Below are 55664 nucleotides of genomic sequence, written 5' to 3'. Positions count from 1 at the left end.
GCGGATGCCCAGGCGGGAGGCCGGGACGAAGCCGAACCGCGGGTAGTAGTCGGCGTGGCCGAGGACGACGACGAGGTTCTCGCCCTGCGCCCGGGCGGCGTCCAGGGCGGCGCGGATCGCGGCCGAGCCCGCGCCGGTGCGCTGGGCGGAGGGCAGCACCGCGCAGGGGGCCAGGGCGAGGGCGGGGTGGCTGTCGACGTGACACCGGCTGAGCAGCGCGTATCCGACCGGGGTGCCGTCGGGGCCCGTGGCGACCATCGACAGGCCGTCGATCCACGCCTCCGGGTCGGCCCGCAGCGCGTCGACGATGCCGGCCTCGGCGTCGGTGGGAAAGGCCGCGAGCAGGATGCCGCGGACGGCGGCTGCGTCGTCGGCGGTTTCGGGGCGGGCGGTCCAGCGGGTCATGGTTCTGTGTCTCCCTCGTGGCCCGTTCCGGGCCGTGACAGGGCGTCGCGCAGGGCGTGGCGCAGTGCGTGGTGCGCCGTCACCGTTCGTGCCCACGGTAGAGAGCCGGACGCGGGGAGGCACGGGACGGGACTCACACTGCCGCACGGTCTGGGCGACACCCGATCCGTCATTGCGCGGGTGGTGACATCCTGGGCCGATGTTCTCATCCGATCCCACGGGCGCCGTGTTCTTCGACGTCGACGGCACCCTCGTCCCCGGCACGAGTTCCTCGGTCCACCTGGCCGGCTTCCTCGGCCACCGGGAGGAGTTGGCCGAGGCGGAGGACGCCTACGCCGCCGGTGACCTGGACAACCGGCAGGTCTCCGAGCTGGATGCAGCGGGCTGGGCGGGGGTGCACGAGGACCAGGTCTCCGGCTGGCTCGACGGGCTTCCCCTGGTCCCGGGCATCGCGGAGACCGTGGCCTGGTGTCGGCACAACGGATTGGTGCCCGTGCTGGCGACCCTCGCCTGGTCGCCTGTGGGCCGCTACCTGACCGACCGCTTCGGATTCCATGCGTTCAGCGGTCCTGAGCTGGAGACCGTCGGCGGCCGGTTCACGGGGCGGGTCGCCCGTCACTTCGACGAGTACGGCAAACGGGACGTCGCCCTCGCACAGGCGCGTGAGCTGGGGCTGCCTCCCCGATCGTGCGGTGCGGTCGGAGACAGCCGATCCGACCTCCCGCTGTTCGCGTCCGTCGGGTTGAGCGTGGCGTTCAACGCATCGGCCGGAGCGCGCGGAGCGGCGACCGTCGCGGTGGACGACGACGACCTGCGGGGCGTGCTTCCCGCATTGAGCCGCCTGGCCACAGCCACTCGTTGACTGCCGACTGCCGACCGCCGATGACCGAGGTTGTCCGGGGCGTCGACCTGATCGCTCCAGCCAGTCCGACAGGACCAGCGCCTCATGAGAGGTGAGCTTGATGATGATCTCAGTGTTTCTCACTGCTCGAACATGTTCGCCGACCCTGCGGTGTCAGAGGTGCCTGGCACAGTGCCGCCGTGGACATCGGTTCCTTCTGGAAGCTCATCGAAGAGTGCCGACGGCAGACGCAGGGCCGGGACGAACGGCTGGCGTGGTTGCGTGACGAGTTGTCGCGGAGGCCCCTGACAGAGATCGTGCAGTTCCAGGTTCGTCTGGACGAAGTGACGCGTGAAGCCTTCACTTGGGATCTATGGGCTGCAGCGGAGCGGATCTTCGGCGGCTGGTGTTCGGACGACGAATTCTGCTACTTCGGCCTGTGGATGGTGGGGATCGGTCGGGAAGCCTTCGCGCGGGCAGTGATCGATCCCGACGCTCTGGCCGACACTCCAGAGGTTCAGTGCCTGGTGGGTCGTCCTCGGGAGCTCTGGAACGACGACTGGCCGGAGTGGGAGTCTCTCGACTACGTCGCCAGGGAGGCGTATGGACTACTCACCCGCGCGGATGAGGACTGCGGCGACGCATTCTATGAAGCCGTCGAAGCCGAGCAGGGCGCTGTAGGCGGCAATCGAGGGCCGCGCGGCGAGCAGTGGGATGTGCGATGCGAAGACGAGGCGATGCGCAAACTGCCGACGCTGAGCGCGATGTTTCCCCTTCGGCCACTGGTCCGGTAGGCGCGAAAGTGCGAGGGATCAGGCTGAGGCTTCGGGGGTGTCGACAGGCAGGCGATGCCACGCGTGGCCGCAACCGTCGGAGCAGAAGCGCTCTCGTCGGCGTTCGTCGGCGATGGCCAGCACTGCGATCAGTAGCCGGAATGACTTGAGGCGCTCGTCATGCGGGGTGAGACTGGCGATTTTTCCGAGTTGCTGGTCGATCCGCCCTCGTGTGATCAGAACTGCCGGTGTGTGCGTGGCGCGAAGTCCGGCGCGTCGGATGCTTTCCGGGCCGTCCTCGGCGGTGGCGCGGGCCTGAATGCAGAAATGTGACAGGAGGCGCAGGGTGTTGGACTGCTCCTCGGTCGAGAGGCCCTCGAACCACTCGATTCCCTGTGGCATCGGCCGAAGCTCTTGGGCGAGTTCGTTGAGAATGATGTACGGATCAGCCATCCTCACGCCCCCGTTGCGCTCGATTCACAGACTTTCCCGGTCATCCAAGCAGACCCTCGGATGCCTAGAAAGGCAGTTCGTCGGCTTCCAACGGCTCTGAGTACCCACGTACCCAGTGGCCGGGGAGGGCGGTGCAGAGCGACTCCAGGTCGGCGAACGTACTCCCCCGAACGTGCAGCCAGCTGTGGTCACTCAGTCCGTCGAGCCGCAAGAGCTTCCCCGGCGCGGAGAACCAGCACACGGGTGACTCTTCCTTCCCCGTCCACATCGGGTAATCGGGAAAGTCCACCGGCGCGAACCGGCTCGGCAGCTCTCGAATCAGGCTGGCGGGAAGTTCGCAGGCGTTGTAGAGCCGTCCTTCGCTGCCAAGCAGCGTCTCGCTGAGTACGAGCTCGACGCAGGCCAGGGAGACCCTGTCCAGGTAGCGGACCCAACCATCCCGTGACTGGACGAACACCGGCGGATCGTCCTGACCGAGGTCCCGCCGCCGTACTCCCCAGAAAGCGCACCCCTGGTTCTCGCTGCGGAAGACGAGCACTCCACCGAACTCGTCGTGCACGAACAGCTCAGAAGGCCGCAGCAGCGGGTCCTGGTTGCCGGTGAGGTCGTGACGCGTACCGAGAAGCGAGTACGCCTCGCGCAGCGCGGTCGGCAGCGCGAGCCCCAGCGTCTCCTCGGCTCGCTCCAGCTCCTCCGGTCGCGTACCCGCGCTGTCGGCGAGCGGCTCCGCCCACGCTGCGGCAAAGTCCCGAACGAAGGTCCAGGCTCGCGCCCTGTCGGGTATCCCACCCTGCAGAGCTTGAGCCACATCGAACTCGTCAACCATGCGGTGGACCGTACAGGCCGGCCAGCTTCGCCGGGACTCCGCCAGGTCGTGCGCCAGAACCACTGGGACTCGCCACATCTACTGAGAACGGACAGGGACAACACTCAGGCTCACGTTCACCGGAGCGTGAGTCGGCACACTCCTGCAAGCGGCTTGCTTGCAATAGTTAGCGCTGTGCGCGACAGTGGGGGCATGGCATCGCTCAACGTCGGCAATCTCGGTGAGTACCTGCGGGAGCAGCGCCGTAGCGCGCAGTTGTCGCTGCGGCAGCTCGCGGATGCCGCCGGGGTGTCCAATCCGTACCTGAGCCAGATCGAGCGCGGGCTGCGCAAGCCGAGCGCGGAGGTGTTGCAGCAGGTCGCGAAGGCGCTGCGGATCTCCGCCGAGACGTTGTACGTGCGGGCCGGGATCCTCGACGCCGAGCGGGACCGGGACGAGGTGGAGACGCGGGCCGTGCTGCTCGCCGATCCCACGCTCACCGAGCGTCAGAAGCAGGTGCTGCTGCAGATCTACGAGTCCTTCCGCAAGGAGAACGGGTTCGGCGGCGCCGAGGACGGCGAGGCGACAGGGGTGACCGGGGCCGACGGGCTCGGGAGCCGGGTCGCCGTGGGCGCCGACGACACAGCCGACACCGTCGACCCTGGTGGGGTCGACGGGGCCGGCGGGACCGACGGCGGTGCCGAGTCGATACGTCGGAGCCGTGCGGCCGACGGCGGGAAGTCCGCCGGGCGGCGCGGTTCCACCAGCAAGGGCGGTACCTCCGCCGAGCGCCGGCCCCGCAAGGCCGGCGGCAGTGACAGCGGTCCGCAGCAGACGGCCGGCTGAGCCGGACCAGGGCACCGGCCGTCCGCCGCGGACCACACCAACCCTCAGCCGACAACGACATCCGGGAGGACCCTCACCATGGCCATCACCGACGACCTGCGCAAGTCCCTCAGCAACCCGACCCCGCTCTACTTCGCCGCCGGCACCGCCGACCTGGCGCTGCAGCAGGCCCGGAAGGTGCCCGCCCTGGTGGAGCAGCTGCGCGCTGAGGCGCCCGCGCGGTTCGAGGCCGTGCGCAACACCGACCCCAAGGCCGTGCAGGAGAAGGCCGGCCACCGGGTCAAGGAGACCCAGGAGACCCTCCAGGCCAAGGTCAACGAGTTCTTCGGTTCCCTCGACACCGACCTGAAGAAGCTGGGTGAGAACGCCCAGGACCTCGCGCTGCGCGGGGTGGGCGTGGCCGCCGAGTACGCGGTCAAGGCCCGGGAGACCTACGAGAAGGTCGCCGAGCACGGCGAGCAGGCCGTGAAGACCTGGCGCGGCGAGACCGCCGAGACCATCGAGGACATCGCGGTCGCCGTGGAGCCGAAGGCCGAGCCCACGTCCACGCCCACGCCGGTCGAGGTCAAGGACGACAAGCCCGCCGCCGCCCCGGCCGAGACGCCGGTGGCGACGCCCGCCTCGGCCGCTGCCGCCGCGGAGAAGAAGGCCGCCGCGAAGAAGGCCCCGGCCCGCAAGAGCACGGCGAAGCGGACGACTCCGCCCGCCAAGTGAGCGGACGGCCGCACGGCCGGCCGCACCGTCGGTCCGGCGGGCCGGGCACCTTTGCGGTGTCCGGCCCGTTCTCCGGATAGCCGGCCGGCGGTTGCGGGTACGGTGACCGCGTAAGGACGAGCCGAGTCGGGTGGTGGACGTAGTGCTGATGCAGGGCTTCGCGGGGTTCATGTGGCTGCTGAGCATGGCCCTGATCGTGTTCAGCGGCTTCGCGCTGATCGACGCCGCCGTGCGCCGTGAGGACGCCTACCGCGCCGCGGACAAGAAGACCAAGCCGTTCTGGCTGATCATCCTGGGCCTCGCCTTCGTGGTGAACCTGATCTTCGACATCCTGTCGCTGCTGCCGATCATCGGTCTCATCGCGACCATCGTGTACATGGTCGACGTGCGGCCCGCCCTGCGCGGTCTGTCCGGCGGCGGCCGCAAGTACGGGGGATCGAGCAGCGACGGACCCTACGGTCCGTACAACGGCGGCCGGTGATCCCGACACAACCTGCGGTGGCCGACGCCCTACGGCTGCCGGTGATTGTGGCCCACGGCGGCCTGTAGTCCGGATTGCCGAGAGTCGACAGTCGACAGCTCAGCCAGCAGCCGGCAGCCGGCAGCCATCAACCGGCTGTGCCGGGGCGTCCTCGTCGCGCGCCGGCCGAGCAGGCCGGGGCCGTTGGCGGGCGCGGGGCCGCAGGTGGTGGCCGTCAGCCGGTGCGGTCCAGGAGCAGGACGGCGACGTCGTCCGTCAGGTCGCCGCCGTTGAGGTCCCGTACCTCGTTGACCGCCGCCCGCAGCAGTTCCTCGCCGCGCAGGCCCTCGGAGAGCTGGCGGCGGACCATCTCGACCATGCCGTCCTGACCGAGCCGTTCCCCGCCCTCGCCGACGCGGCCCTCGATCAGGCCGTCGGTGTAGAGCATCAGGCTCCACTCCCCGCCCAGCTCCACCTGGGTCCGCGGCCAGCGGGCGCCGGGCAGCAGGCCGAGGGCCGGACCGTTGTTGTCGAAGGGCAGCAGCCGCGCGGGGGAGCCGGGGCGGAGCAGCAGCGGCGACGGGTGTCCGGCGAGGCAGAGGCCCGCCCGGCGGCCGTCCGGTGCGATGTCGACCGTGCAGAGGGTCGCGAAGATCTCGTCGTCGGCGCGTTCGTGCTCCAGCACCTGCTGGAGCGTCCCCAGCAGCTCGTCCCCGCACAGCCCGGCCAGCGTGAGGGCCCGCCAGGCGATGCGCAGCTCCACGCCGAGCGCCGCCTCGTCGGGGCCGTGGCCGCAGACGTCCCCGATCATGGCGTGCACGGTGCCGTCGGGGGTGCGGACGACGTCGTAGAAGTCGCCGCCGAGCAGGGCACGCGAGCGGCCGGGGCGGTAGCGGGCGGCGAAGCGCAGCGGCGAGCCGTCCAGCAGCGGGGTCGGCAGCAGGCCGCGCTCCAGCCGGGCGTTCTCCTGCGCGCGCAGCCTGCCCTCGGCGAGCCGTCGCTCCGCGGAGTCGGAGCGCTTGCGCTCCACCGCGTAGCGGATCGCGCGGCTCAGCAGCCTGCCGTCCAGCTCGTCGCGGAAGAGGTAGTCCTGGGCGCCCACGCGCACCGCCTCCGCGCCGCGCTCGGCGTCGCCGGACGCGGTCAGCGCGAGCACGGCGTGCCGGGGCGCGAGCTCCAGGACGTACTTGAGGACCGCCAGCTCGTCGTCGGCGTCGCCCACCCGGCCCGGCGCGGGCAGCGCCAGGTCCAGCAGGATGCAGTGCACGTCGTCGGTCAGCAGCCGCTCGGCCTCGGTGAGGTTGCGGGCGGTGCGGACGCGGATCGGCTTGCCGGCCTGGTCGAGCAGGTCCGGGACGATCGCCGAACCCGCCGGGTCGTCCTCGATCAGCAGCAGCGTCAGGTTCTGGTTCTGGTTCTGGTGCGCGGGGGCGGGGGCCTCGGCCGGCCGGCCGGGCGCGGACGCGTGCTGTGCCGCGGTGGTCGCGGACCGGTCCGCCGTGCGCGGGCCCGTTGTCCGGTACTCCGAGGAGTCCTGGATGGGGCCGCTGTTCACTGGTGCGGCGGGCGCCTGACCACTTTCCGCGGCCGGGATCGCTCTCTGCCGCGGTACGGGTGCGGGCATTGTTCCGGGTTCCTTCCCTCCCCCCGAGGGCGTGGTGCGGGGCCGGGCTTCTCGGCCCGCCCCCCGGTGCACGGTTCGGTTCCGTGCGAGCAGGGGCAGCCCCTTCGAACGGGGACGATAGCGGGTGGCGGCGCCGCAGCGGAATGGTGTGGCGCACGCGGTTCGGCCAAGAGCCAGTGTCATATGCCGCGTTTTCGCCCGCAGTTGGACAGCTCGCGCATGCTGCCGGGATGACGAACGTCACGTCAGCGGGCGGGAGGCGGTCCGACCGGCGTGTGCTGCGTCACAGGGCCTGCGTCACCGGGGTGTTGAGGCGGGCGACGGTGCGGGGTGGGGCGTGGTCCGGCTTGTGGCGGTACGTCCGGAGGTAGAGGTCTTCCCGGTGTGTGGCGGGCGGCCCCGGTGACCTTTCCTCCTGCTGGCCGGCGGTGGGGGTGGGGGAGTGCGGCCCTGCTTCAGCTCTCGTCCGAACCGGCCTTCGCCTTCGTCCCCTCCTTCGCCTCCGTCGCCTTCTTCTCGTCCTGCTCCCGGTTCGTCGCCTTCTTCGGGTCGCTCTCCGCCTCGGCCCGGGACGTGCCCTGAGCCCCGGTCTTCTTGTCGGCGGTCTTGTCCGCGGTCCTGTCCGCGGCCCTGTCGGGGGTCTTCCCGGACTTCTTCTCCGGGGCCGGCGTCTTCGTGCCGGGGTCCGGGCGTACCACGCCGAGGATCGGCATCGAACCCGCGCCCGCGAGCGTCACCGACCGGCCGGGCCGGGGTGCGTGCACCATGGTTCCGTCGCCGACGTACATGCCGACGTGGCTGGCGTCACCGAAGTAGATGATGAGGTCGCCGGGCCGCATGTCCTTGACGGCCACGCGCGTGAGCTGCTTCCACTGGGCCTGCGAGGTGCGGGGTATGGCCCGGCCGGCCGCGGCCCACGCCTGGGACGTGAGGCCGGAGCAGTCGAACGCCGCCGGGCCCTCGGCGCCCCAGACGTACGGCTTGCCGATCTGGGCGGTGGCGTAGGCGACGGCCTTCCTGCCCTGGGCGGTCGCCTCCCCGGTGATGTCGTCGAGAATCCCGGAGCCCAGCCAGGCGGCCTGCGCCTGCTGTTCGGCCTGCCGTTCCAGCCCGGCCAGACGCTCCTTCTCCTCCGCCTTCAGCTCCGACTCCAGCTTCTCGGCCGCCGCGATCTGCTTCTCGATCTTCCGCTGGGCGGCAGCCTTGGCCTTGCGGCCCGCCTCCAGCTTGCGCCACTGGGCGTCGGCGTCGCGGGCGTACTGCTTCAAGTCGGCCTGCGCGCGATTCATTTCGCCCAGTAGGCCCTTCGTCGCGTGCTGGCCCTGACGGACCCGGCCGGCGCCTTCGAGGAAGTCCTGGGGATCGTCGCTCAGCATGAGGTGCGCCTCGGGCGGGAGTCCGCCGCCGCGGTACTGGGCCGCCGCGGCGGCGCCCGCGCGTTGCTTCAACTCGTCCAGCTTCTCCCGGCCCTTGACGATTTTCTTCGCCAACTGGACGATCTGCGCCGACTGGTCCTGCGTCTTCTCCTCGGCGGCGTTGTACTCGTCGGTGGCGACGGCCGCCGCGCGGTAGAGCTTGTCCAGCTTCTTGCGTACGGCTTCGAGTTCGGCGTTGGAGGCGGGCGGGACGGGAGTCGTGGCGCTCGCACTCGCGCCGGGGGCGGGTGTCGGGGCGGGGTCGGCGTACGCGGTGCCCGGTGCCGCGAGCACGGTGACCGCGCAGACCACGGCCACGGCCACGGTGATCAGCCCCTGCTTGCCCCTCCCCGAACGCATGCCAGGCCCCGCGCCCATGCTTCACTCCCCCAACTTGTTAACCGTCGGTAACGTGCGGTCGTCGGGGGGATGTTGCCACGTCGGCCCGCCGAGCAACAGGGGTGGTCCGTGGTGAGCACGGCCCCCGCACCTCGTCGGCCCCTCGCCGCGGGCCGCCCCGCCCGAATGCTTTCCGTCCCGCCCCGCCGGGCATGCCGGTCCGCCCCTCGATGTGACGAACGGCTCACGTCGATCGTTCCCGGGGTGCCTGCTGCCCCCTTTTCTGCCCGGTTGCGCGGCCCTGTCGGCGTCGACGTCTCCTGGCCTTGTCGGGGTTCGGCGTCGGCGTCCTCGTCGGCGGCGGCGTCGGTGTCTCCCGGACGTGACGGTGTCACTTCTCCAGGCTTTGTCGGGATCGGCGTCGGGGTCGGGGTCGGTCATCCCGTGGTGGAAATCGGAGTCGGTCACCCTGTAGCCCCGTAGGGGAAACCGGCGTCGGTCGCCCTGTCACTGCCCTGTGCCCTCCGCTGTCGTCACCCCCGAGGGGCCAGGGCCTCCCAGCGCACGGTCACCTCGCCCTGCCGCCAGCGCCTCGGCCCGTCCGTCACCGGCCAGTCCGCGGTGAGGTCCCGCACCGTCCGGATCCAGCGCTGGCGGGCGCCGTAGGAGGCGTAGGGCGCGGCGGCGGCCCAGGCGCGGTCGAAGTCGCGCAGGAAGGCGTGCACGGGTTCGCCGGGCACATTGCGGTGGATGAGGGCCTTCGGCAGGCGTTCCGCCAGGTCGGACGGGCGGTCCAGGGAGCCGAGCCGGGTCGCGAAAGTGACCGTGCGGGGCCCTTCGGGGCCGAGGGCGACCCAGACGTGACGGCGTCCGATCTCGTCGCAGGTGCCTTCGACCAGCAGCCCGCCGGGTGAGCCGGTCGCCGGGTCGGCCGGGGCGAGCCGCGCGCACAGGCGCCGCCACACGTCGGCGACCTCGCCCTCGTCGTACTGGCGCAGTACGTTCGCCGCACGGACCAGCACGGGGCGGCCGGGGACCGGCAGTTCGAAGCCGCCGTGCCGGAAGTCCAGCCCGTCCTGCCGGTAGGGCAGGGCGGCGGCGACGCGGGCCGGTTCGATCTCGACGCCGGTGACGCGGGTGCGGGGGGCCACGGTGCGCAGGCGGTGCAGGAGTTCCACGGCGGTCCAGGGGGCCGCCCCGTAGCCGAGGTCGACGGCGACGGGTTCGGCGGCGCGGCGCAGGGCGGCACCGTGGGTGGCGGCGATCCAGCGGTCCATGCGGCGCAGCCGGTTCGGGTTGGTGGTGCCGCGCGTCACCGTGCCGACGACGTGCGCTCCCCGGCTCGGACGGGGACGCGCCGGGGAGCGCCCGTCGGGCAGGGAGGCGGCGCGGGCGGTCATGCCTACGAGGGTAGGCGGGCAGCCGACGGCCCCGTGCCCACGGGCCCGTGCCGCCTTCGGGCCGCCGTCGACCGTGTGCGGCACCCGCGCCGGCCGTACAGGCGCCCCTGGCCTCGCCGACCGACCCCGCCCCGCCCACGTCCGCGCCCGCGCCCAGAGCGTCCCGTCGGCCATCCGACCCCTGCAACGCCTGCCACGTCTGCCACCCCCGCCCCACGCCTCCCCGCCTCGAACGGTTGAGCGACCGACGGTAATGATTCGGCAAAGACCGCTCCCGGGGAGGTCACCCGGAAATGGGACGGCCTCCTCCGGTGTTCCAGTCCCGGAGGGTCGTACGACCCGTGCCCGCCATGCCCGCAGCCCGAGGAGGACCGCCACGTGAGCCAGTACATCGGCAGGCTCGGGCGGCGCTCCGCGGCCGTGCCCGCGCGGCTGCGGCTGCACCGTCGGCAGCCCCGCCGGGTGGCGATGCTCTCCGTGCACACCTCACCGCTGCACCAGCCGGGCACCGGTGACGCCGGCGGCATGAACGTGTACATCGTCGAACTGGCGCAGCGCCTCGCCGCGATCAACATCGAGGTCGAGATCTTCACGCGCGCGACCACCGCCGCCCTCCCGCCCACCGTCGAGCTGGCCCCCGGTGTCCTCGTCCGGCACGTCGACGCGGGCCCCTACGAGGGGCTGGCCAAGGAGGAGCTGCCCGCCCAGCTGTGTGCCTTCACGCACGGCGTGATGCAGGCGTGGGCGGGCCACCGTCCCGGCTACTACGACCTCGTCCACTCGCACTACTGGCTCTCCGGCCACGTCGGCTGGCTCGCCGCCCAGCGCTGGGGCGTGCCCCTGGTGCACGCCATGCACACCATGGCCAAGGTCAAGAACGCCAACCTCGCCGACGGTGACACCCCCGAACCGGCGGCCCGGGTCATCGGCGAGACCCAGATCGTCGAGGCCGCGGACCGGCTGATCGCCAACACCGCCGAGGAGGCCGACGAGCTGGTCCGCCACTACGCGGCCGACCCCGGCAAGGTCGCCGTCGTCCACCCCGGCGTCAACCTGGACCGCTTCCGCCCGTTCCCCAAAGCCCACGGTGAGCCCCGCGTGGTGGAGGGGGTGGGGACGTCGGCCGCCCGCGCCGCCGCCCGGGCCCGGCTGGGGCTGCCGCAGGACGCCCTGATCCCGCTCTTCGCGGGCCGCATACAGCCCCTGAAGGCGCCCGACGTCCTGCTCCGGGCGGTCGCCGTCCTCCTCGGCGAGCGTCCCGAGCTGCGTTCCCGGATCTGCGTCCCGGTGGTGGGCGGGCCCAGCGGCAGCGGCCTCGCCAAGCCGGAGGGGCTGCAGAAGCTGGCCGCGCGCCTGGGCATCGCCGACGTGGTGCGGTTCTGCCCGCCGGTCGCGCAGGAGCAGCTCGCGGACTGGTTCCGGGCGGCGAGCGTGCTGGTCATGCCGTCCTACAGCGAGTCGTTCGGCCTGGTCGCCATAGAGGCCCAGGCGGCCGGTACGCCGGTGCTGGCCGCCGCGGTCGGCGGTCTCCCCGTGGCGGTGCGCGACGGGCACACCGGCGTCCTCGTGCAGGGGCACGACCCCGCCGCCTACGCCCGCGTCCTGAGCGACTTCGCCGACGACCCCCACCTCGCCGACCGGATGGGCGCGGCTGCCGCCCGGCACGCCCAGTCCTTCGGCTGGGACACCGCGGCCGCCGCCACCGCCGACGTGTACGCGGCGGCGACGCAGGCGCACCGCCGTCACGTACGCTCGCTGCATGGCTGATCACGCGGAAGCAGAGCAGCGGAGGGCGTCCCGGGTCATCGAGGACGTGCTGAAGGACGCCGAGCTCGAATGGGAGAGCCCCGCGTCCGGCACGTACGTCGTGAAGCTGCCCGGCACCCGCAAGCTGTCGACCACGCTGTCCCTGATCGCGGGCCGTCACACGCTCTCCCTCAACGCCTTCGTCATCCGCCACCCCGACGAGAACGAGGCGGGCGTCCACCGCTGGCTCCTGGAGCGCAACCTCAAGCTGTACGGGGTGAGTTACGCCGTCGACCCGCTCGGCGACATCTACGTCACCGGACGCCTCCCGCTGCCCGCCGTCACCCCGGAGGAACTGGACCGCCTGCTCGGCCAGGTCCTGGAGGCGGCCGACGGCAGCTTCAACACCCTGCTGGAACTGGGCTTCGCCTCCGCGATCCGCAAGGAGTACGCCTGGCGGGTGTCCCGCGGCGAGTCGACCCGCAACCTGGACGCGTTCACCCACCTCCTGCAACGCCCCTCGGACGACCGGAGCCCCTCGGACGACCGGGGCCCGTCGGACGGTCGGGGCCCGTCGGACGGTCGGGGCCCGTCGGACGACCGGGGCCCGTCGGACGACCGGAGCCCCTCCGACGACCGGCTTCCCTCGGACGACTGACCCGCCTCCGCCCCCTCACGCAGGGGCACGCGGGCACCCCGGGTCAGACCTGCGAGCCGACCAGCAGGCCGATGCCGTACGTGACGGCCATGGCCGCCAGCCCGCCCACGACGACCCGCGCCACCGCCCGACGCTTGCTCGCCCCGCCCACCTGGGCGGAGACCGAGCCGGTCACGATCAGGGCGAGGAGCACGGCCCCGACCGTGGACGGCACGGCGACGGGCCGCGGTGTGAGCAGGATCGCGAGCAGGGGTACCAGCCCGCCGACGAGGAAGGCCAGCATCGACGACAGTCCCGCGTGCCACGGATTGACCAGCTCGTGCGGGTCGATGCCCAGGTGGAGGCGGGCGTGCGCGGCCAGCGCGTCCTTCCTGGTCAGCTGCACGGCCACGGGCCGGGCGAGGTCGGGGTCGATGCCGCGCTCCCGGATCAGTCCCGTGAGCTGCTTCAGCTCCGCGGAGGGGTTGGCCTTCAGCAGGCGGCGTTCGGCGGCCAGCTCCGCCTTCTGCGAGTCACGCTGACTGGACACGGAGACGTACTCGCCGACCGCCATCGACAGCGCCCCCGCCACCAGCGCGGCGATGCCGGAGGCCAGCAGCGCGCTGTTGCTCACCGCGGCGCCGGCCACGCCGACGACCAGGGCCGCGGTGGAGACGATGCCGTCGTTGGCCCCCATCACTCCCGCGCGGAGCCAGTTCAGGCGACGGGAGATCGTCCCGCTCCGGATCTCCTCCACGGTGCCTTCCGGCGGTGCCGAGCGCTCGTCCATCACAGCCACCTCTTCCCGGGGTGCCCGTCCGTTCCGCCTGCATCCTCGATCCCACGTCTCAGCGAAAACGTCCCAGCGAAAACGTCTCACCCATAACGTCTCACCGATAGGCCGATCACGCGCCGAGAACCGGGGCTGTCGTGCCCCATGCTGTGCCCGACCCGCGTCGTCGGTCCCGGTACGGTGGCTGACCTTGGGAGACGTCATGGGGGAGGGGAATGCGCGTGGGACGCGGGGAACTGGTGCCCGGACCGAGCATGGGCCCGGTGAGCCGCGTCCACTTCGTGCTGGCCTGGGGCCTGTGCGTCGCGGGGCTGCTGATCACCCTGGTGTCGTGGCTGCCGGGGCCGGGCAAGGTCCCCACCACGGCTGCCGTCGCCGTCTTCGCCGCGGCCATCCCCGTCTTCGGCGCCGCGCTGCTGAGGTCGATCTTCTCCGAACGTGCCCGGACGTTGCTGCGACGTGACGGCGGTGGCATGGGCAGGAGCATCGGTGTCAGGCCGCTCCTCGCCTTCCTCCGGACCCTCCCGACCGGTCTCCGGTGCGCTTACGTGCTGGTGCTCGTCGTGTTCGCGCTGGCCATGCTGACGGGGGGCGCCGCCGAGGACGCCCGAGCCGACGGAAACGGCCGCTACTACCACACCCACTGGAAGAGGCCGGAACAGCGCACGGAACGCGTGTGGCTCACCGAGGCGGAATACCACGAGGCGACCAGGGCCCGGACCCGCGTCTTCGCCTCTGCTGCCATGCTCTTCCACGGCGTCGCGGGCTTCCTCGTCCTCGTCGCGGCCCCTGCGGCCCCTCCGTCGGTGGCCCGGCGGGAGGAGACGGCGCGTCCGTAGGGCACCGCCGTGCGTGCCCGGGTGTCGGGCGTCGGGCTGCACGGCGCACCGCCGCAGGGCAGAGCGCGTCGACCTGTTCCGGTGTCGTGTCGCGTGACGCCTCACCCGGCCACGGTCACGCGCTCACCCCGCCGCCGCACGGATGGCCTCTGCCGGGCGGCAGTCGCGGCAGCGGCCCGGGGCCGGGGCGCGGAAGGCCCGTTCGCAGCCGTCGCAGGTCTGGAACGGCAGGACGGCTGCGGGGCGTTCGCGTTCCACGGGGTGAGCGGGCCGGGGCGGTGCGGGCAGCGGCGTTTCGCGGAGACGGAAGGCCAGGACGCTCGCCGGTCGGGCACGGAAGTGATCGGGGAGACCGGCCGTCAGCCGCTCGGTGATCTGGGTGGCCCCCACGCCCGCGGCCAGCCACTGGGTGACCGCCGGTGCCAGGCGTGCCGCTTCCTGCGCGGACAGGACGAGCCGGGCGTCCACCCGGCGGAGCGAGGCGAGCACCGCGACCGCGCGGGGATCGGCGCCCGCCAGGGATGCCGGTGGCGTGGTGGCGGCCGGTTGATCCGGCGTGGGCGGTGGCGAAGGCGCCGGGACCGTCGTGGCGGAGGCCGGCGGGGGCGCGGGCTCGGAGGAGGGCGGAACCGGTGCCGCCCTGCGGGGACGGGACGGCTTCGGCGGTTCCGGTGGCCCGTCCGGTGTCGGAGGGCCGCCGGGTACGTCGTAGAAGAACGTCCGCGTCCGGATGTGGCCGCTGGGCAGACGCACCCGGCGCCGCTCCAGGTACCCGGCGTTCTCCAACTCCCGCAGCGCACGCGAGATCAGGATCTCGCCCTCGGAGAAGTGCCCGCACAGGGCGTTGATGCTGACGGGGGCGCCGTCGGGCAGGGAGGCGATGTAGGCCGCGACGCCGATCGTGACCGCGCTGCCCCGGCGTTGGGCGAGGGCGTTGGCGAGCACCGTGAACTCGGCGGTGAGGCGGGTGCGTACGTGGGTCACACCGGTGGCCGGAGGTCCGGCGTCCGCGCGCAGGGGCGCGTTAGACTGCGAGTCAGCCATGGGGAAGGTCTCTTCTTCCTGCGTGGTGAGGCCCTCGCTCGGGATGCCCGTCCCGCCCGGGGGCCGTTCTGATTACTCTGGTCGCCGCGAACGTAACGGTCCGTGACCCGCCCAGGCAAGCCGGTCACCCGGACGGGTGACGCAGCCGGGAGGGTGGGCGGGTGGGTAGTTCTTTCCCCCGGTTCTTTGGTAGTCGAGTGGCCCACCGCCCCCTCGCGAACGAGGGACCGGCGGGCCGGGGAAACGGTGCGCTACCGGCACCCGGCCGCCTCACCTCCGGTGGCGACCGGCCTTCAACTCACCAATGAAGGCCACCCAGGTGGGGGCTCGGAAGGTGATCACGGGGCCGTGCGGTGCCTTGCTGTCACGGACGGGGGCGAGGCCGGGGGCGCCGGTGGCCACCTCGACGCAGTCGCCGCCCGCCTGGTTGCTGTAGCTGCTCTTGCGCCACTCTGCGCCGTTCAGTTCGGGACGGGACGTGCGCGACACGCGGGCTCCCTTCGGAGGGCTGATTCAGCCCAGCGGGCGTGCGGTCTTCAGGGCGCCTATGAACGTGGCCCACGCTCCCGTTCGGAAGGTCAGTACGTGACCGTTCGCGTCCTTGCTGTCACGGACGGGGGCGAGGCCGGGGACCCCATCGGCCACCTCGACGCAGTTGCCACCCTCCTGGTTGCTGTGGCTGCTCTTGCGCCATCCTGTGACGTTCGGGTCGGGTCGGAACGTGCGTGTCACGCGGGCTCCCTTCGGAGGGCTGATTCAGCCCAGCGGGCGTGCGGTCTTCAGGGCGCCTATGAACGTGGCCCACGCTCCCGTTCGGAAGGTCAGTACGTGACCGTTCACGTCCTTGCTGTCACGGACGGGGGCGAGGCCGGGGACCCCATCGGCCACCTCGACGCAGTCGCCCCCTTCCTGATTGCTGTAGCTGCTCTTGCGCCACTCTGCGCCGTTCAGATCGGGACGGGACGTTCGCTCCACGGTGGTTGTCCTCCATCACGGATCGGATCATGTCGAGCGACATGAGCGGGGGCAGAGCTGCTGCCCTGAGCCGATCGTAAGTCAGACTGAACTTCGCGACCTCGGACGGTTCTTCGACAAGTTGGCCGTAGTGCGCCCCCTCGGTGTAGACGACGTCGGTGGCACCGGGAAGCCGGAGGATGGTCAGTGAGCCGCCCATCGCGTCGTGTTCCCCCTGGTCGAAGGGCAATACCTGCAGCGTGATGTGTGGTTCGTCCGCCGCGCTGAGCAGCCGTTCCAGCTGTTCGCGCATGACAACACGCCCTCCGATCGGGCGCCGTAGGACCGCTTCGTCGAGAACGACCCACAGCGCGGGCCGATCGGGTGCGCTGAGACGTACCTGCCGAGTCAGACGGGCCTTGAGCCTCTCCTCGAGTTGCTCGTCACTTTTGAGCGTCAGACCGACGCGCAGAACGGCTCGCGCGTATGCCTCGGTCTGGAGGAGACCTGGCACCAGGTGTGCCGCGTATTGCCCGATGTCCTCGGCTCGCTCCGAAAGTTCGATGAACGAGCGCGACCAGTCCGGGAACGCCTCCCGGTAGACGTACGGCCACAAGTCGACCAGCAGTCCGTCCGCCCCGAGCGCCGTGTCCAGCGCCTGCGTCAGCGCCAGCGTCGGCCGAGCGCCTGACGCCCGTTCGATCTGGGTGATCCGCGTGCTCACCACGTGGGTGCGGGCGCCGAGTTCGGCCTGGGTCAGGCCCGCCGCCGTGCGCAGCTTGCGCACCCGGGAGCCGAACAGCGCGGCCATGGACGAGTGCGGATCAATTCCTTTGGCCAAGGTGTCACTTCCGTTCCTTACGAGCCGAAAGGTAAGGCTGCGCCCCCTTTTGAGCGTAGGGCTCGGCGGCCACTCTTGGGCACGGAACGTGATGACGTACTCACCCTGTGAGGCGTCACGGATCTCGATGCACCACAAGGACGGACAGCACGTGCTCACAGGAACGAGGGACGGCATCGAACGCCGCGCTCTCAGCATGCAGTTGCCCTCGACGGCGCGCGGCGCACGCGCCGCCCGGCGTCTCGCCGTACGGCGCTTGGAAGAGTGGGGCCACCCCCCGGAGTCGGACGCGTCCGGTGCCGTCGCGCTCGTCGTCGCCGAGCTGGCCACGAACGCGGTCCGACACGGCAGCGTGCCAGGGCGGGAACTCGGGCTCCGTGTCGAGTACGACGGGACGTCGGGCCTGGTGCGGATCGAGGTGTCGGACGCGGCGACGGCGAAGAGGCCACCGGAGACGGCGCCTTCGTCCTGCCCCGACGGGGAGTCGGGGCGGGGGCTGCTCCTGGTGGACGCGCTGAGCCGGCGCTGGGGCTGGACTCCTCGGGAGACCGTGGGCAAGACGGTCTGGGCGGAGGTGCCGGTCGGCCCGCCGGGCGGGAGTGGTGGCCGTTCCGGCACTCCCGGTGCGGGCGCGGTGCCGTAGGGGCGGGCGCGGGGCCCGGGAGCGATCGGCTTGCTCTCGTTCGGCTACGGGCCGGGAAGGAGGCGGCGCGTGACCCTGCGGCCTCGACAGCCAGGAACCTCGACAGCCAGGAACAGGGTGAGGAACCGGGGGAAGGGGGCGTGCGGGCCTGAACAGGAGGGTCCGAGCGCGGTGGGTGGCTGGTCACGCACTGCCCGCCACTCTCAACGTATAGCGCACTGGGGGGCTTGCGGCAAGGCCCCCCTTGTGTCGCAGAATCTCCGGCCTGGGCCAGGAAGCTGCGGAAAAGGGTGGTTCGCGTGATGAGTACGACACTGTCCGGATACGGCGCGGGCGATGCGGCCGGGGCCGGGGTCGGAACCGGAGCCGGGGCCTTCGGCCTTCCGGAACGGCTCGCCGCCAAGGCCGACCCCGCACTGATCGCGGCCGACGAGGCGCACTTCGCCGCGATCGCGGCCTGCCTGGAGGAGACGATCGCCGAGCTGACCGCCCGTCTCGACGCCGAACGCAGGGCGCCCGGCGGCCTCGGCCGGCACGCCATGGACCGGGACGCCGAGATCCACCGCCTGACCGGCCGCCTGCGCACACTGCGCCGCTTCGGCCTCGACCTCTGCCTGGGGCGCATGGTCGCCGACGACGGTACCGACCCCGTCTACGTGGGCCGCCTCGGCCTCACCGACAGCACCGGCCGCCGCCTCCTCGTCGACTGGCGCAGCCCGGCGGCCGAACCGTTCTTCGGGGCCACGCACGCCGACCCGATGGGGCTGGCCAGCCGCCGCCGGTACCGGTGGTCCGGGGGGCGGGTCAGCGACTACTGGGACGAGGTGTTCACGGCGGACGGCCTCACCGGGCACGCCGCCTCCCTGGACGACCAGTCGGCGTTCATCGCGAGCCTGGGCAGCACCCGTTCGCCCCGGATGCGGGACGTGCTCGGCACCATCCAGGCGGACCAGGACGCCGTCATCCGGGCCGGTTCGCGGGGCACCCTCGTCGTGGACGGCGGGCCGGGGACCGGGAAGACCGTCGTCGCCCTGCACCGTTCCGCCTACCTCCTGCACGCCGACCCCCGGCTGGGCCGGCGCCGGGGCGGCGTGCTGTTCGTCGGCCCGCACCGCCCGTACCTGGACTACGTCTCCGACGTACTGCCCAGCCTCGGCGAGGAGGGCGTGCAGACGTGCATCCTGCGGGACCTCGTGGACGAGGGGGCCGACGCCGTACCGGAGTCCGACCCGGAGGTGGCCCGGCTGAAGGCGTCCGCCGACATGGTGCGGGCGATCGACACCGCCGTCCGCTTCTACGAGGACCCGCCCACCGAGGCGTCGACGGTGACCACGCCCTGGTCCGAGGTGCGGCTCACCCCCGCCGACTGGGAGGCGGCCTTCGCGGCCGTGGAACCGGGCACCCCGCACAACGAGGCCCGGGAGCAGATCCGGGAGGAACTGTTCACGATCATCGTCGACCAGCACGACCCCGACGACCCGGCGGGCGACGCCCCGGACCGGGGCGGCGGGGTCTCCCCGGAACTGCTGCGCAGGGCGCTCCGGCAGAACAGGGAACTGGCCACCGCCCTCAACAACGCCTGGCCCCTCCTCGACGCGGCCGACCTCGTCTCCGACCTCTGGTCGGTACCGGCCTACCTGCGCCTGTGCGCCCCGTGGCTCGGCCCGGACGAGGTGAAGAGGCTCCAGCGCGCCGACCCCCGCGCCTGGACCGTGTCCGACCTGCCCCTCCTGGACGCGGCCCGGCACCGCCTCGGCGACCCCGAGTCGGACCGGCGCGCCCGCCGGCAGCAGGCCGCCCTCGCCGCCCAGCGCGAGCGCATGAACCAGGTCGTCGACAACCTCGTCGAGGCCACCGCCCACTCCGGTGCCGACCTGGACGACGGGGAGGGGCTCGTCATCATGCTCCGCGGCCAGGGCGCCGACGTCAGCCTCGTCGACACCTCCGAACTGCCCACCGCCACCCCGGACCTGCTCGCCGGACCCTTCGCGCACATCGTGGTGGACGAGGCACAGGAACTCACCGACGCGGAATGGCAGATGCTGTTGCTGCGCTGCCCGTCTCGCAGCTTCACCGTCGTCGGCGACCGCGCCCAGGCCCGGCACGGCTTCACCGAGTCCTGGCGGGAACGCCTCGAACGCGTCGGCCTCGACCGCGTCCGCCTTGCCTCCCTCACCGTCAACTACCGCACCCCGGAGGAGATCATGACGGAGGCGGAGCCGGTGATCCGCGCCGTGCTCCCGGACGCCAACGTGCCGACCTCCGTCCGCAGCACCGGCATCCCCGTCACCCACGGCAGTGTCGCCGACCTCGACGCCACCCTGGACACCTGGCTCGCCACCCACCCCGAGGGCACGGCCTGCGTCATCGGCACCCCGGCCGGGGACAGGCGCGCGACGGAGCGGGTGCGGTTCCTGACCCCGGAACTGTCCAAGGGGCTGGAGTTCGACCTCGTCGTCCTGGTCGCCCCGGAGCGCTTCGGCGCGGACACCGACACCGGCGGGAGTGCCGACGGTGCGTCCCCGTCCGGCGCCGGCATCTCGGGAGCGGTGGACCACTACGTGGCGATGACGCGGGCGACGCGGCAACTGGTGGTGCTCGGTGGCTCATGACGTCCGGTCGGCTGCCGGGGCCTTCCCGGCACGGCGCTCACCGGCGTCCTTCCGCTCGGCGAGCAGGAACAGGACGGCGGCTGCCGCGATGCATCCGAAGCCCACATACATCCAGGCCATCATCGTCTCCAGGGAGGCGTCGGCGATGCGGGGGAGGCCGTTGACGAGCATGAGCCCGTAGATGCAGAGCGTCCCGTAGGCCCGGAGCCGCATTCCGGCCCGCTGCCCCTCCGCGATCCAGGGCGGTGTCCACCATCCCGTCAGCAAGGCCACCGGTATCGGCAGCACGAGCACCGTGGCCACCGCCAGTGCTGCCCAGTGGTACAGCGGATTGCCGTTCACGTGCGCTCCCCCCGTCAAGAGATCGCCACCTTATGGAGCGCAGCGAGCCACGTCCATGGAGGAGGGAGGGCGCCGCGGGGACGGGCCCCGGCCCGGGCCGCAGGACCCGGGGTGACGCGGCGGCCCCGCCCCGGGCCCCTGCCGCACGGCGAGGCGTACCGTACTGCTCGGCCGACGACGACGGCATCGCGAGGCGGTGCGGGTGGAGGGAGGCCGAGGCACACAGGCCGAGGGGGACAACGGATGACGGCCGGACGACCACGGACCGCTTCTGCGGGGAGCCGTGCGAAGCGGGCGGTCCAGAGCGCGGCAGTGCACCTCGCCGCCATGCACCTGAGCGGGGCGCTGCTGCTCCTCACGTTCCTGGTACCCCTGACCTGGACCCTGGATGCCTACGACGTGACGCCGGGCGGCGATCCCACGGCGGATGCACCCGCTGCCGTCCCCCTGGCCCTCGTCCTGGTCTGCGTGAGCTTCCACGTCCTGGTCCAGATCCCCTCGGGCCTCCTGGGAACCCGGCTGGGCCGCCACCGCACGGTGCGCGCCGACTACGTCCTCGCCGTGGCCCTGGCGGGCGCCCTCACCTTCGCCCTCCTGTGCGTGGCGTCGGGGTCGGCCGAAGCCGCCGTCGGCGCCTGGCCGTTGTGGACCGAACTCATGGCACGCGGGGCCCTGACGCTGGCGGCCTACGTGTGGCTCAACCGTTGGCTACGGCGCCCACGGCCCGCGGCAAGGGGGTGACCGGCAAATGCCCATCGGGCCGTAGGCCCGGCAGGCCCGGCAGTCCCGACCGGATGGCAGCCGGTACCGACCGCTCGGTGTCCCGGGGCGCCCCGCCGGGCCGTGCCGCCTGGACTCCGGGACGGCACGCCCGACGGGACGCGGACGACGGACGGGGAGACAACGGACGAGGAGACGACGGACGACGCGTCACCCGGCCTGTTCAGGCACCCGCGTCGGTCCCCGGAGGCGCCGCTCCCCCTCCGGGGACCGACGCGGGCAGCCGCCGGGCCACGACCGCCCCGGCCACCAGCCCCACGTCGGCCAGTGCGGTGGCGACCAGGAACGGGTCGACGGAGTGCAGGGCGGGAGCGAACCCGACCCCCACGCAGACGGCCACCCCGGTGGCGCCGCCCAGTTGATCCGCCGCGCGCTGCACGCCCGAGGCGATCCCGGCGTCGTCCTCGGTGACGCCGCTGACCGCGACGTACTGCAACCCCACCAGACCGAAGCCCATCCCGGCCGCGATCAGGAGCATGGCCGGGATCAGCGCGACCCCACCCGCCCCCACCGCCGAGACGAGGGCGATCACGGCCATCGCGGCGGCGGTGAACCCGATCCCGGCCCGTACGCACACCCGCGCTCCCCATCGGCCCAGCAGGCGCGGCGCGAACACCGAGCAGGCGATCAACGCCACCGCCAGCGGCACCATCGTCACGCCCGCCTCCCACGGGCCCAGGCCCGACCGGTCCTGCAGGTGGAACGTGAACAACAGGAACGACGTCGACAGCGCGCCGCTCAGCAGCATCGTCGTCACGTTGGCGCGAACCCGCGTGCGGTGGGCGAAGAACCGCGGCGGCAACAGCGGGTGACGCGCACGCCCTTCGACCCGCACGAACACGGCCCCGGCGGCCACCGCACCGGCCAGCGCCGCGGGGGTGACCCAGCCCGGCGATCCGGGCTCGCCGGCCTCCACGACACCGTAGGCGAGCAGCAACGGGCACACGGTCAGCAGCAGCGCGCCGGGCAGGTCCAGCGGCGGCGCGTCCCCCGTCGACGGCCGCTCGCGCTCGACCAGGAGCACGGCCGCCGCCATCACCACCAGGACGAACGGCACCGACACCAGGAAGATCCACCGCCACCCCCAGTGCGCGGTGATGAACCCGGACAGGACGAACCCGAGGACGAGACCACAGCTCGCCACGGCCGCCCACACGCCCAAGGCCCGTGACCGGCGCGGCCCTTCGGGGAATGTCAGGACGACGACGGCCATCGCGGCGGGCAGCGCGACGGCCTCACCGGCCCCCTGAGCCAGACGCGCGACCACCAGGAGGGGAAACGTCGGCGCCAGCCCCGCCAGCAGGGAGGCCGCCCCGAACAGGCCGGTGCCGAGCAGCAGCACCCGCCGCCGCCCGAGCAGATCCCCCAGCCGGCCACCGAGCATCAGCAACCCGCCACCCGTGACCGTGTACCCGACCACGACCCAGGTGAGCGCATGCCCGCCGGCGTCGAACTCGGCGCCGATCGAGGGCAGGGCGATGTTGACCACGGTCACGTCGACCGCGACGAGGAACTGCAACATGGACATCGCGCACAGCACCAGCCATGCGCGCACGGAAGACGGGCCGGAGCGCCCGCCTGAAGAGAGGATGCCTGGAAGCATCAGGTGCTCCGTCGCTCAGAGATGGCTCCGAGCAGCACGAACGTGCCGCTCCGATCGGATCACGAAGCGACTGGACGTCCAGGAGAAGTGACGTGCGTCGAACGTCCCGCCGCTAGCGGGACGTCCAGGTCACCGCGGCGCAGGCGGCCGCGCTCGAAGAAGCAGACATGCCGGGGACGTTACCAGGACAGGAGCGGGGACGCCCTCGGGATTCGCCGGCCGTCGGGGACGGGCACCCAGGGGGACGGGACGGACATAACCGACCGGATTCGAACCGGCGTCCTCGCGGTTCTGGAGACCGCGCGCGACAACCTCTGCGCTACGGCTACGTCCGGCGGGAATCCTAGCCGGGCGCGTGTCCGCACAGCCCCGGTTCGCGGGCCGGTCCCGCGGCCCTACGTCGGAGCAGCCGAGAGCCCGTCGCCGCCGCGCGGGAAGCGCCGAAGAAGGACTCCCCCGGGGCTGTCACGGCGGGCCTAGTCATGCCGGGCGAAGATCTCCTGGAGGCGGGCCAGGTCTGCTGCCTTCTCCTCCTCGTCCTGGTACCGGCCCCGCTCGTCGCGGACTGCCGTGAACGTCTCCGGGGTGAGGCTCTGGCCGAAGCGGTAGACCTGCAGGCAGTAGTCGAAGCCGGACTCACGGAAGAGGTCCAGGCCCTCCTGCCGACAGTGCTCCGCCACCCCGTCGGCGATGTGCCAGCGGGAGCCGTCGTACCAGAACACCCCACCCGCGTAGTGGATCGTCCGCTGCGTCTCCGGGTCGGTGAGGTTCAGCGACTCGTAGTTCTCGGGGCGGTCGCGGAGCAGCGCGACGAGAGATTCGGGGACGCCCCTGAAGAAGGACTCCTGGAGGGCGAAGTCCTCCTCCGCGTACAGATTCAGGTCCGACTCGTGGTCGAACGTCAGCAGCAGCGCGCGGCCGTCCTCCGTGAAGTACCAGACGGTGGACTGACCGCCGCCGTCGTTCCAGGCCAACCGGCGCGCACCGGGCACCGCCACCGGCTCGGCACCGACCACGTCGTGCACGACGGCCGCACGGCGCCGCACTTCCTGAAGATCCGTCGCCGCCAGGGCGCCCCACGTCGCATCACTCATCCCCGCAGACTATCCGGCACCTCCGACAGGCCAGACGGGTAAGCCGGTCACCGGCGGCCCTCCGGCAACCAGACTCTCTCGCCCGGGAAACGGCTCCTGTGCGCCGGGCCGTGCGGTGGAACCACAGGACCCACGATGAAGCCCTCTGCGCGCGGAGAACCCGTGGGCAGAGGGCTTGCTCGTGCGGGCCTGATTCTTCTTGCCCTGGGTGCTGTCGGGGATCTTGGTGACCTGCGTTTCCGCTGCTCAGGGGCGGTGGGATGGTGCGCCTGGTGGTCGTCGTCGGTCGTCATCGGCCACTGCCGAGCAGCCTCGGACGGCCAAGAGACGGCCCAGCCGGGCAGGCAGGTTGAGCCGCCTTGTCAGTGCGTGCGGCTAGGGTGCGCCCACTACTAGGCAACGCTCTGGGGAGGGGCTTTGGGAGCCAAGACGGGGCTGCTGGTGTACGCGGACGGCGACGTGCCGGGGTTGCTGCGGCGCGTGGGGGCGGCGGACCTTGACCGGACGGTCACCATGATGCGGCGGCTCTACCCGGGTCGGGAGATCGAACAGTGCGGGGGCTCCCATCTCGGGGACGGCGTATACCCGCCGGAGGGGACGGTGTGCGCAGCGAGCTGGCCGGATGTGGAGATCATCGGTGATCAGGAAGTGATGATCGACGTCCCTTCTCAGCTCCCGGAACACCTCGTGGCGGCAAGTACCGGCCGACGGCTCGTCCTGCACGCCATGCACAGCGTCGTCGACTGGCTGGCGTTCGCCGTGTGGGAGGACGGGCGCCTCGTCCGCTCCCTGAGCCTGTCGCCGGCCAGCGGAATCATCGAGAACATCGGCGAACCGCTCCCCTTCGAACTGCCCTACTGGGCCGGCGACCGCCCGGCCGACATCGTTCCCTGGCCCGGCGAGGAGGAAGAGCCGTACGCCCTGCCCTTCCACCCTCTGAACCTGGGCGAGGACGCGTTGCGGGCGCTCTGCGGGTTCATTCAAGAGGGCCGTCCCGAGCCCGACGACGTCGACGCGGACGCCATCGAACTGTACGGATTCCACGTGCGGGACCCATACGGGCTCGGTCCCGCCGAGCAGGAAGCGAAGGTGCGCAGACCTGCTGAGGACACGGATCCGCCGCGCTTCTACACACTGAGCCCTGACGGCTCACTGGTCGAGCGCGACGGCCTTTAGCTCAAGACCTCTTCGTCCCGAAGCGACTTGGCTGGGGGCTCGGCCCTGGACTGGTGTGGCACTCACCTGCGCTGATGGTCCGCAGACGTCCCACCCGTCCGCCGTCGTTCGTGGGCGTCGTCACGCAGTTGGGCACTCATGGCTGCTGCGCAGCTTGCTTCGCTGTCGTGTTTCGGGCGTGAGCTTCGCGTCGCAGTCGGCGTTCGTAGTCCTCGATCTGGCGAGCTATGGGGATGCTGGTGGCAGTTCGGATCAACCGCTCGTTTTCACGATCCACAAGGTAAGGACCGTTGCCTCCCAACCGAGGGCGCTGTCCGTTCTGACCGTCCCAGACTGCCCCCCAGTAGAAGATCCACCCGAACGGCAAGGCCTCCACGCGCAGGATCTGAAGGTCGTACGTGACGTGGCTCCGCACGTCGTCAATCTCGGCAAGCACCAGTCGGCGCGCGTCCTCCTCGGTCAGCATGATCCGATGGTGACATGGCGCCTTCACGTGCTGGCTCACGCACACCCGCTTCAGGAGAAAGGCCAGGGGATCTGCGGGCTGAGCTGCGGCTTCGCCGACCGAGGCAGCGGGCGGCCACTCGACTGCGGAGCACCGGCCTTGACCGTGGCTGACCCCTGCATCTGGCACGGTTGTGGCACGAACCTCAGCCGACGACAAAGCCCCCTGCCCGCGAGAAAACCGCAGGCAGGGGGCTTGATCAGTACCGCTTACTTCTTCTTGCCCTGGTTCTTGACCGCCTCGATCGCGGCAGCTGCCGCGTCCGGGTCGAGGTAGGTGCCGCCCGGGTTGACCGGCTTGAAGTCGGCGTCGAGGTCGTAGTGCAGGGGGATGCCGGTCGGGATGTTGAGGCCCGCGATGTCGGCGTCCGAGATGCCGTCCAGGTGCTTGACCAGGGCGCGCAGGCTGTTGCCGTGGGCGGCGACGAGGACCGTGCGGCCGGTGAGGAGGTCCGGGACGATGTTGTCGAACCAGTAGGGGAGCATCCGGACGACGACGTCCTTCAGGCACTCCGTCTGCGGGCGCAGCTCCGGCGGGAGGGTCGCGTAGCGCGGGTCGGAGAACTGGGAGTACTCGGCGTCGTTGGCGAGCGGGGGCGGCGGGGTGTCGTAGGAGCGGCGCCAGAGCATGAACTGCTCCTCGCCGAACTCCGCGAGGGTCTGCGCCTTGTCCTTGCCCTGGAGGGCGCCGTAGTGACGCTCGTTCAGGCGCCAGCTGCGGCTGACCGGGATCCACAGGCGGTCGGCGGACTCGAGCGCCAGCTGGGCGGTGCGGATCGCGCGCTTCTGGAGCGAGGTGTGGAGCACGTCGGGCAGCAGGCCGGCTTCCTTCAGCAGCTCGCCGCCGCGCGTCGCCTCCTTCTCGCCCTTCGGGGTGAGGTTGACGTCCACCCAGCCGGTGAACAGGTTCTTCTCGTTCCACTCGCTCTCGCCGTGGCGGAGGAGGATCAGCTTGTACGGTGCGTCGGCCATGGGGCCGAGGGTAATCGAAGGCCCGCGCGAGCCGCGCGTGCCGCCCGCACAGCGGACGGTTGACGGGATCTGTTAATCGGGTGGTTCGGCGGGGCGCGGCATTCGTAAGGTGTGTCCTCGGCGGGGGGTGCTTACACCCCCTGGTGGCCGTCGACGCGCTCCGGGGAGGGGCGCCGTCCTTCCGGGGGGTTCCATGTCATCCGTCGTCCGTGCGCGGCGCGCGCTCCGGGAGACCCTGTCGGGGTTGCCCCCGGCGTTCTGGTGGCTGTGGACCAGCACGCTGGTCAACCGGCTCGGCGGCTTCGTCGCCACCTTCATGGCGCTCTACCTCACCCTCGACCGCGGCTACTCCGCCACCTACGCGGGCCTGGTCGCCGCCCTGCACGGGCTCGGCGGGGTGCTGTCCTCGCTGGGGGCCGGCGTGATGACCGACCGGCTGGGACGGCGGCCCACGCTGCTCGTCGCCCAGGCGTCCACCGCGGTGTCGGTGGCCCTGCTGGGGTTCGTGTACCACCCGGTCGCCATCGCCGCCGTCGCGTTCCTCGTCGGCATGGCCAGCAACGCCTCCCGGCCGGCCGTGCAGGCGATGATGGCGGACATCGTCCGGCCCGAGGACCGGATCCGCGCCTTCTCCCTCAACTACTGGGCCATCAACCTCGGGTTCGCGGTGTCCGCCATGGCCGCCGGGTTCATCGCCGAGTACAGCTACCTCGCCGGTTTCCTGCTGGAAGCGGCGATGACCATGGCCTGTGCCGTCGTCGTCTTCGTGAAGATCCCCGAGTCCCGGCCGGTGCGGTCCGCCGGGGCGGTGTCCGAGGCGTCCGTGGGCCTGGGGACGGTGCTGCGGGACGGGCGGTTCATGGGGGTCGTCGGGCTGTCGTTCCTGGTCGCGCTGATCTTCATGCAGGGGTCGGTCGGCCTGCCGGTCGCGATGGGGGCGGCCGGGTTCACCCCGGCCGACTACGGCCTGGCCATCGCCGTCAACGGGGTGCTCATCGTCGTCCTGCAGATCCCGGTCACCCGGTTCATCGAGCACCGCGACCCCGGCCGGCTGCTGGTGATCTCGTCGGTGCTCGCCGGGTACGGCTTCGGGCTGACCGCGTTCGCCGGGTCGGTCGGCGTCTTCGCGCTCACCGTCTGCGTGTGGACGCTCGCCGAGATCGTCAACGCGCCGACGCAGACCGGTCTCGTCGTACGGCTGTCACCGGTGCACGGACGGGGGCGCTACCAGGGCATGTACACCATGTCCTGGGCCGTCGCCTCGCTCGTCGCCCCGCTGATGTCCGGGTTCGTGATCGACCGGTTCGGCGCGGAGTGGCTGTGGGGGACCTGTGCCGTCATCGGCACCGTGGCCGGACTCGGGTACGCGCTGCTGATGCGGAGGCTGCCCGCCGAGGAGTCGTCCGTCGCTGTGGAGGGCGTGGGCGAGGGCACCGGGCCGGACGGTGACCGTGCGGATGCGGGCGGCCGGACGGAGGCGGGCGCCCCCGGTGGGCCGGTGCTGCGGAAGCCGGAGGTCGGCGCCTCGTGAGCGGCACGGGCCGGCACGGAGCCGTCCTGGGCAGGCATGGGAAACCCTCAGCAGGGCTGGGCAGCTCTGAGGTGTCGGGGAGGCAGCCACGGGCCGTCCGGCCCGCCGGTGCACCTCACCGGGGGCCGGACGCGTGCCCGGTCCGTACGGCCCGCTGTTCCGGGGCCCCTACGGGGTCCCTACGGGGTCCCTGGAGTCAGGGTCTCAGCCACACTGACAGGGGCTGCCCGACTGGCACCCGCAGCCGCAGCCGGAGCCGCAGCCGCAGGCGGCGATCAGGGTCAGGTTCCTGATCTCGGCGGGCTGCTCGGTCTCGCGCTCCTGCGTGGGGTCGGGTGTCGTGCCGGGGGTCTCGGCCATGGGTCCCTCCTCGGAACGGGTGCCTGTGCCCATTGGATGCCCGCCCGGCCGGGCGCATCAACGGCGCACTGAGGCTCACGCGCGCCCGGCCCGCACCGGCGAGCCCCCGGCCCACCCCCGCCCGCCCCTTCGCGCCCACGGGGGCGGGGACACCGACGAAGGCGAGGCGAAGCCGACGGGGACACCGGTGGAAGCGACGCGAAGCCGACGGGGCCGCCGGTGAAGGGGGACGCGGGCGTGATGCGCACGCGGCGCGGACGCAGGGGCGAGCGCGACTCCCGTCACACCGGAGCCGCGCTCGCACCGTGGGGCGACGGCCCTCTGACGTCCCCGGACCGCCCGGCGGGGTACGTCACGGACCGTCACGGACCGTCCCGTACCGAACCGGGCCGACCGGCCCGTACCGTCCGGCGGGTCGGACCAGGGCCTCGCCGTCCCCCGGACGGCCCCGGCCCCGACCCCGCCCCCGCCCCGGCCCCGCGGGGCCCGTCAGACCGCCGTGGTCAGGCCCCTTCCGGCGCGGACCCCGGCGCCGGCGCCGGCGGGATCTCCTGCTGGAGGTCGGTGGCCTGGATCTCGTCCGCGTGCTCGCCGGTGACCAGGTAGACGACCCGCTTGGCGACCGAGACCGCGTGGTCGGCGAAGCGCTCGTAGTACCGGCCGAGCAGGGTGACGTCGACGGCCGTCTCGATGCCGTGCTTCCAGCGGTCGTCCATCAGGTGCTGGAAGAGCGTGCGGTGCAGCAGGTCCATCGCGTCGTCGTCGGTCTCCAGCTGGAGCGCCAGGTCGACGTCCTTGGTGATGATCACCTCGCCCGCCTTCGCCATCAGGCGCTGCGCGAGCTGGCCCATCTCCAGGATGGTGGCGTGCAGGTCACGCGGGACCGCGCGCGCCGGGTAGCGCAGCCGGGCCAGCTTCGCGACGTGCTGGGCGAGGTCGCCGGAGCGCTCCAGGTCGGCCGACATCCGCAGCGACGTGACGACGATCCGCAGGTCGGTGGCGACCGGCTGCTGCCGGGCCAGCAGGGTGATGGCCCGGGCCTCCAGGTCGTGCTGGAGTTCGTCGACCTTCAGGTCGCCCTCGATGACGTTCTCGGCGAGCTTCAGGTCGGCGTCGAGGATGGCCGTCGTGGCGCGCCCGATCGCCGACCCGACCAGCCTGGCCATCTCCACCAGACCGTCGCCGATCGAATCCAGTTCCTCGTGGTACGCGTCCCGCATCAGGGTTCCTCTCCTGGGTGTCTCAGGGGTCCAGCGGCCTGGGCCCCTACGGGGTTCGGGGGCGGGTGCCCGTCACGCGGGCGGCGGTACGCGGCCCGCGCCACCGACGGTCCGAACCCCACGCTCCCACGGTGCGACGGTCACGCGTCCGCTTCCACCACCTCACATGAACCATCCCTGGCTCCGAGGTGAACTCTGGGCGACGAGTGTTCGAGGTCGCCCCCGGACGGCTGGGGCCACCGCGCGGCCCATGCCTAACCTGGGGGCATGGACCTGAACGCGGCGGTCGCCGCAGCGGCTGCGATCGCCGGTGTGCTCACCGGTGTCATCGCGATGCTGGCGTTCCGCTGGAGCGAGCGCGAACAGCGCCGCCCCACGCGTACCTCCCTTCACACGGAACCCGTGCTGCCGCGCGGGGTCGACACCGTGCTGTCCGTCCTGCGCTCCTCCGCCGTGGTGCTCGACGAGGCCGACGGCGTCGTCAAGGCCAGCTCCGCCGCGTACGCCCTCGGGCTGGTGCGGGGCGGGAAGCTGGCCGTGGAACCCATGCTGAAGATGGCCCGCGACACCCGGCGCGACGGCGAGATACGGCAGGTCGAGCTGGACCTGCCCCGGCGCGGGACCGGCCGGGGCGAGGCCCTCGCAGTCTCCGCGCGGGTCGCGCCGCTCGGCTCCCGGCTGGTGCTGCTGCTGGTGGAGGACCTCACCGAGGCCCGCCGCATCGAGGCGGTCCGGCGCGACTTCGTGGCCAACGTCAGCCACGAGCTGAAGACCCCGGTCGGCGCCCTGTCGCTGCTGTCCGAGGCCGTCATGGACGCCGCCGACGACCCCGAGGCCGTGGAGCGCTTCGCCGGGCGCATGCAGATCGAGGCGACCCGGCTGACCAGCCTGGTCCAGGAGCTGATCGACCTCTCCCGGGTCCAGAACGACGACCCCCTGGAGGACTCCGAACCCGTCCGGGTCTCCGAGCTCGTCGCCGAGGCGATCGAACGCTGCCGGCACGCCGCCGGCACCAAGGAAATCACCATGGCCACCAACGTGGGCGCCGGTGACGGCCCCCACGAGGACGGCGACGGTACGGCGGACGGGGCGGCCGACCTGCGGGTGTGGGGGAACCGGGGGCAGCTCGCCGCCGCGCTCGGCAACCTCGTCGAGAACGCCGTCAACTACTCGCCCGCCCGCACCCGGGTCGGCATCGCGGCCCGCTCGGTCCGCCTGGCCGGCGGGCCCATGGTCGAGATCGCCGTGACCGACCAGGGCATCGGCATCTCCGAGAAGGACAAGGAGCGCGTCTTCGAGCGCTTCTACCGCGTCGACCCGGCCCGCTCCCGGGCCACCGGCGGCACCGGCCTCGGGCTGTCGATCGTGAAGCACGTGGCCGCCTCGCACGGCGGTGACGTCACCGTGTGGAGCGCCGAGGGCCAGGGCTCAACCTTCACCCTGCGCCTACCGGAAGCCCCGGCGAGCCGTGACCGCGCCTCGCGCACGGCCGACGAGACGGTCGATGGGACGGCGGACGAGACGGACGACGAGACGATCAACGACGGCCGGCCCGACGCGTCACCGACGGCCTCGTCCGCCGGGTCGTCGTCCACGGCCCCGTCCGCCGGGTCGTCGTCCACGGCCCCGTCCGCCGGATCGTCCACGACGTCGTCCGCCGGATCGACGATGTCGCCCGCCGAGTCCCCTGCCGGGTCGTCCCCTACGTCGGCTCCGCCGGACATGGAGTCGCCCGCCGAGTCGTCCACCGTCTCGCCCGCCGAGCCGCGCGGCGGTCCGTCCGCCTCCGTGTCCGCCGGCCCCCAGTCGTCCCCCCACATGTCGTCCCCCTCCACCCCCCACGCTTCCGACTCATCCGCGTACGAAACGCTTCCCTCCCCGGAGGTCCTTCCGTGACCCGAGTGCTCGTCGTCGAGGACGAGGAGTCCTTCTCCGACGCCCTGTCGTACATGCTCCGCAAGGAGGGCTTCGAGGTCGCCGTGGCGACCACCGGGCCCGACGGCCTCGACGAGTTCGAGCGCAACGGCGCCGACCTCGTCCTCCTCGACCTGATGCTGCCCGGGCTGCCGGGCACCGAGGTGTGCCGCCAGCTGCGCAACCGCTCCAACGTCCCCGTGATCATGGTGACCGCCAAGGACAGCGAGATCGACAAGGTGGTCGGCCTGGAGATAGGGGCCGACGACTACGTCACCAAGCCGTTCTCCTCCCGGGAACTGGTCGCCCGGATCCGCGCGGTGCTGCGCCGCCGCGGGGAGCCGGAGGAGGTCACGCCGGCCGCCCTGGAGGCGGGCCCGGTCCGGATGGACGTCGACCGGCACGTGGTGACCGTGGGCGGCACCAAGGTGGACCTGCCGCTGAAGGAGTTCGACCTGCTGGAGATGCTGCTGCGCAACGCCGGACGGGTACTGACCCGGATGCAGCTCATCGACCGGGTCTGGGGCGCCGACTACGTGGGGGACACCAAGACCCTGGACGTGCACGTCAAGCGGCTGCGCGCCAAGATCGAGCCCGACCCCGGCGCTCCGCGCTACCTGGTCACGGTCCGCGGCCTCGGCTACAAGTTCGAGCCGTAGGCGTAGCCGCAGCCGCTCCCGTAGCCGTAGCCGTAGCCGTAGCAGTGGCCGTCCGTGGCCGCAGCTGCGGACGGCGCGTCGGCGGGTCCTGTGGGTCCTGTGGGTCCCGTGGGCCGGTCGGTTCGGTGAACGGGCGCGACGCAAGGGCGGGACCCGGGTGCAGCACCCGGGTCCCGCCCTTACGTGTGTCCGCGTGCGCCTGGGCGACGCTCGGCGGTGGGTCAGTCGCCAGCCGGCTGGCTGGCGGAGGCGGCGCTGGAGGGGTTGCCCGACGGGGCGTCGGAGGGAGCGCCGGACTCGGTGGACGCCGAGGCGTCCGCGGACGGCTCCTCGCTCTGCTGCGCCTGCGGCGTGGCCGGGGCCTTGCTCGGACCCCACTCGGCGTAGAAGTCCTCGGCCGGCTGGACGAACGCCTGGAGGGAGACGTCGCCGGTCTTGCTGAAGGTGAAGGTGACCTTCTGCGCGTTGCCGTCCTGGACGGCCTCACGGCTGCTGGGCAGGACGGCGGAGGCGTTGCCCTTGCCGCCCAGGATCAGCGAACCGCCGGCCGGCACGGTCAGGCTGCCGCCCTCGGCGGGGGACAGTTCGGCGGTCTTGCCGGTGCCCGGGATGGTGACGGACTCCAGGGTCTGGTCGGTGGAGCCCTCGTTGAAGAACGTGGCCGAGACGACGGCCGGGCCCGTGGACTCGAGGTCGGGCTGGGTGATGACGACGACGTTCTGGGCCTTGATGTCACCGACGGTCGTGGCCGCGTTGTCCGGCTTGACCTGGAGGGTCTCGGCGTTGTTGCCGGACGCGCACGCGGAGAGCGAGACGACCGAGAACGCGATGGCGGCGGCGGCGAGGGCACCGCGTCGAAGGCTGCTGCTCACGGCGGCGGCAACTCCTTGGACTCGAGCGTGGCGACCTGTAAAGCCGCCCTAAGGGTCTGTCAGCGGCCTCAGGTTACCGAGCCGTCCCCGCCCGACCGCACCCGACCCTCCCCGGAAGGGCCCCGTTCCCCCGAGAAGCCGCCCGCGGTCCGCGGTCCACGGGCCCCGTGAGCGACGGGCACCGACGGGCCCACCGGTCCGCGTGGGGGGCCTCTTCGTGCGTCGGGAGAGGCGGGAGGTGCGCGAGACCTGCCCCGCGCACCTCCCCGGGGCCCCGGGGCACGAGCGCCTGAGGGGAGGGCCGGTCGCTGCATTCGGGAGGGGAACGGTGAGACGCACCGGTGAGACGCATCGGGGGATGCGAGAGGCGAGGGAGACGAGGGAGACGCAGTGGGACGTGGGAGGTGGGACGTGACCGTGTCGGTGAGGCGCGTGGGAGACGGCGAGACCCGGTGAGACCCGGTGGGCATTCGCATTACTCCGGGAGTGTCACCCGGGTGCGCGTGGCATAGCCCGGTCGGCCGGTCGGCATTTCCCCGCAGGAATGTGCTGACGTCCCGCGGGAATTGATCACCGGCCGTTCAACGGTCCCTGTGAAGATCAATATCCGATTCGGCCGGAACCCCGACGGCGCACCGAACGGAGTAGCGGAAGTCGAGCATGTAGAACCGGACATTTGGGTAGCTTCGGTCGCCCGTGGCGGCCTTCGGGTGGGTGTGACGTGCGTCTTTCCTCTGCCCCGGAGAGCCGCTCCGACCTGCGAATACCTGCTTCCGTTCGGCGGCCGATGCACGTTCATGTTGCGGTTGTCAAGCCCCGAGAATGGCCCTGACCTGCGAAAACGTCATTCAGAACCCGTCGTATCCGTGTTACCCTGGATAGCCACGGAAGGGGTACCTGTCACATGACGTTCAAGGTTGGCGACACCGTGGTCTATCCCCATCACGGGGCCGCGCTGATCGAGGCTATCGAAACTCGCCAGATCAAAGGCGTGGACAAGACCTACTTGGTGCTGAAGGTCGCCCAGGGTGATCTGACGGTACGTGTGCCAGCGGACAATGCGGAGTTCGTCGGCGTACGCGATGTGGTCGGTCAGGAAGGGCTGGACCGAGTCTTCGAGGTGCTCCGCGCACCCTACGCCGAAGAGCCCACTAACTGGTCCCGTCGCTACAAGGCAAACCTGGAGAAGCTCGCCTCGGGCGATGTCATCAAGGTCGCGGAAGTCGTGCGTGACCTGTGGCGTCGTGAGCGTGAGCGCGGACTCTCCGCCGGCGAGAAGCGCATGCTCGCCAAGGCGCGCCAGATTCTGGTCAGCGAGCTCGCGCTCGCGGAGAACACCAACGAGGACAAGGCCGAGGCCCTGCTCGACGAGGTACTCGCCTCCTGAGCCGAGGCGGAGCGCTGCTCGCTCGGCGCTCCCAGCGCACAGCAAGCACAGCACAGTGAAATGCCGCGGTGCCCGATGACGAACGCGATGTCGTCGCCGGGCGCTGCGGCATGTCCGCTCCCGGGGCGGTGTGATCCCCGAGAGGTGCTGACCCAGGACGCGGACAGCTGGGCCCGACCTCCGGAAACGCCAGGTCACGGCGTGTCACGACGTCACCGGCGCGCCACCGCCACCGCCACCCGGTTCCGCACCGGACCCGGAGACCGGACGGTGCGCCGCGTGGCCGGTGCCGGTCGGACGTCCGGACGGCTGCCCACGCCGCCCACCGCTCCCGCCGCCCGCTTCGGCCACCCGGTACTGATACGACTGCCTGACTGCCTGGTACTGATACGACTGCGCGGCCGCGAACGGCCACGGCGTGCGGCGCGGCCGGCGACGCGAGGTGCCGTCCGTCCGTACACCGGACGGGTGCCGTGACCGCGCGGGCTGTGCCATCACTCACGTCCCGCACCCGGCACACCGGTCCGGGCGTCCCGCCTCGACCAGAGTCACGGAAGGGGCTGGTCGAGTCGTCACGCCCGGTCATCCCTCCGCTCCTCGGAGCGGTGGGTACGCCCAGGCCATACCCAGGTAGGCCGAGCACACAAACCTGACAGGAACCGATGTCTGACGATCCCCTCATCCCGCCGTCGCAGAACCCCGCGCACGGCGCGTCCGACCGTACGACACGCCGTACGGCGGCCGTCATCCCGGCCGCCGGACGGGGCGTACGACTGGGCCCGGGCGCCCCGAAGGCGCTTCGCGCGCTGGGCGGCACGCCCATGCTGATCCACGCCGTCCGCGCGATGGCCGACTCGCGCTCCGTCTCCCTGGTCGTCCTCGTCGCCCCGCCCGACGGAGCCGCCGAGGTACGGACGCTGCTGGACGCGCACGTCCTGCCCGAACGCACCGACTTCCTGGTGGTGCCGGGCGGGGAGAGCCGCCAGGAGTCCGTCCGGCTGGGCCTGGAGGCGCTGCCGGAGGAGTACGACATCGTGCTCGTCCACGACGCGGCCCGGCCCCTCGTCCCCGTCGACACCGTCGACGCGGTGATCGAGGCGGTGCGGGGCGGCGCGCCCGCCGTCGTCCCCGCGCTGCCGCTCTCCGACACGGTCAAGCAGGTCGAGCCGGCCACGGCCCCCGGCGACCCGGAGGCGGTCGTCGCCACGCCGGACCGGTCGGTGCTCCGCGCGGTGCAGACCCCGCAGGGCTTCGACCGGGCCACGCTGGTGCGCGCCCACGCGACCGTCACGGGGCAGGTCACCGACGACGCGAGCATGGTCGAGCAGCTCGGCCTGACCGTCGTCACCGTGCCGGGCCACGAGGAGGCGTTCAAGGTCACCCGTCCCCTGGACCTGGTCCTCGCCGAGGCGGTCCTGGCCCGCAGGAGGCTCAACGATGGCTTCTGAGACGCACGCTGCTCCCGAGCCGCACGGCGCCGCTCCCGATCCGTCGGCCGCGCTGCCGCCGCTTCCCCAGGTCGGCATCGGCACCGACATCCACGCCTTCGAGGACGGCCGTGAGCTGTGGTGCGCCGGACTGAAGTGGGAGGGCGAGGGCCCCGGCCTGGCCGGGCACTCCGACGCGGACGTCGTGGCGCACGCCGCCTGCAACGCCCTGTTCTCGGCGGCCGGCCTCGGCGACCTGGGGCAGCACTTCGGCACCGGGCGGCCCGAGTGGTCCGGCGCCTCGGGGGTCACCCTGCTGACCGAGGCCGCCCGGATCGTACGGGCGGCCGGGTTCCGCATCGGCAACGTCGCCGTGCAGGTCGTCGGGCCCCGGCCCAAGATCGGCAAGCGGCGCGACGAGGCGCAGCGGATCCTCTCCGAGGCCGCCGGGGCACCGGTGTCGGTCTCCGGGGCGACCACGGACGGGCTCGGCTTCCCCGGGCGCGACGAAGGGCTGATGGCGGTGGCCACCGCCCTGGTGGTCCGCGTGCGGACGGACTGACGGCCGTGGTCCGCCCGCGGACGGGCTCCGCGCGGGGGTCGGCGCCCGCGCGGAGCCCGTCCGCGTGACCGCGTGTGCGGAGGGCGCCGGTGTGCGAGCCCGTCCTCGTGCGTGGCTCGTTCAGGTTGTGGCTGGCGCCCGCGCGCGGAGCCCGCGCGCGGAGCCCGCGCGCGGGCCAGGGCCTTCCGCGCGCGGCGCCCGCCCGCAGGCGGCGCCCGTCAGCGGACGGAGCCCGCACCCGGCGCGGGCACCCCGCCCCGTGCCCCCGTGGCACCGCACGCGCCCCCATACCCCAGCCCCGTACCCCCGCAGCCCCGCACGGGTCCCCGCAGGCCCGTTCGCCGCGCCCGGGGCGGCTCGGTGGTGGAGGCACACGCACCCTCCGGGGCCCACTACCCTGGAGGGGTGACTATTCGCCTGTACGACACCAGCGCCCGGCAGATCCGTGACTTCACCCCGCTCCAGCCGGGTTGCGTCTCGATCTACCTGTGTGGTGCCACCGTGCAGGCGGCGCCCCACATCGGGCACATCCGCTCGGGGCTGAACTTCGACATCATGCGCCGCTGGTTCGAGTACCGCGGCCTGGACGTCACGTTCGTCCGCAACGTCACCGACATCGACGACAAGATCATCGCGAAGTCGGCGGAGCAGGGACGGCCCTGGTGGGCCATCGGCTACGAGAACGAGCGGGCCTTCACCGACGGATACCAGGCCCTCGGCTGCCTGCCCCCGACCTACGAACCGCGCGCCACCGGCCACATCACCGAGATGGTCGAGATGATGCGCGGCCTGATCGAGCGCGGCCACGCCTACGAGGCCGACGGCAACGTCTACTTCGCCGTCACCTCCTTCCCCGCGTACCTGAGGCTGTCGAACCAGGAGCTGGAGAACCTGCTCCAGCCGTCCGGCGAGGGCGAGACCGGCAAGCGGGACCCGCGGGACTTCGCCATGTGGAAGGCGGCCAAGCCCGGCGAGCCGAGCTGGGAGACGCCGTGGGGCCGCGGGCGCCCGGGCTGGCACCTGGAGTGCTCGGCGATGGCGCACAAGTACCTGGGCACCGCCTTCGACATCCACGGCGGCGGCCTCGACCTGATCTTCCCGCACCACGAGAACGAGATCGCGCAGGCCAAGGCCTTCGGCGACGAGTTCGCCCGGTACTGGGTGCACAACGCCTGGGTCACCATGAGCGGCGAGAAGATGTCGAAGTCGCTCGGCAACTCGGTGCTGGTCAGCGAGATGGTCAAGCGGTGGCGGCCCATCGTGCTGCGCTACTACCTCGGCACCCCGCACTACCGCTCGATGATCGAGTACAGCGAGGAGGCGCTGCGCGAGGCCGAGTCGGCGTTCGCGCGGATCGAGGGCTTCGTCCAGCGCGTGGTGGAGAAGGCCGGCGCCGTCGAGCCGTCGGCCGAGGTGCCGCCCGCCTTCGCCGAGGCCATGGACGACGACCTCGGGGTGCCGCAGGCGCTGGCCGTGGTGCACACCACCGTCCGGCAGGGCAACAGCGCGCTGGCCGCCGACGACAAGGAGGCGGCGGTCGCCCGCCTCGCCGAGGTCCGCGCCATGCTCGGCGTGCTCGGCCTGGACCCGCTCGACCCGCACTGGGCCGGCGAGGACGACCGCGGCGAGGATCTGCACGGGGTGGTCGACACCCTGGTGCGCATGGTCCTCGACCAGCGGGAGGCCGCCCGGGCCCGCAAGGACTGGACGACCGCGGACGCCATCCGTGACCAGCTCAACCAGTCCGGCCTGGTGATCGAGGACAGCCCGCAGGGGCCGCGCTGGAGCCTCGGCCCGCGCTGAGGCCCCGCCGGGACCGGGTCACGGGGCGCCCCGGCGGACGGGACCCGGGAGACGGCACGCGGACCATCGGTACCGAGTACCGGGTGTGCCGCCCGGACCTCGGGGCGGCACACTGCACGTACCAGCACACTGCACGTACCCGACGGCGACCGCGTGTCCCGCACGGGCACGGACACAACCGCACAACCGCACAGCAGCACCGCACCGCACGGACCACGCGCGGGGCGGCACCCATCGGACGCCATCGCGGGACGCGCACCCCGCGTCCACCGCACGACTTCACGGAGACGAGTACCTCATGGCCGCGAACAACCGCCGCATGTCCGGCAAGAAGGGCGCGCAGGTCGGCAGCGGCGGCCAGCGGCGCCGGGGCCTGGAAGGCAAGGGCCCCACGCCCCCCGCCGAGATGCGCAAGGGCCACGCCAAGCAGCGGGCCGCCCAGGCCAAGGCGCGCCGCGCGACGGGCCGCGCCCCGCAGCGGCGCGGCGGCCGGTCGGCCTCCGAGCTCGTCGTGGGCCGCAACCCGGTCGTCGAGGCGCTGCGCGAGGGCGTGCCCGCCTCGACGCTGTACGTGCAGCAGTTCATCGACAACGACGAGCGAGTGCGCGAGGCGCTCCAGCTCGCGGCCGACCGCGGCGGGATCCACCTCATGGAGGCCCCCCGCCCCGAGCTCGACCGGATGACCAACGGGCTGAACCACCAGGGCCTGGTGCTCCAGGTCCCGCCCTACGAGTACGCGCACCCCGAGGACCTGGTCGCGGGCGCCCACGACGAGGGCCAGGACCCGCTGATCGTCGCCCTGGACGGGGTGACCGACCCGCGCAACCTGGGTGCCGTGGTCCGCTCCGTCTCCGCCTTCGGCGGGCACGGTGTCGTCGTGCCCGAGCGGCGGGCCGCCGGGATGACCGCCGGCGCCTGGAAGACGTCCGCCGGTACGGCCGCGCGCACGCCCGTCGCCCGCGCCACCAACCTGACGCGCGCCCTGGAGGCGTACAAGAAGGCCGGGCTCACGGTCGTCGGCCTGGCCGCCGACGGGGAGGCCGAGCTGGGCGAACTGGCCGCGCTGGACGGGCCCGTCGTCATCGTCGTCGGCAGCGAGGGCAAGGGGCTGTCCCGGCTGGTCGGCGAGACCTGTGACGTCCGGGTGCGGATCCCGATGCCGGGCGGCGCGGAGTCGCTCAACGCCGGTGTCGCGGCGGGCATCGTGCTGTACGAGGTGGCGCGCCGCCGGGCCTGAACGCGTGTTCGGCGGTATCACCCACACGGAGTGTTCCGGGCGGCCCGAACCGGCTTGACGGGGTCCGGACACATCCGGCCGGTCAAGGCAGTGTCCTAACCCCGTGTCACTCGGTTAGATGAGTGTGGACACCAGAACACCCCGCACGCCCACGGGGGACCGCTCGTTGGGACTCGACGACACTCCCGCGCTGAGCATGGTGAAGGTGCCGAGCGATCCGGCGCAGGTCATCGTCAATCACGCCAGCTTCCGCGTGCAGCTGGGCGTCTCGGCGCGACGCGTCCAGTCACCGCGGATCGCCCGGCACCTGAGCGCCGCCCAGGACACCGCCCGCATCCCCGTGGTCACCACCATGGGCGCCGCCGGTCCGGGCGCCCCGCGCCGCCGTCCCGTCGTCTGGAGCGGCCGGTCCGCGCCGGACGACACCGGAGCCCACCGCCTGCTCCAGGCCGTGCGGCACGACGGCGTCCGCCACGCCGAGGAGCCCCTCGCCGACGCCGGCGCCACCCAGGTCATCCCGCGCGTCGGCACCGGCTACGACTACGCCGACGACCCGGCCACCCTGGAGACGCCGGTCGTCGGCGCCCAGCGCACCCACGGCGGCGGCCCGCTGCTGCCGCCCATGCGCACCGTCGGCAGCGCCTACGACGAACCGGCCTACGACCCGGGCGGTCACGACGCGGGCGGCTACGGGGACGACGCGTTCGAGGACACGGGCTCCCGGCCCGCCGCCGACGAGGACGCACGCCGCACCCGGCGCCACGGCGACGACCCGGCCCGGCACGCCTACTACCCCGGCCGCCGGATGAACCTGGGCGTCGTGCTGCTGCCGCTGCGCGTCTTCCTCGGCTTCATCTCCATCTACGCCGGCATGGGCAAGCTGTGCGACCCCGTCTACTTCGACGGCGGCAAGCGCGGCTCCATGGTGACCTGGCTGAACACCCTGCACCCCTGGGAAGTCGCCGAGCCGCTGCGGCAGTTCGCCCTCGAACACCCCGTCGGCTCCGGCCTCGTCATCGCCTTCCTCCAGGTCATCGTCGGCGTCCTCACCGTCCTCGGCTGCTGGCAGCGCGTGGCCGCCGTGGTCGGCGCGCTGCTCTCCGCCGCGCTGCTGGTCACCGTCAGCTGGAAGAGCGTCCCGGTGTACGACACGCCGGACATCATCTACCTCGCGGCCTGGTCGCCGCTGATCATCGCCGGCGCCCCCGTCTACTCCGTCGACGGCCGCCTGGCCGGCAGCGCCTGGCGGCGCCTCGGCCCCCGCGCCGACATCTGGGACCTGCGCCGCTACGTCCTGCGCCGCGGCGCCCTGGTCACGGCCATCGTCTGCGGGATCACCCTGCTCACCGGTTCGCTGCTGGGCGGCGCGGTGCGCGACGCCGACCGCGTCGTCGTCCCCGGCCCGGGCGAGTCCCCGCGCAACGAACTCCCCGGCTCCCCGCTTCCGCAGGAGCCCGACGCCTCGCCGAAGAAGCGCACGCCGTCCGCGTCCACGTCGCCCACCCGGGGCACCACCGCCGGTACGGGCAGCCCGTCCGCCGGCACGACCACCCCGGGCGCGACGCAGGACACCGGCACGGTCACCGGCGGCACGCCCAGCCAGACTCAGGGCAGCGCCGGGCAGGCTCCGCCGCAGCAGTCCTCCCCGGCCGAGCAGGCGCCGAGCACCACCACCGGCCCGACCTCCGGCGGCGGCAGCACCGGCGGCGAGGGCACGCCGAGCGGCGGTTCCGGGGGCGGCGGCGGCTCGTCCACCGGCCAGCCGGGTCTGGTGGGCGGCCTCCTCGGGTAAGCCGGTCCGCTCCGGCCCACCGACGACGACCGGGGTCCCGCACGGAGGACGTGCGGGGCCCCGGTCGTCGTTCGTCGCGTTCGCGTTCGTGGTCAGCCGTCAGCCGTCAGCCGTCAGCCGTCAGCCGTCAGCCGTTCGCCGTCCGTCGTTCGGCTGCTTCGACGCTTCCGGGGAAGCGTGCCGTGGGAAGGTCCGGCCGACGGGCGGGCGGACGGCACGGAGCCGGATACCGGTGGGGCGGGCTGGCGGAACGAAGCCGGGGACCGAGGGGCGGACGGTGCGTGACCGGCCGTCAGGCACCGTGCGTCAGCGGCCGTGGGAGGCCAGTTCCTTCGCGGCCTCCGTCAGGTCCTTCGCGGTGTCGATGGCGCGCCAGTACGACCCCTGCGGGATGGGGAAGCCGGCCAGGCGGCGCTCCCGTGCGAGGCGCGGGAACGTGGTCCGCTCGTGGTCGCCGCGCTCCGGCAGCAGGTCGGCGAAGCCGGGGGAGAAGACGTAGATGCCCGCGTTGATCTCGAACGTCGACGGCGGGGCCTCGATGAAGTCGGTGATGTGGCCGAAGCCGTCCGTCTGCACGGCGCCCCAGGGGATGCGGGGGCGGGCCAGGGCGAGGGTGGCGAGGGCGTCGCGCTCGGTGTGGAAGTCCGCCATGTCGCGCAGCGAGAACCGCGTCCAGATGTCGCCGTTCGTGGCGTACCAGGGCCGGTCCGGGTGCGGGAGGTGCGCGGCGGCGTACTTGAGGCCGCCGCCGCGGCCGAGGGGTTCCGTCTCGACGACGGTGGTGACGGACACGGGCAGGTCGGCGGAGTCCAGCCACTTCTGGAGGACGTCGGCGAGGTGGCCGCAGGAGATCACCACGTCGGTCACGCCCTCGGCGGCGAGCCAGGACAGCTGGTGGCCGATGATCGGCGTCCCGGTGCCGGGGATCTCGACCATCGGCTTGGGCCGGTCGTCGGTGTACGGCCGCAGCCGGGAACCTTGACCGCCGGCCAGGACGACGGCTTGGACGGGGCGGGACGCGGCGCTCGGATGGGTCATGACCGAACTGTACGTGGCACTCCCGGGCGTCCCGGAGGGCCCTCCGGGGCCCCCGCACGGCCGCACGCCCTCCGCCCGGCCGACCCCCCCTGTACGCCCGACCGCTCCCGTACGGCCGAGCCCCCGCACGGGCCGTCGGCCGCGCGGGGGCCGGACCTCACGTGCCGCGGCCGGCCGGGGGTCAGTGGTGGGCGGCGAGGACCCCCGAGGCGAAGGAGGTGTCGCAGACCGGGCGGGAGTAGGACTGCGCCTTCGTCGGGCCGTGGACGCGCACCGCGGCCTTGCCCAGCGCGCGGGCGATGGACGCGCAGTGCCGGGCCAGCGACGGCCGGTCGTTCACCGCCTCCTGGAGGTGGGTGAGCGCGACGCCCGGGTTCGTCTTCTGCTGTTCGACCAGCAGGCGGTCGCGGAGGATCTCGTGGGGGGCGCGCGCCGCGCTGCGCGAGGCACCGGCCACGGCGGTGTCGGCGGCGGTGAGCACCGGGCTCGTGGGGCTCCCCGACCAGTCGACCCGGGCGACCGCGAGAGTTCCGGAGAACACCAGGACGACGGGCAGGACGAGGGCGAGGCTACGGCCGATCCGGCGGGCGTGGCCCCGGCCGCGTCGCGTCTGAGGGTTAGTGGAGTGCTTCACGCGAGTGAGGGTAGCGCCCGGTAATGGCGTGAAGACATTCCGTCACCGGTTCGGGGGACATGGTCGACGAGTTTTTCGGGTAACGCGTTGACGCGCAGGCACGAAATGCCTCGATTGCCGGGGTATTTGTCGACAACGCGAGAAGCCCCGCAGCGCGCTGCGGGGCTTTCGTCGCCCGTCCGGGTGATCTCTCCAGGTGATCCCTGTGGGTGATCTCTCCGGTCGGCAGGTGTGAAGCGGTGCCGGACGGCCGTCCGGCGGGGGCGGACCGGTGCTCAGTCGGACAGGCGGGCGCCGGTCGACGTGGAGAACACGTGGGTCTCGCCGGCGCGCGGCACGACGTGCAGCTCGCTGCCCTTGGCCGGCACGTTGCGGCCGCCGACGCGGACCACGATGTCCTTGGTCTCCCCGCCCACGGTGGTGGAGCCGTAGACGAACGCGTCGGAGCCCAGCTCCTCCACGACGTTGACGGTGACCGCGACGCCCTGGTCGGACTCCTCGCCGGCCACGTCGAAGTGCTCGGGGCGCACGCCCACGGTCACGGTCTTGTCGGTGGTGGAGGAGAGCGCCTCGCGCTCCACCGGCACCACCGAGTTGCCGAACTTCACGCCGCCGTCGGTGACCGGCACCTCGATGAGGTTCATCGCGGGGGAGCCGATGAAGCCGGCCACGAAGAGGTTGGCGGGCTTGTCGTACATGTTGCGCGGGGTGTCGACCTGCTGGAGCAGGCCGTCCTTGAGCACCGCGACCCGGTCGCCCATGGTGAGGGCCTCGACCTGGTCGTGGGTGACGTAGACGGTGGTGATGCCCAGGCGGCGCTGGAGGGAGGCGATCTGCGTACGGGTGGAGACACGCAGCTTGGCGTCCAGGTTGGACAGCGGCTCGTCCATGAGGAACACCTGCGGCTCGCGCACGATCGCGCGGCCCATGGCGACACGCTGGCGCTGACCGCCGGAGAGCGCCTTCGGCTTGCGGTCCAGGTACTCGGTCAGGTCGAGGATCTTCGCGGCCTCCTCGACCTTCTGCCGGATCTCCGCCTTGTTCACGCCGGCGATCTTGAGCGCGAAGCCCATGTTGTCGGCGACCGTCATGTGCGGGTAGAGGGCGTAGTTCTGGAACACCATGGCGATGTCCCGGTCCTTGGGCGGCAGGTGCGTGACGTCGCGGTCGCCGATGCGGATGGCGCCGCCGTTCACGTCCTCGAGCCCCGCGAGCATGCGGAGCGAGGTGGACTTGCCGCAACCGGACGGGCCGACCAGGACGAGGAACTCCCCGTCCTCGATCGCGATGTCGAGCGCGTCGACGGCGGGCTTGGTGGAACCCGGGTAGATCCGGGTCGCCTTGTCGAACGTGACTGTGGCCATGGTGATGGGCCCCCTTCTACCGGCAGGAACGTGCCGGACGATCCGAGTAGGAAGGTGGTGCCACGACGGGTGTTCCGCAGTGGTGTCGTCCACGTATTCCGTTGTGGTGTAGTCCACGTGTGTGAACTGGCACAGGACGGTACCCGGCGTTCACCTGCTTGTCAGTAGTTTCCGGGCTGTGATTTCTTCGTAAACTTTCGACGGCTCGCGGGGGCGGGGCGGGCGCGTGGGTCCGCGCGCGGGTCCGGCGGGGAAGTCCGTGGCCGGGTGAATCCGGCTCTGTGTACAGTGGACCAGCCTTCGCGCGCGGAGCGCGCGGCGCCTCCTTAGCTCAGTCCGGTCCAGAGCGGCTGTCTTGTAAACAGCAGGTCGTCGGTTCGAATCCGACAGGGGGCTCTCGCAGGGGACCCTCGTGCGGGTCCCTCCCTTCCGTCCCGGGCCGGCCCGCCCACGGTCCGGGACGCGGCAGGGCCGGGCGCACCGTCAGCAGAGGCCGCCTTCCCCTGACCTCACCGCCGGTCGTCGACATCCGTCATAGGTTGTCGACGTCCGCCGCCGGTCGTCGGCGTCCGTCACCTTTCATCGGCGTCCGTCACCTGTCATCGGTGTCCGTCACCTGTCATCGGTGTCCGTCACCCTTTCCGTCGTGCGGGGAGCGATCGCCTCGGGCGGCTCATCTCCGGCGCAGGCGGCGGGCGATCTCCAGGTCCGTGTCGTTCAGGGGCCGGCCCTCCTCGGTCTCCCACAGGCAGTTCTGCAGCACCCGCCCGTACGTCCACGCGCGGGCCCGCGCCCGGTCCAGCCCGAGCACCTCGGTCATGGCGTCGAAGCGCCACCGCACGTCGTCGGCCCGGAAGGTGTTCGCCAGCGCGGGCCACAGGTCGAAACCGGGGTCGCCGACGAGGGGCTTGGGGTCGATGGCGAGCCAGGGGGCGCGGTCGGCGGCGAGCACGTTCCCGGCGTGCAGGTCCCAGTGCAGGAGACGGTCACCGGGCTCGTCGGCGACCTCGCGGACGGCTGCCGCGCAGTCGGCCACCAGGCTCCGGGACTCCGGGTCGGGGACGCGCTCCAGGGCGGCGGGCGTGCGCTCCAGCAGGCCCCGGGCGATGTCGGCGAGGCGGCGCAGGCCGGCGGGGGCCGGGGTGACGTGCAGGCGGGCCAGCAGGCGGGCGATCACCAGGACACCCTCGTGCGGGTCGGCCCCGTGGGACAGCGTGCGGGAGCTGTCCAGGCGCTCCAGGAGCAGGGTGCCGGTGGGCTCGTCGTGGTCCAGCAGGCGGACCGCGCCGTCGCCGTCCCAGCGGCGCAGGGCGACCGGTTCCCCCTCGGTCTCGTGGTCGCGGAGCTGCAGCTTCAGCATCGCCGGTGTGCCGTCCGCGCGGTCCACCGGGACGACCAGGGCACCGATCCCGTGCAGGGGCGTCCCGGTGATCCGCAGGTCCCAGCGGTCCACGAAGGCAGCGGTCAGCCCCGGCAGCGCGGCGACGAAAACGCGGCCCGCTTCCTTGTTGAACCTGATCTGGGTGGTGACGAGTCCCGGCGGAACGTCGATCATGTGCCGCACGGTAGTCGGGTGCGGCGGCCGGGTCACCGGGGCGACGGGTGTGCCCGCGGTTCCAGGACGACCTTTCCGGTGGTGGCGCGGGCCTCCAGGGCGCGGTGCGCGGCGGCGGCTTCGGCGAGGGGGAAGCGCTGCACGGCGGGGACGAGGCGGCCCTCGGCGGCCTGGCCGAGGGCGCGCTCCTCGAGGGTGCGCAGGGGGTCGGTGCCGCCCGCCCGCCGCAGCATCTCCCGGCCGAGGACGTTCACGGAGACGCCGTCGACGAGGAACGGGGCGTCGCTGTCGAGACCCTGCGACGACCAGCCGAAGACGACGTGCCGCCCGCCGGGGGCGAGCAGGCCGACGGCCGTGCGGGCGACCTCGCCGCCGACCCCGTCGTACACGACGGTCACCCGGCCCGCGTGACCGGCGAGCCGGCCGGCCCAGTCGGGGGCGGTGTAGTCGACGGCGAGGTCGGCGCCGTTCGCCGCCACCCGGGCCGTCTTGGCGGGGCCGCCGGCCAGGCCGATGACGGTCGCGCCGGCGTTGCGCGCGTACTGCACGAGCAGGGTGCCGATGCCGCCGGCCGCGGCCGGGACCAGGACGACGTCGCCGGGGCCGGGTTCGGCGAACTGCACGACGCCCATCGCCGTCCGTCCGGTGCCGATCATCGCGACGGCCTCGGCGGGGTCGAGACGGGACGGGACCGCGTGCAGCCGGCCGACGTCGGTGACGGCCCGTTCGGCGTAGCCGCCGGGGACGAAGCCGAGGTGGGCGACGACGTCCCGGCCGAGCCAGGCGGCGTCGACCCCCTCTCCGACGGCGTCGACGATCCCGGCGACCTCCCGGCCCGGGACGGTGGGCAGCTCGGCCGGGACTCCGGCGGGACCGGGGCGGCCCGCGCGCAGGGCGGTGTCGAGCAGGTGCACCCCGGTCGCGCGGACGGCGATCCGCACCTGCCCGGGTCCGGGCCGCGGGTCCGGGACCTCCTCCAGGACGAGATTCTCGGCCGGACCGAAGGCGTGCAGGCGGACGGCGTGCATGGGGACCTCCAGGGGTGGACGGTGCCGCGGCGGGCGGGTGCCGCGGCAGGCCCTCCCCACTGTTCAACCTCCAGCGTGATCGAGGTCAAGCCCGCGGCGGCCGAGCGCGAGGGAGACGGCGGTGCGGGCGCTGTTGAACGACACCTCCGAGAGCACGCCGGGCGCGGCGGTCCGGTCCCCGGCGAGGTGGACACCGTCGCCGCGGTCCACGGCGGGCCGGTCGCGCCAGTCGCTGCCGGGCGGGTCCACCGCACCGGTACGGCCGTTCGCGACCGCCTCCCGGCGCCAGGTGAGGCGCTCGCGCCAGCCCGGGAAGCCGAGGTCGAGCAGCTCCTCGGCCCGACGGATGCCGTCGGCCCTGGACTCGTGCGGGGCGACGGGGATCTGTCCCTGGATCAGCTGTTCGCCGGCCGGGGCGAGGGAGGGATCCTGGGCCGTGAACCGCTCCAGCCAGCCCGGGGCGTCCAGGTCCGACACCACGAACGCGTCGCCCCGCCGGGTGCGCACGGCGAGGTCGACGAGGACGGTGCGGCCGCTGGGCCAGGTCAGCGCCGGGTCACCGAGGAGCCGGCGTGCGGACTCCAGGGACGTGGCGACGACGACGGGGGAGTCCGTGGGCAGTGTGTCGACGCGGGACCGGGTCTCCACGCGCACGCCCAGGTCCCGGGCGCGGGCGGCCATCCGGTCGATGAGCCCGCCCCAGCCGCCGCGCGGGTAGTGCGCCTCCGGGGGCAGCCGGGTGGCGCGGCGCAGCCGTTCCTGCACGAAGGCGGCGGACAGCGAGCCCGGGTCGTGGTGGAACAGCGCCACCGCCGCGTAGTGGGCGGCGGCCCGCGCGGCCTCCTCGCCCGCGACGCCGGTGGCCCAGCCGAGGAAGTCGGTGCCCACGGGGGCCCGGCCCGCGCCCCGGCGCAGCAGTTTCAGCATCGCGAGGGGCGGGGTGCGGCGCAGCGCCCCGCGGTGGCGGAGCCGGAACCGGGCGGCCTCCAGCGGCGGGAGCGTCGCGAGCGGCCCGACGAGGTCGCGTGCGCGCAGCCAGCTCCAGTGCGGGCCGCCGCTGTACAGGGCGTGCGGGCCCTCGTTCGTCCGGTACGGGCCCTCGGCGGTACGGGCCCGGCCGCCGAGGGTGTGGTGCGCCTCGTGGACGGTGACCCGGGCCCCGCCTCCGTGGCGGTGATGGCGGCGGTGAGTCCGGCGAAGCCGCCGCCGATGACGGTGATGCGGTCGGTGCGGTGCACGTGCATGCCTGTGCTCTCTCTCCTGTCTTCCGTGCCCGGGGCCGCCGCTTTCGGAGGCGGCGCCCGGTGCCTTCACCGGTGTGACGGATCGGGGGCCCCGGAATGTGACATGGGGAGCGTTGGCGCAGGTCATGGTGTGGGGGAGGTGGCGGGGTGCGGCGGGGGTCATGGTGTGGGCGAGGTGGCCGGTCGTGGCGGGGGTCATGGCGTGGGGGAGGCGGTGGGTTGCGGCGGGGGCTTATGGCGTGGGGGAGGTGGCGGGTTGCGGTGTGGGGCAGGCGGCGGGGCGCGGCGCGGCGCGGGTTCCGTCCGGCCGGGGTGTTGTCAGTGGTGGGGTGCAGCATGGGGACATGGCGAGGAGAGCGGCGGGTGGTGCGGGCGTGCGGGAGCCGCGGCGGCCGGAGGTGCGGCTCGTGGCGCTGGAGCGTTTCGAGGGGGGTGAGCTGGAGCCGGACGGGGACTACGACGGGCTGGAGTTCGCGGAGGCGGACCTGTCCGGGCAGGACGGAGCGGGGTCGCGCTTCCTGGACTGCGCGCTACGGGGGTGCGCGCTGGACGGGACGCGGCTGCCCCGGGTCCGGGTGCTCGACTCGGTCCTGGCGGGGGTGCGCGGAGTGGGCACCGATCTCGCCGAGGCCGCCCTGCGCGACGTGGAGCTGACCGACGCGCGTCTCGGCGGGACGCAGCTGCACGGGGCCCAGCTGGAACGGGTGCACGTCCGGGGCGGCAAGCTCGACTTCCTCAACCTGCGCGGGGCCCGGCTGAGGGACGTCGTCTTCGAGGGCTGCGTCCTGGTCGAGCCCGACCTCGGCGGGGCCCGGCTGGAGCGGGTGGCCTTCGTGGACTGCGTCCTGAAGGAGGCCGACTTCACCGGGGTGACGCTCACGGACGTCGACCTGCGCGGTGCCGCCCCCCTGGAGATCGCCCGCGGGGTGGACCGGCTGGCGGGAGCGGTGATCAGCACGGGGCAACTGCTGGACCTGGCCCCGGTGCTGGCGGCCGAGGTGGGGATCCGAGTGGAGGGGTGAGCCCGGGCGGGCGGGGGAGTTGACGACGGGTGACGGGGTGATGTGACGGGGGGACGGAGGGACGGACGGACGGCATTCCTGGGGGACGGAGGGGCGGGGTGGCCGGAAGGCGGGTGGGCCGGGGCCGGTCGCCCGGACCGTCGCTCGACGGGGGCGGGCGGCGCCTGGCGAGGCGAGGCGGTGCCGGGCCGACCGGCCGGGTCGCCGCCCCCGGTCCCAGTCCCGGCTCGGCCCCGGCCCCGGCTCGGCCGGGAGAGGTCAGCCGACGCGGGGGAACCGGGCCTGGAGGGTCCAGACGGCCGGGTTCTCGCCCAGGTCCTCGTGCAGGTCGATCAGGTCGGCCAGCAGGTCGTGCAGGAAGTCGCGGGCCTCGCGGCGGAGTTCGGCGTGCGAGAAGGTCAGCGGGGGTTCGCCGGCCGGAAGCCACTCGGCCTCGATGTCGACCCAGCCGAAGCGGCGCTCGAACAGCAGGCGGTCGGTCGACTCGGTGAAGTCCAGTTCCGCGTGCTGGGGCCGCGAGGCGCGTGAGCCCGCCGGGTCGCGGTCGACGCGTTCCACGATGTCGCACAGGGCCCAGGCGAAGTCGAGCACCGGCACCCATCCCCAGGCTGTGGACAGCTCGCGGTCCTCCTCGGTGTCCGCCAGGTAGACGTCACCGCAGAACAGGTCGTGGCGCAGCGCGTGGACGTCCGCGCGGCGGTAGTCGGTCTGCGGGGGGTCGGGGAAGCGGTTGGAGAGGGCGTAGCCGATGTCGAGCACGGGAGTGATGGTGTCACGGCCGCGCGGCACCGCTGTCGGGGGCCGCCACCTCCTAGGATCGCGGGGTGCGCCCCCACCGCCGCCTCCCCGCCCCCTCGGGCCCGGCCCCACGTCGTCGCCCCGCCGGTGTCCGCCGTGCGGAGGCACGGCGCGATGCCCCCGCAGGGCCCGCGACCCCGTCCGAGCCCGTGCGTCCGGTCCGTGTCGATGCCTCCGCCGATGCCTCCGCCGATGTGCCCGCCGGTGCGCCCGCCGGGGCCGCCGGGACCGCGGACTCCACGGTCGGCCCCGGCGCGCGTCGTCCCGCGCGCCGCCCCGGGCGTCGGCCGCGGCTGTCGGCCGGGGTGCTCGCGCTGCTCGCCGTGGTGGCGACCGCCTGCGGGGGCGCGGACGCCGGCGTGGACGGCGGTGTCGGGGCGTCCGCCGACCCGGGACCGTCGCGCTCGGGGGTGGGGGACCCGTACTTCCCCGGGGCGGGCAACGGCGGGTACGACGTCGCGCACTACGACCTCGACCTCGCCTACGACCCCGGCCCGCACCACCTGTCCGGCACGGCGACCGTCACCGCCCGCGCGACCGAGGACCTGCCCGCCCTGAATCTCGACCTGGAGGGTCTGGACGTGGAGCGGGTCACCGTCGACGGGAAGCCCGCCCGATTCGGGCGCGACGGACAGGAACTGACGGTCCGCCCGCGCACCGCGATCCGGCGGGACGACACCTTCCGGGTGACCGTGCGCTACTCCGGTGCCCCGGTGACCGTCACCGACCCGGACGGCTCCGAGGAGGGCTGGCTGCGCACGGCGGACGGCGCGGTCGCGCTCGGGCAGCCGACCGGGTCCATGGCGTGGTTCCCGGGCAACCACCACCCCTCCGACAAGGCCACCTACCGTCTGACGCTGACCGTGCCGAAGGCCCTGCGGGCGGTGTCCAACGGCGAACCGGACGGTGAGGAGACGCGGGGCGACCGCCGGATCCAGCGCTGGCGGGTGCGCGAGCCGATGGCGAGCTACCTCGCGGTGGCCGCCGTCGGCCGGTACGACGTCCACCGTGCGCGGACGGCACGCGGGCTGCCGCTGTACTCGGCCGTGGACCCGGACCAGAAGGACGCGAGCCGTCCGGCGCTGGACCGGCTGCCCGAGGTGCTGGAGTGGGCGGAGCGGCGGTTCGGCCCGTACCCGTTCTCCTCCGCGGGGGTCGTCGTCGAGCGCCCCGGGGACGCCGGGTACGCGCTGGAGACCCAGAACCGGCCCGTCTTCCCCGGGGCCCCGGACACCGGTCTGCTGGTGCACGAGATCGCCCACCAGTGGTACGGCAACTCGGTCGGGCCGGAGAGCTGGCGCGACATGTGGCTGAACGAGGGCTTCGCGACGTACGCCGAGTGGCTGTGGCGGGAGGAGCACGGCGGGGAGAGCGCGCAGCAGACCTTCGACGCGCTGTACGAGGGGACGTACTTCGCCGACGAGGCGTCGAACGAGGCCGTGTGGGCGTTCCCGCCGGCGCGTCCGCCCGGCGCGGAGCAGATCTCCGGGGCGCCCGTCTACCAGCGCGGGGCGATGGTCCTGCACAAGATCCGGCAGACCGTCGGCGACGACGCCTTCGACGCCCTGCTGCGCGGCTGGGCCCGGGAGAACCGTCACGGCACCGTCTCCACCGCGGACTTCACCGCCTACGTCGAGAAGCAGGCCCCGGACGAGGACTTCGACCGCGTCTGGTCGGAGTGGCTCCACGGGGCGGGCAGGCCCGCCCGGCCCTGAGCGTCGCGGTGCGCCCCCGCCGACGCCCGCCGGCCTGTGGGCCGCGAGCCTGCCTGTGGGCCGCGACGCGCCGCCGACCCGCGCCCGGCGGTCGCGCTGCGGGCTGCGAGGTGCACCGCTCCGGCTGCCGGGAACGCCGGAGCCCCCGGCCCCGCCGGGCGGGCGGGAACGGGGGCTCGCGGACGAACCGCGGGGTGCGTCAGACGTTCACACCGAAGTCCTGGGCGATGCCCACCAGGCCCGAGGCGTAGCCCTGGCCGACGGCGCGGAACTTCCACTCGGCGCCGTTGCGGTACAGCTCGCCGAAGACCATGGCGGTCTCGGTGGCCGCGTCCTCCGAGAGGTCGTAGCGCGCGATCTCGGTGCCGCCCGCCTGGTTGACGATGCGGATGTAGGCGTTGCGGACCTGGCCGAAGTTCTGGCTGCGGTTCTCGGCGTCGTAGATCGAGACCGGGAAGACGATCTTGTCGATGTCGGCCGGCAGGGCGGCCAGGTTGACGTTGATCGCCTCGTCGTCGCCCGCGCCCTCGCCGGTGCGGTTGTCACCGGTGTGGACGATGGAGTTGTCCGGCGTCTGCTTGTTGTTGAAGAAGACGAAGTGGGCGTCCGAGTAGACCTTGCCCTGCGTGTTGACCGCGATGGCGGAGGCGTCGAGGTCGAAGTCCGTGCCGGTGGTGGTGCGGACGTCCCAGCCGAGGCCCACGGTGACGGCGGTCAGGCCCGGAGCCTCCTTGGTGAGCGAGACGTTGCCACCCTTGGACAGGCTTACAGCCATTGTTGGGAGTCCCTTCCCTCGTTGACGTACGGCTAGAAGCTACCGCTACCCCCTTGAACGCGAGAGGCCAACGCCAGGTTCCAGTTCCCTTTACTTTCTTTACCGACGATATTGGGGTGACGCGGCCCCGTCCGGCACGCGACCATGGACGGCATGTCCGGTCCCTCCCGCAGGCCCGGGGGCCTGCCTCCCGGAGCGCTCCGCGTCCGTGGCTCCGTCTTCCTGCCGGAGTCCGAGCTGATGTGGCGTTTTTCGCGTTCCTCGGGTCCGGGCGGCCAGCACGTCAACACCAGCGACTCGCAGGTGGAGCTCCGCTTCGACCTCGCCCGCACCACGGCACTGCCCGAGGTGTGGCGGGAGCGGGCGCTGGAGCGGCTGGCGGGGCGGCTGGCCGATGGTGTGGTGTCCGTGCGCGCCTCCGAGCACCGCTCCCAGTGGCGCAACCGCGAGGCGGCGGCCACGCGTCTCGCCGCCCTGCTCGCCGAGGCCACCGCACCGCCCCCCAAGCCGCGCAAACCGACCCGTGTCCCGCGCGGCATCAACGAACGCCGGCTCCGCGAGAAGAAGCAGCGCGCCGAGACCAAACGGGGCCGCAGCGGCCGGGACTGGGGCTGACGAGGGCCTGCGGGCGCCCGCAGGGTGGTCAGCCGAGGCGGAGCACCTCGACCGTCTCGCCCTCGTGGATCTCCCCGTTCGGGCGGAAGCCCAGGCCCCGGTAGAAGTCCTCCGGTCCTGCCGGGCCGGGGTGGTGGGTGACGTAGAACTCCGTGCCGCCCCGGCGGCGGATCTCCTCGGCCACCGCCCGCACGGCGAACCGGCCGTAGCCCCTTCCCTGCTCGTCCGCCGCGATGTTCAGCCGCCACAGTCCGGAGCGGTGGACCCTGCCGTCCCCGAACCAGTCGGCGTCGAAGAAGGCCATCAGGAAACCGACCGCGCGTCCGCCGTCGACGATCAGCCGGGGCCAGGCGACGTCCGGGTGCACGTAGGCCTCCGCGAGCGACTTCGCCACCGGGCCGACCAGGTGTTCCTGGTCCGGCCGGACTCGGACGGCGAGGGCGGTGCCGATGTTCGCGGCGGTGACCTCCACGAGACGCGGGGAGGGGCCGGGGACGGTCGTCATGGCAGCACCGTACGGCCGCGACCGCCGTGGGGCGCAACGGATTTCGACCGGCCCGGCGCTCCGGCTTCCCGGGGCTTCAGCCCAAGTGCCGGTAGCGTCCCCGGAAGTACGTGAGCGGGCCGCCCTCCGAGCTGGGGAGCGCGGCCGTGAGGACCCGGCCGATGACCAGGGTGTGGTCCCCGGCGGGGACGCGCTGCTCGGTGCGGCACTCCAGGGTCGCGAGCGCCCCGCCGACGAGCGGGGAGTCGCTGTACTCGCCCCGCACGTAGGGGATGTCCTCGAACAGCAGCCGGTCGCTGATGCGGCCCCGCATCGCGAAGCGGCCCGCGATGTGCCGTTGGCTCTCGGCCAGCACGGACACCGCCCACAGGGGCTGCTCCTCCAGCAGTTCGTCCATGCGGGACCCCTCCCGCAGGCTCACCAGCACCAGGGGCGGGTCCAGGGAGACGGACATGAACGCGGTGGCCGTCATGCCGACGTCCTCACCGGCCGGGGCCTGAGGGTCGTCGGGGTCCAGCGGCGGTTCCTTCGCGGTCACCAGGACCACGCCGGCGGCCAGGCGGGACAGGGCGGCACGGAAGGCGTCGTTGCTCACCCCCTCAGCATGCCGGGCGGCGGGCACCGAGGTGATCGAGGACGGGGCGACAGAAGTGTGGGACACACCGGAACGCTAGTCTCCGCCTCACCGGTGCCGCATCGGGCCCCGGGCCCAGTCCGGTCCTAGGACCAGCGGACGACGGCCGAGCCCGGCCGAGGTCGGCCGAGGAGAGCCGAGCAGGGCCGAAGAGAGCCGAGCAGGGGCGAGCAGGGCCGAGGAGGGCCGGGGACGGACGGAAAGGGATCCCGAAGAGTCGCCTTCCGTGATTGCGTCGAAATTCAGGGAGAAACCATGGAAAGACCAGCCAATTGTTCACGTTTACCTGTGACTTGAGTCACACGGGGCGGGAATTGTTGACCCTGTGTACCGAGTGGGCAGCGCGCTGTGATTCAGTGGCTGGGAAGCTGCCAGGACGATACGCCGATGAGCACCCTTGATTCGCTGCGAGGACTCGGGGGGAGGGCGAGCATGGAGACCGAGTCGGAACCCTATGTGCGCTTGGCGTCGCTGCGACAACTGCACCAGGTGATGGCCGACATGAACACGGCCCGAAGCCTGGCGGACACCCTGCAGACCGTCGCCGACGGCGTCGTCGAGGCCCTCGGGTACGAGCTGGCCTGTGTCAACCTCGTGCGCCATGACGGCGACCTCGTGGTCGCGGCCTTCTCCGGCAACCCCGCCGCCGAGGCCCTGATCACCGGCCGGGTCGGCTCGCGCGAGTCCTGGGACCGGCGCCTCGCCATGGGCGAGCGCTGGGGCGACCTGATCTTCATACCCCACACCGAGGGCTGGGTCCTCGACGACGACGACGTCCCGCAGTGGTACACCGACGGCCCCGCGCCGCGCTTCGAGGACGAGTGGCACCCCTCCGACCGCCTCTTCGCGCCGATGTACGCGCCCGGCCCGCAGGGCGGCGGCACCTCCGGCGAGCTGATCGGCGTGCTCTCCGTCGACCGCCCGCGCAACGGCCGACGGCCCGGCGCCTGGGGCCGCGAGGCACTCCAGATGTACGCCTTCCAGGCCGCCATCGCCATCAGCAACGCGCGTCTACGTGCGAACATGCAGCGCGCCCTGGTCCGCCTGGAGCGGGAGCAGCAGGCGCTGCGCGCCAGCGAGGAGAGCTTCCGGCAGGCCTTCGAGTACGCGCCCTCCGGCATGGCCATCGCGGAGATGGGCGGCGACCAGCACGGCCGGATCCTGCGCACCAACGACGCCCTGTGCCGGCTGCTCGGCCGCCGCGCGTCCACGATGCGCCGCTACTCCTTCTCCGACCTCGTCCACCCCGAGGACATCGGCACCCTGCTGCGCACCTCCGCCGAGGGCGGCCGGGCCGAGCTGCGCCTGGCCCGCCGCG

General features: G+C 72.8%; 52 protein-coding genes, 2 tRNA genes and 3 pseudogenes (2 of these 57 running past the window's edge). 26 read left to right on the top strand and 31 right to left on the bottom strand.

The window, feature by feature from the left end; genetic code table 11:
* Window positions 1-405, bottom strand: partial view of a GNAT family N-acetyltransferase gene (locus tag AC02VZ_RS19935; protein WP_432054791.1) — the 5' portion only. 105 nt of this gene lie to the left of the window's left edge; 405 of the gene's 510 nt are visible here — the first part of the coding sequence; the start codon lies at window positions 403-405; its stop codon lies beyond the left edge, outside the window.
* Window positions 406-604: 199 nt separating this feature from the next.
* Between AC02VZ_RS19935 and AC02VZ_RS19930 the strand changes: the two genes are divergently transcribed.
* Together AC02VZ_RS19930 and AC02VZ_RS19925 are read left to right on the top strand one after the other, a co-directional pair.
* Window positions 605-1267, top strand: coding sequence for an HAD family hydrolase (locus AC02VZ_RS19930; protein ID WP_476476022.1), 663 nt, complete (start codon window positions 605-607; stop codon window positions 1265-1267).
* A gap of 179 nt (window positions 1268-1446) precedes the next feature.
* On the top strand, window positions 1447-2040 hold the full coding sequence (locus AC02VZ_RS19925; RefSeq protein WP_476476021.1) for a DUF4240 domain-containing protein: 594 nt from the start codon (window positions 1447-1449) through the stop codon (window positions 2038-2040).
* Window positions 2041-2058: 18 nt separating this feature from the next.
* Here the strand turns inward: AC02VZ_RS19925 and AC02VZ_RS19920 are convergent, their stop codons facing one another.
* Window positions 2059-2472 carry a DUF5958 family protein gene (locus tag AC02VZ_RS19920; RefSeq protein WP_476476020.1) on the bottom strand — a complete coding sequence of 138 codons (414 nt, stop codon included), beginning with the start codon at window positions 2470-2472 and terminating at the stop codon, window positions 2059-2061.
* A 64-nt stretch (window positions 2473-2536) separates the two neighbouring features.
* Complete coding sequence (locus AC02VZ_RS19915; RefSeq protein ID WP_476476019.1) at window positions 2537-3298, bottom strand: SMI1/KNR4 family protein; 762 nt, start codon at window positions 3296-3298, stop codon at window positions 2537-2539.
* A 192-nt stretch (window positions 3299-3490) separates the two neighbouring features.
* Between AC02VZ_RS19915 and AC02VZ_RS19910 the strand changes: the two genes are divergently transcribed.
* From AC02VZ_RS19910 to AC02VZ_RS19900, 3 genes are all read left to right on the top strand, one after another.
* On the top strand, window positions 3491-4123 hold the full coding sequence (locus tag AC02VZ_RS19910) for a helix-turn-helix domain-containing protein (RefSeq protein ID WP_476476018.1): 633 nt from the start codon (window positions 3491-3493) through the stop codon (window positions 4121-4123).
* Window positions 4124-4201: 78 nt separating this feature from the next.
* On the top strand, window positions 4202-4837 hold the full coding sequence (locus tag AC02VZ_RS19905; RefSeq protein WP_432054786.1) for a hypothetical protein: 636 nt from the start codon (window positions 4202-4204) through the stop codon (window positions 4835-4837).
* Window positions 4838-4985: 148 nt separating this feature from the next.
* Window positions 4986-5318, top strand: coding sequence for a DUF2516 family protein (locus tag AC02VZ_RS19900; protein WP_432054852.1), 333 nt, complete (start codon window positions 4986-4988; stop codon window positions 5316-5318).
* A gap of 214 nt (window positions 5319-5532) precedes the next feature.
* Here the strand turns inward: AC02VZ_RS19900 and AC02VZ_RS19895 are convergent, their stop codons facing one another.
* The 3 genes and pseudogenes from AC02VZ_RS19895 to AC02VZ_RS19885 all read right to left on the bottom strand — a co-directional run bounded on the left by AC02VZ_RS19895 (window position 5533) and on the right by AC02VZ_RS19885 (window position 9952).
* A complete protein-coding gene (locus AC02VZ_RS19895; RefSeq protein WP_476476017.1) occupies window positions 5533-6921 on the bottom strand; it encodes a PP2C family protein-serine/threonine phosphatase in 1389 nt (462 codons plus the stop codon).
* 680 nt (window positions 6922-7601) lie between these two features.
* Window positions 7602-8696, bottom strand: a pseudogene (locus AC02VZ_RS19890) (C40 family peptidase); the annotation flags it as partial.
* A 512-nt stretch (window positions 8697-9208) separates the two neighbouring features.
* Window positions 9209-9952: a class I SAM-dependent methyltransferase gene (locus tag AC02VZ_RS19885; RefSeq protein WP_476476052.1), complete on the bottom strand. Its 744-nt coding sequence runs from the start codon at window positions 9950-9952 to the stop codon at window positions 9209-9211.
* A 501-nt stretch (window positions 9953-10453) separates the two neighbouring features.
* Between AC02VZ_RS19885 and mshA the strand changes: the two genes are divergently transcribed.
* Together mshA and AC02VZ_RS19875 are read left to right on the top strand one after the other, a co-directional pair.
* On the top strand, window positions 10454-11842 hold the full coding sequence (mshA, locus tag AC02VZ_RS19880; protein WP_432054783.1) for a D-inositol-3-phosphate glycosyltransferase: 1389 nt from the start codon (window positions 10454-10456) through the stop codon (window positions 11840-11842).
* Window positions 11835-12359: pseudogene (locus AC02VZ_RS19875) on the top strand (type III secretion system chaperone family protein); the annotation flags it as partial. The gene mshA and the pseudogene AC02VZ_RS19875, both read left to right, overlap by 8 nt.
* Window positions 12360-12522: 163 nt before the next feature.
* Here the strand turns inward: AC02VZ_RS19875 and AC02VZ_RS19870 are convergent.
* Window positions 12523-13248, bottom strand: a complete 726-nt coding sequence (locus AC02VZ_RS19870) for a VIT1/CCC1 transporter family protein (RefSeq protein WP_432054781.1) — start codon at window positions 13246-13248, stop codon at window positions 12523-12525.
* 266 nt (window positions 13249-13514) lie between these two features.
* Here AC02VZ_RS19870 and AC02VZ_RS19865 point away from each other — a divergent pair, with 266 nt between their 5' ends.
* Window positions 13515-14090 (top strand): hypothetical protein, encoded by a 576-nt coding sequence (locus AC02VZ_RS19865; protein ID WP_476476016.1) that lies wholly within the window; start codon window positions 13515-13517, stop codon window positions 14088-14090.
* Window positions 14091-14213: 123 nt separating this feature from the next.
* Here AC02VZ_RS19865 and AC02VZ_RS19860 read toward each other — a convergent pair whose 3' ends face one another.
* The 5 genes from AC02VZ_RS19860 to AC02VZ_RS19840 form a co-directional block, all read right to left on the bottom strand.
* A complete protein-coding gene (locus AC02VZ_RS19860) occupies window positions 14214-15134 on the bottom strand; it encodes a hypothetical protein (RefSeq protein WP_476476015.1) in 921 nt (306 codons plus the stop codon).
* A gap of 270 nt (window positions 15135-15404) precedes the next feature.
* Window positions 15405-15623: a DUF397 domain-containing protein gene (locus AC02VZ_RS19855; protein ID WP_432054778.1), complete on the bottom strand. Its 219-nt coding sequence runs from the start codon at window positions 15621-15623 to the stop codon at window positions 15405-15407.
* Between the two features lie 24 nt (window positions 15624-15647).
* Window positions 15648-15866, bottom strand: a complete 219-nt coding sequence (locus AC02VZ_RS19850) for a DUF397 domain-containing protein (protein ID WP_432054777.1) — start codon at window positions 15864-15866, stop codon at window positions 15648-15650.
* A 24-nt stretch (window positions 15867-15890) separates the two neighbouring features.
* Window positions 15891-16022, bottom strand: a complete 132-nt coding sequence (locus AC02VZ_RS19845) for a DUF397 domain-containing protein (protein ID WP_432054776.1) — start codon at window positions 16020-16022, stop codon at window positions 15891-15893.
* Entirely contained in the window at window positions 15985-16899 is a 915-nt protein-coding gene (locus tag AC02VZ_RS19840; RefSeq protein WP_432054775.1) for a helix-turn-helix domain-containing protein, read from the bottom strand. Before AC02VZ_RS19840 ends, AC02VZ_RS19845 begins: the two co-directional genes overlap by 38 nt.
* A gap of 181 nt (window positions 16900-17080) precedes the next feature.
* Here AC02VZ_RS19840 and AC02VZ_RS19835 point away from each other — a divergent pair, with 181 nt between their 5' ends.
* Both AC02VZ_RS19835 and helR read left to right on the top strand, forming a co-directional pair.
* Window positions 17081-17572: an ATP-binding protein gene (locus tag AC02VZ_RS19835; RefSeq protein WP_476476014.1), complete on the top strand. Its 492-nt coding sequence runs from the start codon at window positions 17081-17083 to the stop codon at window positions 17570-17572.
* A gap of 302 nt (window positions 17573-17874) precedes the next feature.
* On the top strand, window positions 17875-20184 hold the full coding sequence (gene helR, locus AC02VZ_RS19830) for an RNA polymerase recycling motor ATPase HelR (protein WP_476476013.1): 2310 nt from the start codon (window positions 17875-17877) through the stop codon (window positions 20182-20184).
* Here helR and AC02VZ_RS19825 read toward each other — a convergent pair.
* Complete coding sequence (locus AC02VZ_RS19825; protein WP_476476012.1) at window positions 20179-20526, bottom strand: hypothetical protein; 348 nt, start codon at window positions 20524-20526, stop codon at window positions 20179-20181. The two genes, helR and AC02VZ_RS19825, sit on opposite strands and share 6 nt — an antisense overlap.
* A 327-nt stretch (window positions 20527-20853) precedes the next feature.
* Here AC02VZ_RS19825 and AC02VZ_RS19820 point away from each other — a divergent pair, with 327 nt between their 5' ends.
* Complete coding sequence (locus AC02VZ_RS19820; protein WP_476476011.1) at window positions 20854-21267, top strand: hypothetical protein; 414 nt, start codon at window positions 20854-20856, stop codon at window positions 21265-21267.
* 202 nt (window positions 21268-21469) lie between these two features.
* Here the strand turns inward: AC02VZ_RS19820 and AC02VZ_RS19815 are convergent, their stop codons facing one another.
* The 3 genes from AC02VZ_RS19815 to AC02VZ_RS19805 form a co-directional block, all read right to left on the bottom strand.
* Entirely contained in the window at window positions 21470-22834 is a 1365-nt protein-coding gene (locus AC02VZ_RS19815) for an MFS transporter (RefSeq protein WP_476476010.1), read from the bottom strand.
* A 329-nt stretch (window positions 22835-23163) separates the two neighbouring features.
* Window positions 23164-23238: transfer RNA gene (locus AC02VZ_RS19810), tRNA-Trp, on the bottom strand.
* Between the two features lie 147 nt (window positions 23239-23385).
* Complete coding sequence (locus AC02VZ_RS19805) at window positions 23386-24003, bottom strand: hypothetical protein (RefSeq protein ID WP_432054769.1); 618 nt, start codon at window positions 24001-24003, stop codon at window positions 23386-23388.
* Between the two features lie 417 nt (window positions 24004-24420).
* On the opposite strand from AC02VZ_RS19805, the gene AC02VZ_RS19800 reads away from it, so the two are divergent.
* Entirely contained in the window at window positions 24421-25179 is a 759-nt protein-coding gene (locus tag AC02VZ_RS19800; protein WP_476476009.1) for a DUF6928 family protein, read from the top strand.
* A gap of 136 nt (window positions 25180-25315) precedes the next feature.
* Here AC02VZ_RS19800 and AC02VZ_RS19795 read toward each other — a convergent pair whose 3' ends face one another.
* The gene (locus tag AC02VZ_RS19795; protein ID WP_432054767.1) at window positions 25316-25645 is read right to left on the bottom strand and encodes a hypothetical protein; all 330 of its coding nucleotides are present in this window, start codon (window positions 25643-25645) and stop codon (window positions 25316-25318) included.
* Between the two features lie 248 nt (window positions 25646-25893).
* Window positions 25894-26655, bottom strand: coding sequence for a phosphoglyceromutase (locus AC02VZ_RS19790; RefSeq protein WP_164338846.1), 762 nt, complete (start codon window positions 26653-26655; stop codon window positions 25894-25896).
* Between the two features lie 193 nt (window positions 26656-26848).
* Between AC02VZ_RS19790 and AC02VZ_RS19785 the strand changes: the two genes are divergently transcribed.
* Window positions 26849-28186: an MDR family MFS transporter gene (locus AC02VZ_RS19785; RefSeq protein ID WP_476476008.1), complete on the top strand. Its 1338-nt coding sequence runs from the start codon at window positions 26849-26851 to the stop codon at window positions 28184-28186.
* Between the two features lie 204 nt (window positions 28187-28390).
* Here AC02VZ_RS19785 and AC02VZ_RS19780 read toward each other — a convergent pair whose 3' ends face one another.
* Both AC02VZ_RS19780 and phoU read right to left on the bottom strand, forming a co-directional pair.
* The gene (locus AC02VZ_RS19780) at window positions 28391-28546 is read right to left on the bottom strand and encodes a hypothetical protein (RefSeq protein WP_362101546.1); all 156 of its coding nucleotides are present in this window, start codon (window positions 28544-28546) and stop codon (window positions 28391-28393) included.
* Between the two features lie 503 nt (window positions 28547-29049).
* Window positions 29050-29766 carry a phosphate signaling complex protein PhoU gene (gene phoU, locus AC02VZ_RS19775; protein WP_476476007.1) on the bottom strand — a complete coding sequence of 239 codons (717 nt, stop codon included), beginning with the start codon at window positions 29764-29766 and terminating at the stop codon, window positions 29050-29052.
* A gap of 267 nt (window positions 29767-30033) precedes the next feature.
* Here phoU and AC02VZ_RS19770 point away from each other — a divergent pair, with 267 nt between their 5' ends.
* Complete coding sequence (locus AC02VZ_RS19770; protein WP_476476006.1) at window positions 30034-31662, top strand: sensor histidine kinase; 1629 nt, start codon at window positions 30034-30036, stop codon at window positions 31660-31662.
* Window positions 31659-32339, top strand: a complete 681-nt coding sequence (gene phoP, locus AC02VZ_RS19765; protein ID WP_432054763.1) for a two-component system response regulator PhoP — start codon at window positions 31659-31661, stop codon at window positions 32337-32339. Before AC02VZ_RS19770 ends, phoP begins: the two co-directional genes overlap by 4 nt.
* Before the next feature lie 221 nt (window positions 32340-32560).
* Here the strand turns inward: phoP and AC02VZ_RS19760 are convergent, their stop codons facing one another.
* On the bottom strand, window positions 32561-33211 hold the full coding sequence (locus AC02VZ_RS19760; RefSeq protein ID WP_432054762.1) for a copper chaperone PCu(A)C domain-containing protein: 651 nt from the start codon (window positions 33209-33211) through the stop codon (window positions 32561-32563).
* Window positions 33212-34115: 904 nt separating this feature from the next.
* On the opposite strand from AC02VZ_RS19760, the gene AC02VZ_RS19755 reads away from it, so the two are divergent.
* The 6 genes from AC02VZ_RS19755 to AC02VZ_RS19730 all read left to right on the top strand — a co-directional run bounded on the left by AC02VZ_RS19755 (window position 34116) and on the right by AC02VZ_RS19730 (window position 41419).
* Entirely contained in the window at window positions 34116-34598 is a 483-nt protein-coding gene (locus AC02VZ_RS19755) for a CarD family transcriptional regulator (protein WP_006380568.1), read from the top strand.
* A 662-nt stretch (window positions 34599-35260) separates the two neighbouring features.
* Window positions 35261-36046, top strand: a complete 786-nt coding sequence (gene ispD / locus AC02VZ_RS19750) for a 2-C-methyl-D-erythritol 4-phosphate cytidylyltransferase (RefSeq protein WP_476476005.1) — start codon at window positions 35261-35263, stop codon at window positions 36044-36046.
* Window positions 36036-36587, top strand: a complete 552-nt coding sequence (gene ispF, locus AC02VZ_RS19745) for a 2-C-methyl-D-erythritol 2,4-cyclodiphosphate synthase (protein ID WP_476476004.1) — start codon at window positions 36036-36038, stop codon at window positions 36585-36587. The genes ispD and ispF overlap by 11 nt, the downstream gene beginning before the upstream one ends.
* 405 nt (window positions 36588-36992) lie before the next feature.
* Window positions 36993-38390 (top strand): cysteine--tRNA ligase, encoded by a 1398-nt coding sequence (cysS, locus tag AC02VZ_RS19740; RefSeq protein ID WP_476476003.1) that lies wholly within the window; start codon window positions 36993-36995, stop codon window positions 38388-38390.
* A 298-nt stretch (window positions 38391-38688) separates the two neighbouring features.
* Entirely contained in the window at window positions 38689-39627 is a 939-nt protein-coding gene (gene rlmB / locus AC02VZ_RS19735; RefSeq protein ID WP_432054758.1) for a 23S rRNA (guanosine(2251)-2'-O)-methyltransferase RlmB, read from the top strand.
* Between the two features lie 118 nt (window positions 39628-39745).
* The gene (locus AC02VZ_RS19730; protein WP_476476002.1) at window positions 39746-41419 is read left to right on the top strand and encodes a DoxX family membrane protein; all 1674 of its coding nucleotides are present in this window, start codon (window positions 39746-39748) and stop codon (window positions 41417-41419) included.
* Window positions 41420-41725: 306 nt separating this feature from the next.
* On the opposite strand, the gene AC02VZ_RS19725 is transcribed toward AC02VZ_RS19730, so the two are convergent.
* The 3 genes from AC02VZ_RS19725 to AC02VZ_RS19715 all read right to left on the bottom strand — a co-directional run bounded on the left by AC02VZ_RS19725 (window position 41726) and on the right by AC02VZ_RS19715 (window position 44455).
* Window positions 41726-42457: a nucleotidyltransferase family protein gene (locus AC02VZ_RS19725; protein WP_432054756.1), complete on the bottom strand. Its 732-nt coding sequence runs from the start codon at window positions 42455-42457 to the stop codon at window positions 41726-41728.
* 181 nt (window positions 42458-42638) lie between these two features.
* Window positions 42639-43091: a hypothetical protein gene (locus tag AC02VZ_RS19720; protein WP_432054755.1), complete on the bottom strand. Its 453-nt coding sequence runs from the start codon at window positions 43089-43091 to the stop codon at window positions 42639-42641.
* Window positions 43092-43366: 275 nt separating this feature from the next.
* The gene (locus AC02VZ_RS19715) at window positions 43367-44455 is read right to left on the bottom strand and encodes an ABC transporter ATP-binding protein (RefSeq protein WP_432054754.1); all 1089 of its coding nucleotides are present in this window, start codon (window positions 44453-44455) and stop codon (window positions 43367-43369) included.
* A 320-nt stretch (window positions 44456-44775) separates the two neighbouring features.
* Here AC02VZ_RS19715 and AC02VZ_RS19710 point away from each other — a divergent pair.
* A tRNA-Thr gene (locus AC02VZ_RS19710) sits at window positions 44776-44851 on the top strand.
* A gap of 277 nt (window positions 44852-45128) precedes the next feature.
* Here AC02VZ_RS19710 and AC02VZ_RS19705 read toward each other — a convergent pair.
* The 3 genes and pseudogenes from AC02VZ_RS19705 to AC02VZ_RS19695 form a co-directional block, all read right to left on the bottom strand.
* On the bottom strand, window positions 45129-46010 hold the full coding sequence (locus AC02VZ_RS19705) for an aminoglycoside phosphotransferase family protein (protein WP_476476001.1): 882 nt from the start codon (window positions 46008-46010) through the stop codon (window positions 45129-45131).
* A gap of 32 nt (window positions 46011-46042) precedes the next feature.
* On the bottom strand, window positions 46043-47038 hold the full coding sequence (locus AC02VZ_RS19700; RefSeq protein WP_476476000.1) for a zinc-binding dehydrogenase: 996 nt from the start codon (window positions 47036-47038) through the stop codon (window positions 46043-46045).
* 63 nt (window positions 47039-47101) lie between these two features.
* Window positions 47102-48282: pseudogene (locus AC02VZ_RS19695) on the bottom strand (phytoene desaturase family protein).
* A 344-nt stretch (window positions 48283-48626) separates the two neighbouring features.
* Between AC02VZ_RS19695 and AC02VZ_RS19690 the strand changes: the two are divergent.
* Window positions 48627-49304 carry a pentapeptide repeat-containing protein gene (locus AC02VZ_RS19690; RefSeq protein WP_476475999.1) on the top strand — a complete coding sequence of 226 codons (678 nt, stop codon included), beginning with the start codon at window positions 48627-48629 and terminating at the stop codon, window positions 49302-49304.
* 258 nt (window positions 49305-49562) lie between these two features.
* Here the strand turns inward: AC02VZ_RS19690 and AC02VZ_RS19685 are convergent, their stop codons facing one another.
* Window positions 49563-50063 (bottom strand): hypothetical protein, encoded by a 501-nt coding sequence (locus AC02VZ_RS19685; RefSeq protein WP_476475998.1) that lies wholly within the window; start codon window positions 50061-50063, stop codon window positions 49563-49565.
* 332 nt (window positions 50064-50395) lie between these two features.
* On the opposite strand from AC02VZ_RS19685, the gene AC02VZ_RS19680 reads away from it, so the two are divergent.
* Entirely contained in the window at window positions 50396-51817 is a 1422-nt protein-coding gene (locus AC02VZ_RS19680) for a M1 family metallopeptidase (RefSeq protein WP_476476051.1), read from the top strand.
* 199 nt (window positions 51818-52016) lie between these two features.
* On the opposite strand, the gene AC02VZ_RS19675 is transcribed toward AC02VZ_RS19680, so the two are convergent.
* Complete coding sequence (locus AC02VZ_RS19675; protein ID WP_164345696.1) at window positions 52017-52592, bottom strand: TerD family protein; 576 nt, start codon at window positions 52590-52592, stop codon at window positions 52017-52019.
* 144 nt (window positions 52593-52736) lie between these two features.
* Between AC02VZ_RS19675 and arfB the strand changes: the two genes are divergently transcribed.
* Window positions 52737-53207, top strand: coding sequence for an alternative ribosome rescue aminoacyl-tRNA hydrolase ArfB (arfB, locus tag AC02VZ_RS19670; RefSeq protein ID WP_476475997.1), 471 nt, complete (start codon window positions 52737-52739; stop codon window positions 53205-53207).
* 28 nt (window positions 53208-53235) lie between these two features.
* Here the strand turns inward: arfB and AC02VZ_RS19665 are convergent, their stop codons facing one another.
* Both AC02VZ_RS19665 and AC02VZ_RS19660 read right to left on the bottom strand, forming a co-directional pair.
* On the bottom strand, window positions 53236-53712 hold the full coding sequence (locus AC02VZ_RS19665; RefSeq protein ID WP_432054746.1) for a GNAT family N-acetyltransferase: 477 nt from the start codon (window positions 53710-53712) through the stop codon (window positions 53236-53238).
* Window positions 53713-53788: 76 nt separating this feature from the next.
* Window positions 53789-54373 carry a flavin reductase family protein gene (locus tag AC02VZ_RS19660; RefSeq protein WP_432054745.1) on the bottom strand — a complete coding sequence of 195 codons (585 nt, stop codon included), beginning with the start codon at window positions 54371-54373 and terminating at the stop codon, window positions 53789-53791.
* Window positions 54374-54778: 405 nt separating this feature from the next.
* Between AC02VZ_RS19660 and cdgB the strand changes: the two genes are divergently transcribed.
* Window positions 54779-55664, top strand: the 5' portion of a protein-coding gene (gene cdgB, locus AC02VZ_RS19655) for a diguanylate cyclase CdgB (RefSeq protein ID WP_432054744.1). Its footprint extends 812 nt past the window's final position; only the first 886 of its 1698 coding nucleotides appear in the window; its start codon is at window positions 54779-54781; its stop codon lies off the right edge, out of view.

This window comes from Streptomyces sp. 3-6, from assembly GCF_056323165.1.
Note: the sequence above shows the minus strand (reverse complement) of the source record. Positions and strands in the feature narration are given on the sequence as shown.

Bases quoted from the DNA above. Each gene is read 5' to 3' on its own strand.
- AC02VZ_RS19930 (WP_476476022.1), top strand. From the start codon at position 605: ATGTTCTCATCCGATCCCACGGGCGCCGTGTTCTTCGACGTCGACGGC.
- AC02VZ_RS19920 (WP_476476020.1), bottom strand. From the start codon at position 2,472: ATGGCTGATCCGTACATCATTCTCAACGAACTCGCCCAAGAGCTTCGG.
- AC02VZ_RS19915 (WP_476476019.1), bottom strand. From the start codon at position 3,298: ATGGTTGACGAGTTCGATGTGGCTCAAGCTCTGCAGGGTGGGATACCC.
- AC02VZ_RS19910 (WP_476476018.1), top strand. From the start codon at position 3,491: ATGGCATCGCTCAACGTCGGCAATCTCGGTGAGTACCTGCGGGAGCAG.
- AC02VZ_RS19905 (WP_432054786.1), top strand. From the start codon at position 4,202: ATGGCCATCACCGACGACCTGCGCAAGTCCCTCAGCAACCCGACCCCG.
- AC02VZ_RS19900 (WP_432054852.1), top strand. From the start codon at position 4,986: ATGCAGGGCTTCGCGGGGTTCATGTGGCTGCTGAGCATGGCCCTGATC.
- AC02VZ_RS19895 (WP_476476017.1), bottom strand. From the start codon at position 6,921: ATGCCCGCACCCGTACCGCGGCAGAGAGCGATCCCGGCCGCGGAAAGT.
- AC02VZ_RS19885 (WP_476476052.1), bottom strand. From the start codon at position 9,952: ATGGACCGCTGGATCGCCGCCACCCACGGTGCCGCCCTGCGCCGCGCC.
- AC02VZ_RS19870 (WP_432054781.1), bottom strand. From the start codon at position 13,248: ATGGACGAGCGCTCGGCACCGCCGGAAGGCACCGTGGAGGAGATCCGG.
- AC02VZ_RS19860 (WP_476476015.1), bottom strand. From the start codon at position 15,134: ATGGCTGACTCGCAGTCTAACGCGCCCCTGCGCGCGGACGCCGGACCT.
- AC02VZ_RS19840 (WP_432054775.1), bottom strand. From the start codon at position 16,899: ATGGCCGCGCTGTTCGGCTCCCGGGTGCGCAAGCTGCGCACGGCGGCG.
- helR (WP_476476013.1), top strand. From the start codon at position 17,875: ATGAGTACGACACTGTCCGGATACGGCGCGGGCGATGCGGCCGGGGCC.
- AC02VZ_RS19820 (WP_476476011.1), top strand. From the start codon at position 20,854: ATGCACCTGAGCGGGGCGCTGCTGCTCCTCACGTTCCTGGTACCCCTG.
- AC02VZ_RS19815 (WP_476476010.1), bottom strand. From the start codon at position 22,834: ATGTCCATGTTGCAGTTCCTCGTCGCGGTCGACGTGACCGTGGTCAAC.
- AC02VZ_RS19805 (WP_432054769.1), bottom strand. From the start codon at position 24,003: ATGAGTGATGCGACGTGGGGCGCCCTGGCGGCGACGGATCTTCAGGAA.
- AC02VZ_RS19795 (WP_432054767.1), bottom strand. From the start codon at position 25,645: ATGCTGACCGAGGAGGACGCGCGCCGACTGGTGCTTGCCGAGATTGAC.
- AC02VZ_RS19790 (WP_164338846.1), bottom strand. From the start codon at position 26,655: ATGGCCGACGCACCGTACAAGCTGATCCTCCTCCGCCACGGCGAGAGC.
- AC02VZ_RS19785 (WP_476476008.1), top strand. From the start codon at position 26,849: ATGTCATCCGTCGTCCGTGCGCGGCGCGCGCTCCGGGAGACCCTGTCG.
- AC02VZ_RS19780 (WP_362101546.1), bottom strand. From the start codon at position 28,546: ATGGCCGAGACCCCCGGCACGACACCCGACCCCACGCAGGAGCGCGAG.
- phoU (WP_476476007.1), bottom strand. From the start codon at position 29,766: ATGCGGGACGCGTACCACGAGGAACTGGATTCGATCGGCGACGGTCTG.
- AC02VZ_RS19770 (WP_476476006.1), top strand. From the start codon at position 30,034: ATGGACCTGAACGCGGCGGTCGCCGCAGCGGCTGCGATCGCCGGTGTG.
- AC02VZ_RS19755 (WP_006380568.1), top strand. From the start codon at position 34,116: ATGACGTTCAAGGTTGGCGACACCGTGGTCTATCCCCATCACGGGGCC.
- ispD (WP_476476005.1), top strand. From the start codon at position 35,261: ATGTCTGACGATCCCCTCATCCCGCCGTCGCAGAACCCCGCGCACGGC.
- ispF (WP_476476004.1), top strand. From the start codon at position 36,036: ATGGCTTCTGAGACGCACGCTGCTCCCGAGCCGCACGGCGCCGCTCCC.
- rlmB (WP_432054758.1), top strand. From the start codon at position 38,689: ATGGCCGCGAACAACCGCCGCATGTCCGGCAAGAAGGGCGCGCAGGTC.
- AC02VZ_RS19730 (WP_476476002.1), top strand. From the start codon at position 39,746: ATGAGTGTGGACACCAGAACACCCCGCACGCCCACGGGGGACCGCTCG.
- AC02VZ_RS19725 (WP_432054756.1), bottom strand. From the start codon at position 42,457: ATGACCCATCCGAGCGCCGCGTCCCGCCCCGTCCAAGCCGTCGTCCTG.
- AC02VZ_RS19715 (WP_432054754.1), bottom strand. From the start codon at position 44,455: ATGGCCACAGTCACGTTCGACAAGGCGACCCGGATCTACCCGGGTTCC.
- AC02VZ_RS19705 (WP_476476001.1), bottom strand. From the start codon at position 46,010: ATGATCGACGTTCCGCCGGGACTCGTCACCACCCAGATCAGGTTCAAC.
- AC02VZ_RS19700 (WP_476476000.1), bottom strand. From the start codon at position 47,038: ATGCACGCCGTCCGCCTGCACGCCTTCGGTCCGGCCGAGAATCTCGTC.
- AC02VZ_RS19690 (WP_476475999.1), top strand. From the start codon at position 48,627: ATGGCGAGGAGAGCGGCGGGTGGTGCGGGCGTGCGGGAGCCGCGGCGG.
- AC02VZ_RS19675 (WP_164345696.1), bottom strand. From the start codon at position 52,592: ATGGCTGTAAGCCTGTCCAAGGGTGGCAACGTCTCGCTCACCAAGGAG.
- arfB (WP_476475997.1), top strand. From the start codon at position 52,737: ATGGACGGCATGTCCGGTCCCTCCCGCAGGCCCGGGGGCCTGCCTCCC.
- AC02VZ_RS19665 (WP_432054746.1), bottom strand. From the start codon at position 53,712: ATGACGACCGTCCCCGGCCCCTCCCCGCGTCTCGTGGAGGTCACCGCC.